The 57671-nt window shown below is 65.1% G+C and carries 45 protein-coding genes (1 of these 45 running past the window's edge); 12 read left to right on the top strand and 33 right to left on the bottom strand.

Translation table 11 applies throughout. The features are described from left to right. A protein-coding gene (gene mfd, locus IT430_00335; protein MCC6906360.1) for a transcription-repair coupling factor crosses the window boundary here: on the top strand, positions 1 to 1208 show its end. 2152 nt of this gene lie to the left of the window's left edge; only the last 1208 of its 3360 coding nucleotides appear in the window; its start codon lies beyond the left edge, outside the window; its stop codon occupies positions 1206 to 1208. Positions 1209 to 1217: 9 nt separating this feature from the next. Here the strand turns inward: mfd and IT430_00330 are convergent, their stop codons facing one another. Both IT430_00330 and IT430_00325 read right to left on the bottom strand, forming a co-directional pair. After that, entirely contained in the window at positions 1218 to 2012 is a 795-nt protein-coding gene (locus IT430_00330) for a sulfotransferase domain-containing protein (GenBank protein MCC6906359.1), read from the bottom strand. After that, positions 2009 to 2782, bottom strand: coding sequence for an SDR family NAD(P)-dependent oxidoreductase (locus IT430_00325; protein ID MCC6906358.1), 774 nt, complete (start codon positions 2780 to 2782; stop codon positions 2009 to 2011). Before IT430_00325 ends, IT430_00330 begins: the two co-directional genes overlap by 4 nt. 108 nt (positions 2783 to 2890) lie before the next feature. Here IT430_00325 and IT430_00320 point away from each other — a divergent pair, with 108 nt between their 5' ends. Further along, on the top strand, positions 2891 to 3490 hold the full coding sequence (locus IT430_00320; protein MCC6906357.1) for a hypothetical protein: 600 nt from the start codon (positions 2891 to 2893) through the stop codon (positions 3488 to 3490). 9 nt (positions 3491 to 3499) lie between these two features. Here IT430_00320 and IT430_00315 read toward each other — a convergent pair whose 3' ends face one another. Beyond that, entirely contained in the window at positions 3500 to 4498 is a 999-nt protein-coding gene (locus tag IT430_00315) for a hypothetical protein (protein MCC6906356.1), read from the bottom strand. 201 nt (positions 4499 to 4699) lie between these two features. On the opposite strand from IT430_00315, the gene IT430_00310 reads away from it, so the two are divergent. Next, positions 4700 to 5017 (top strand): flagellar biosynthesis anti-sigma factor FlgM, encoded by a 318-nt coding sequence (locus IT430_00310; protein MCC6906355.1) that lies wholly within the window; start codon positions 4700 to 4702, stop codon positions 5015 to 5017. Positions 5018 to 5223: 206 nt separating this feature from the next. Continuing rightward, complete coding sequence (locus IT430_00305; GenBank protein MCC6906354.1) at positions 5224 to 5835, top strand: hypothetical protein; 612 nt, start codon at positions 5224 to 5226, stop codon at positions 5833 to 5835. A 24-nt stretch (positions 5836 to 5859) separates the two neighbouring features. Here the strand turns inward: IT430_00305 and murD are convergent, their stop codons facing one another. From murD to kdsA, 9 genes are all read right to left on the bottom strand, one after another. Continuing rightward, a complete protein-coding gene (gene murD / locus IT430_00300) occupies positions 5860 to 7206 on the bottom strand; it encodes a UDP-N-acetylmuramoyl-L-alanine--D-glutamate ligase (protein ID MCC6906353.1) in 1347 nt (448 codons plus the stop codon). Then, positions 7203 to 8528, bottom strand: coding sequence for an amidohydrolase family protein (locus tag IT430_00295; GenBank protein MCC6906352.1), 1326 nt, complete (start codon positions 8526 to 8528; stop codon positions 7203 to 7205). The genes murD and IT430_00295 overlap by 4 nt, the downstream gene beginning before the upstream one ends. After that, the gene (locus IT430_00290; protein ID MCC6906351.1) at positions 8525 to 11821 is read right to left on the bottom strand and encodes an amidohydrolase family protein; all 3297 of its coding nucleotides are present in this window, start codon (positions 11819 to 11821) and stop codon (positions 8525 to 8527) included. The genes IT430_00295 and IT430_00290 overlap by 4 nt, the downstream gene beginning before the upstream one ends. A gap of 70 nt (positions 11822 to 11891) precedes the next feature. Next, complete coding sequence (gene hflX, locus IT430_00285) at positions 11892 to 13295, bottom strand: GTPase HflX (GenBank protein MCC6906350.1); 1404 nt, start codon at positions 13293 to 13295, stop codon at positions 11892 to 11894. 208 nt (positions 13296 to 13503) lie between these two features. Further along, a complete protein-coding gene (locus IT430_00280; protein MCC6906349.1) occupies positions 13504 to 14334 on the bottom strand; it encodes an alpha/beta fold hydrolase in 831 nt (276 codons plus the stop codon). Positions 14335 to 14487: 153 nt separating this feature from the next. Beyond that, entirely contained in the window at positions 14488 to 14889 is a 402-nt protein-coding gene (locus IT430_00275) for a hypothetical protein (GenBank protein ID MCC6906348.1), read from the bottom strand. 45 nt (positions 14890 to 14934) lie between these two features. Further along, a complete protein-coding gene (locus tag IT430_00270) occupies positions 14935 to 15408 on the bottom strand; it encodes a hypothetical protein (protein MCC6906347.1) in 474 nt (157 codons plus the stop codon). 163 nt (positions 15409 to 15571) lie between these two features. Next, complete coding sequence (locus IT430_00265; GenBank protein MCC6906346.1) at positions 15572 to 15973, bottom strand: hypothetical protein; 402 nt, start codon at positions 15971 to 15973, stop codon at positions 15572 to 15574. Between the two features lie 738 nt (positions 15974 to 16711). Continuing rightward, positions 16712 to 17524: a 3-deoxy-8-phosphooctulonate synthase gene (gene kdsA / locus IT430_00260; protein MCC6906345.1), complete on the bottom strand. Its 813-nt coding sequence runs from the start codon at positions 17522 to 17524 to the stop codon at positions 16712 to 16714. A 205-nt stretch (positions 17525 to 17729) separates the two neighbouring features. Between kdsA and IT430_00255 the strand changes: the two genes are divergently transcribed. Beyond that, positions 17730 to 18521 (top strand): DUF1444 family protein, encoded by a 792-nt coding sequence (locus IT430_00255; GenBank protein ID MCC6906344.1) that lies wholly within the window; start codon positions 17730 to 17732, stop codon positions 18519 to 18521. Between the two features lie 54 nt (positions 18522 to 18575). Here IT430_00255 and recA read toward each other — a convergent pair whose 3' ends face one another. Next, complete coding sequence (recA, locus tag IT430_00250) at positions 18576 to 19661, bottom strand: recombinase RecA (GenBank protein MCC6906343.1); 1086 nt, start codon at positions 19659 to 19661, stop codon at positions 18576 to 18578. Positions 19662 to 20006: 345 nt separating this feature from the next. Continuing rightward, positions 20007 to 22688 (bottom strand): DNA mismatch repair protein MutS, encoded by a 2682-nt coding sequence (mutS, locus tag IT430_00245; protein MCC6906342.1) that lies wholly within the window; start codon positions 22686 to 22688, stop codon positions 20007 to 20009. 139 nt (positions 22689 to 22827) lie between these two features. On the opposite strand from mutS, the gene IT430_00240 reads away from it, so the two are divergent. Together IT430_00240 and IT430_00235 are read left to right on the top strand one after the other, a co-directional pair. Beyond that, entirely contained in the window at positions 22828 to 23034 is a 207-nt protein-coding gene (locus tag IT430_00240) for a hypothetical protein (GenBank protein MCC6906341.1), read from the top strand. Positions 23035 to 23150: 116 nt separating this feature from the next. Further along, positions 23151 to 25724: a VCBS repeat-containing protein gene (locus IT430_00235; GenBank protein ID MCC6906340.1), complete on the top strand. Its 2574-nt coding sequence runs from the start codon at positions 23151 to 23153 to the stop codon at positions 25722 to 25724. Between the two features lie 23 nt (positions 25725 to 25747). Here the strand turns inward: IT430_00235 and IT430_00230 are convergent, their stop codons facing one another. The 3 genes from IT430_00230 to IT430_00220 form a co-directional block, all read right to left on the bottom strand. Continuing rightward, entirely contained in the window at positions 25748 to 26356 is a 609-nt protein-coding gene (locus IT430_00230) for an aminodeoxychorismate/anthranilate synthase component II (protein MCC6906339.1), read from the bottom strand. A 40-nt stretch (positions 26357 to 26396) separates the two neighbouring features. After that, entirely contained in the window at positions 26397 to 27326 is a 930-nt protein-coding gene (locus IT430_00225; GenBank protein ID MCC6906338.1) for a hypothetical protein, read from the bottom strand. 62 nt (positions 27327 to 27388) lie between these two features. Beyond that, entirely contained in the window at positions 27389 to 28018 is a 630-nt protein-coding gene (locus IT430_00220; GenBank protein ID MCC6906337.1) for a hypothetical protein, read from the bottom strand. 250 nt (positions 28019 to 28268) lie between these two features. On the opposite strand from IT430_00220, the gene IT430_00215 reads away from it, so the two are divergent. From IT430_00215 to IT430_00205, 3 genes are all read left to right on the top strand, one after another. Further along, positions 28269 to 28520: a 50S ribosomal protein L35 gene (locus IT430_00215; GenBank protein ID MCC6906336.1), complete on the top strand. Its 252-nt coding sequence runs from the start codon at positions 28269 to 28271 to the stop codon at positions 28518 to 28520. 121 nt (positions 28521 to 28641) lie between these two features. Further along, complete coding sequence (gene rplT, locus IT430_00210) at positions 28642 to 29016, top strand: 50S ribosomal protein L20 (GenBank protein MCC6906335.1); 375 nt, start codon at positions 28642 to 28644, stop codon at positions 29014 to 29016. A gap of 91 nt (positions 29017 to 29107) precedes the next feature. After that, positions 29108 to 30418: a SpoIIE family protein phosphatase gene (locus IT430_00205; GenBank protein MCC6906334.1), complete on the top strand. Its 1311-nt coding sequence runs from the start codon at positions 29108 to 29110 to the stop codon at positions 30416 to 30418. Positions 30419 to 30539: 121 nt separating this feature from the next. Here IT430_00205 and IT430_00200 read toward each other — a convergent pair whose 3' ends face one another. From IT430_00200 to IT430_00150, 11 genes are all read right to left on the bottom strand, one after another. Then, positions 30540 to 31517 carry a hypothetical protein gene (locus IT430_00200; protein ID MCC6906333.1) on the bottom strand — a complete coding sequence of 326 codons (978 nt, stop codon included), beginning with the start codon at positions 31515 to 31517 and terminating at the stop codon, positions 30540 to 30542. Then, positions 31514 to 32389: a hypothetical protein gene (locus tag IT430_00195; protein MCC6906332.1), complete on the bottom strand. Its 876-nt coding sequence runs from the start codon at positions 32387 to 32389 to the stop codon at positions 31514 to 31516. The genes IT430_00200 and IT430_00195 overlap by 4 nt, the downstream gene beginning before the upstream one ends. 4 nt (positions 32390 to 32393) lie before the next feature. Then, entirely contained in the window at positions 32394 to 33128 is a 735-nt protein-coding gene (locus tag IT430_00190; protein MCC6906331.1) for a hypothetical protein, read from the bottom strand. Between the two features lie 13 nt (positions 33129 to 33141). Beyond that, complete coding sequence (locus IT430_00185) at positions 33142 to 34227, bottom strand: hypothetical protein (protein ID MCC6906330.1); 1086 nt, start codon at positions 34225 to 34227, stop codon at positions 33142 to 33144. A gap of 7 nt (positions 34228 to 34234) precedes the next feature. After that, positions 34235 to 35320 carry a hypothetical protein gene (locus tag IT430_00180; GenBank protein ID MCC6906329.1) on the bottom strand — a complete coding sequence of 362 codons (1086 nt, stop codon included), beginning with the start codon at positions 35318 to 35320 and terminating at the stop codon, positions 34235 to 34237. A 227-nt stretch (positions 35321 to 35547) separates the two neighbouring features. Beyond that, complete coding sequence (locus tag IT430_00175; protein MCC6906328.1) at positions 35548 to 37362, bottom strand: glutamate mutase L; 1815 nt, start codon at positions 37360 to 37362, stop codon at positions 35548 to 35550. A 285-nt stretch (positions 37363 to 37647) separates the two neighbouring features. Then, the gene (locus tag IT430_00170) at positions 37648 to 38007 is read right to left on the bottom strand and encodes a hypothetical protein (protein ID MCC6906327.1); all 360 of its coding nucleotides are present in this window, start codon (positions 38005 to 38007) and stop codon (positions 37648 to 37650) included. A gap of 8 nt (positions 38008 to 38015) precedes the next feature. After that, positions 38016 to 38567, bottom strand: a complete 552-nt coding sequence (locus tag IT430_00165) for a hypothetical protein (GenBank protein MCC6906326.1) — start codon at positions 38565 to 38567, stop codon at positions 38016 to 38018. After that, positions 38564 to 40243, bottom strand: coding sequence for an L-aspartate oxidase (gene nadB, locus IT430_00160; GenBank protein ID MCC6906325.1), 1680 nt, complete (start codon positions 40241 to 40243; stop codon positions 38564 to 38566). Before nadB ends, IT430_00165 begins: the two co-directional genes overlap by 4 nt. Positions 40244 to 40495: 252 nt before the next feature. Next, on the bottom strand, positions 40496 to 42628 hold the full coding sequence (locus tag IT430_00155; protein ID MCC6906324.1) for a hypothetical protein: 2133 nt from the start codon (positions 42626 to 42628) through the stop codon (positions 40496 to 40498). A 151-nt stretch (positions 42629 to 42779) separates the two neighbouring features. Further along, positions 42780 to 44135 carry a hypothetical protein gene (locus IT430_00150; GenBank protein MCC6906323.1) on the bottom strand — a complete coding sequence of 452 codons (1356 nt, stop codon included), beginning with the start codon at positions 44133 to 44135 and terminating at the stop codon, positions 42780 to 42782. A 289-nt stretch (positions 44136 to 44424) separates the two neighbouring features. Here IT430_00150 and IT430_00145 point away from each other — a divergent pair, with 289 nt between their 5' ends. Beyond that, the gene (locus IT430_00145) at positions 44425 to 46788 is read left to right on the top strand and encodes an SBBP repeat-containing protein (protein MCC6906322.1); all 2364 of its coding nucleotides are present in this window, start codon (positions 44425 to 44427) and stop codon (positions 46786 to 46788) included. Between the two features lie 26 nt (positions 46789 to 46814). On the opposite strand, the gene IT430_00140 is transcribed toward IT430_00145, so the two are convergent. From IT430_00140 to IT430_00120, 5 genes are all read right to left on the bottom strand, one after another. Next, positions 46815 to 49088 carry a right-handed parallel beta-helix repeat-containing protein gene (locus IT430_00140; protein ID MCC6906321.1) on the bottom strand — a complete coding sequence of 758 codons (2274 nt, stop codon included), beginning with the start codon at positions 49086 to 49088 and terminating at the stop codon, positions 46815 to 46817. 30 nt (positions 49089 to 49118) lie between these two features. Continuing rightward, the gene (locus IT430_00135; GenBank protein MCC6906320.1) at positions 49119 to 50759 is read right to left on the bottom strand and encodes a hypothetical protein; all 1641 of its coding nucleotides are present in this window, start codon (positions 50757 to 50759) and stop codon (positions 49119 to 49121) included. Positions 50760 to 50862: 103 nt separating this feature from the next. Continuing rightward, on the bottom strand, positions 50863 to 51312 hold the full coding sequence (locus tag IT430_00130) for a hypothetical protein (GenBank protein ID MCC6906319.1): 450 nt from the start codon (positions 51310 to 51312) through the stop codon (positions 50863 to 50865). A gap of 115 nt (positions 51313 to 51427) precedes the next feature. Beyond that, positions 51428 to 51577 carry a DUF2934 domain-containing protein gene (locus tag IT430_00125; protein ID MCC6906318.1) on the bottom strand — a complete coding sequence of 50 codons (150 nt, stop codon included), beginning with the start codon at positions 51575 to 51577 and terminating at the stop codon, positions 51428 to 51430. A gap of 360 nt (positions 51578 to 51937) precedes the next feature. Continuing rightward, entirely contained in the window at positions 51938 to 52825 is an 888-nt protein-coding gene (locus IT430_00120) for an MTAP family purine nucleoside phosphorylase (protein MCC6906317.1), read from the bottom strand. A 2743-nt stretch (positions 52826 to 55568) separates the two neighbouring features. Here IT430_00120 and IT430_00115 point away from each other — a divergent pair. Then, a complete protein-coding gene (locus tag IT430_00115) occupies positions 55569 to 55838 on the top strand; it encodes a hypothetical protein (protein MCC6906316.1) in 270 nt (89 codons plus the stop codon). Positions 55839 to 57671: the final 1833 nt, after the last annotated feature.

The raw sequence follows: 57671 nt of genomic DNA, 5'->3' as shown, positions 1-57671 counted from the left end.
TTCGCCTCACGGCTGACGTGCTCACGCTCAGCGCCACGCCGATTCCGCGCACGCTGCACATGTCGATGCTCGGCTTGCGCGACATCTCTTCGCTTACCACGGCGCCGACCGACCGCCGCGCGGTGGTGACGGAAGTGATTCCCTGGAACGACCGGCGCCTGGCGCAGGCGATCAGCCGCGAACTGGCGCGGCAGGGGCAGGTGTTCTTCGTGCACAACCGCGTGCACAACATCAAGAGCATCGCCGACCAGGTGCAGCGGATGGCGCCCGGGGCCCGCGTGCTCATCGGTCACGGCCAGATGCCCGACCGCGAACTCGAAGAGGTCATGATCAAGTTCATCCGTCACGAGGCGGACATTCTCGTGTGCACGACGATCATCGAGTCGGGTATTGACATCGCCAGCGCCAACACCATGTTCATCAACGAAGCGACGAACTTCGGCCTGGCCGATCTCCACCAGTTGCGAGGCCGCGTCGGGCGCTCCAAACACCGGGCATACTGCTACCTGCTGCTGCCGCGCGACAAGGCCGTCACGTCAGTTGCGGCGCGGCGGCTGCGGGCGATCGAAGAGTTCTCCATGCTCGGCGCCGGCTTCAAGATCGCCATGCGCGACCTGGAAATCCGCGGCGCCGGCAATCTGCTCGGGGCCGAGCAGTCCGGCCACATCGCGGCGGTCGGCTACGAGATGTACTGCCACCTGCTCGAAACCGCCGTGAAGGACCTCAAGCGCGAACCGGATCTGCGGCCGGTCGACACGGAAATCGAACTCGACATCGAGGCGTCGATTCCCAGGTCGTACATTCCAGCCGACCTGCGGCGCATGGAGGCGTACCGCCGCATCAGCCAGGCGCGGAGCCTCGAAGATCTCGCCAGGGTTCAGAGCGATCTCGTGGATGCCTACGGCACGATGCCGGCTGCGGCGGACATGCTTTTTCGCCTCACCGAGGTGCGCGTTCTCGCCGCAATGGCCGGCGTGTCGGCGCTGGTGCGCCACGAGAGCGATCTCATCTTCCGCGCGGCGGGCGCCGGCCGTCTGGCCGAAGCGCTGCAGGGTGTGCCGGGCACGGTGCGGCTGGTTGACGCCGGCGATGCGCCGGCCGAGGTGTACTACCGCCCGAGCGATGCCGCCAGCGAACCGGGCACGCTGCTGAGCGTACTCAAGCGCCGGCTGCAGGTATTCACAGAGAAGGCGGCCGTTGCGGTCTGACCGGGCGCTTTACATCCGGTACCCGACCCGCCTCATCGCGTCGCCAGCCTGTGTCCGGATCAACTCAAAGTCAGCCGCCGTCATGACCTGCTTCCAATCCGGCGTTTCAAAGGCCATGCGCAGATTGTCGATTGCGGATGAATTCTGCACGCCCAGCCAGCGGCGCACGCGATTCTCGAACATCGACCGCGGCTTGGGAAACATCCGGATCGGGTACCGGTTGCTCGTCAGGTGGAGTTCGGCGCCCAGCGCGCTGATGGCTTTCGCGTAGTCTTCGCGCATCGCTTCGAACTTGATCGTGTGCACGCCGGGCCGATCGAGCCAGCCGCTTACGTGCCGAGCCCAGTTCGCGGCCGGGCCTTCGCCGCCGTCCATGGCGGTGCGCAGAAATGCGCTGATTTCGTGCGGCGAGTCGGGAAACTTCAGCGGCCGCAACGCCATGAGCGACGTCATCACCGGCCGCACGTCGCGCACGACGTACACCACATCCGAGGCGTCGATGATCTCGCGGGCGAACTCGCGCATCGCCTCGCCGACCTGATCGATCTCCACGCTGCAGTGGGTCTTGATGATGACGCGCTTGGAACACGAGCCGAGAATCGCGCGAGCCTTGCTCTCGGTGAGCGGGTACGGGTGCGCCGGATCGAGTCGGTCGAGGTTCATGTACAGGCTGTGCACCGCCTGGCCGAAGCCCTGCCGACGGTAGGTGTCAACAAAAAAGTGCCGAAGGCCGTCGATCGTGAGATGCGTGCCCGATCGCGGAAACGAACACACGACGATCGGTTTCGCTTTGCACTCGATCATTGCGACCGGCCCCGCTGGTGCTTGCGCTTCGCCAGCCGCTTGAGTTGAGAGTTGATGCGCATCGAGCGCGGCGCGAGCATGGCCAGCGAAGTAAGCATCGCGACGCGGCGCGGGAAACGGATGATCCGGTCGCCGCGCGCGACTCTTTCGGCGATCATCGCTGCGGCCCGCCGGGCGCCCGGAGAGACGAGGGCCGCGTCGGCGCCGTCCACCATCGGCGTGGCGACGTAGCCGGGCATCACGATCGAGCAGTGCACGCCGCGCGCCCCGAGGTCCATGTCGAGCGAATCGAGATAGAACGCCAGCCACGCCTTGCTCGCGCCGTAGGCCGCCGCGTGAGGCAAAGGCGTGCGGCCGGCCAGCGAAGAAATGCCCACGATCCGCCCGCCGCCGTGCGCGAGCATGACCTCCACAGCCGGGACGATGGTGTTGGTCGCGCCGATGATGTTGACGTCGATAATCTGCCGCGTGCGGCCGGGGTCCCAGCCTTCGGCCTCGCTGCGCTGGCCGATGCCGGCGTTGACGAAGACGAGATCGAGCCCGCCACGCGCCTGGGCAAAGTTGCGGATGGTGCGGTCCATGCCAGCCGCGTCCGAAACATCCACCTGCAGCGGCTCGACGGATGGATGCTGCCGGGCGAGATCGGCAAGCAGTTCACCCCGCCGCGCCGCGGCGCCGACGGTGTGCCCGGCAGATCCGTAGTGGTCCGCGAGCGCGCGCCCGATGCCGCTGGAGGCGCCGGTGATCAGGATGCGAAGCGGTTGCGGCAAGGGCGGGCTCAGCCGATGGTCGATTTCCCGAGAGCGGGCAATCCTAGCCGGCCCGCGTGAAATGCGCCTCCGGGGCGACACGAGCAGCGCGGGCGACCATAATTGTCCATGGCCACGGATTCACGGATCGATCTTCTGGCGCAGGAAGCCGCCCGTCTCGTTCACGCCGGCCGAGTCGAGAGCGTGGATGAAGCCATCCGCCGCGCCGTCGAAGAGACGGGCTGGATCGAAGTGCCCCGCCCCAGCCGCGGCCTGGTGCGCCGCCACGTCCAGGGGCTCACCATGCAGGCCATCGGCGCCCGCGAATACCAGAAGCGCGTCGTCGATGTGTGGGAGGTGGCCGAGCGCATCATGGCCGTGCTCGACGACTGCGACCCCCACCTGCTCGGGCGCGCTGCGCGCGGTCACATCGACGCGGGCGTGAGGCTCTACATCCGCGTCTTCACCAGTCAGCGCATCGGCGATCTGGCGCATCGGCTCGTCGAAGCGGGATTTGCCGAGCCGCACTTCTCGACGGTCGATTCGAAGCACTTCGGCCGATTTGATCGCATCACGTTCGAGGAAAATGGCCTGCCGGTGGCGATCACGCGCTGCAGTTGGCACCAGCGCGAACTCAGTCGCGTCGATCTCTTCACCGCGCGGCCGATTGAAGCCATCGACCTGCTCGCTCTGCGCCGGCAGATCGAAGCGAGCGAACGAGTCGATTAGATTCGCGGCTCATTGCTCCGGCACGAGCACGAGGAAACTCGGCTGGAGTTCCTCTCGCACCTTGCCGCCGACGGAGACGATCTTCTGCTTGAGGGTTCGCCCGTTGAGCGAATTGTGTGGAAATCGCCTCTGGAGCGCCATCACTTCCGGGCTGTAGAGGCCCGTGGCGACGTCCACCGCTGACTCAGGAAAAACGCCCACGCACACCATGCTGCGGTTCGGCCCGTGGTAATAGAACGCGAGTTCGCTCTGCGCCCGCAGTTGAACCGCGGCCTGCTCGGCGAGGCGGCGCGCCTCATCGGCGCTCGTCGTCTTGCCGGTCGTCGTGTCCTTCTCCGCTTCGTACACCCCGATCTGCAGGCTGTAGACGGTTCGCTCGCCTGGCAGATACCGGCGCGCCTGGCTCAGGTGATATTCGCGCAGGCGTCCCTCGGTCTCCTGCAATCCGAATCGGGAAAGGTACGCGCGGGAGAACGGCCGGCCGCCGTTGTACACGAAGTCCTTGATGGCATTCAGATCGTCCTGCGCCTGCTTGTCGGTGAGCGAGGAATACGAGCCGTAGCGCACCGTCGAGCCGCGCTCATCCGTCTCGATCCACGCGCCGGCGAACGGCGTGACCTCCTGGAACTTTGCGAGATACGCCGTGGCGAGTTCACGATGATCGGCGTCGGTGAATGCGGCCAGAACGACCGCCCAGCCTTCGCGGTGCGGAGCGTCGGCCACGGCCGCCGGATCCTGCTGGGCGGGCGCTGCGGCCGTTCCGCCGTCAGGCGTCCAGCGGACTTCGCGCGGCTCGGTCGGCGCGACCATCGGCTCGTTCACCGGCTCCACCTGCCCGGTCGACTGAGACTGGTGCGACAGATCGGTCGTCCGGGTCTCGTCGCAGGAAACCAGGCTCGGGGCGAGCGCGAGGCCCAGAATCAGGACGGAGCGACCGGCGGTGCCAATAAAACCGGCCGCGGGGCGTGCCGGAACTGCGGCAGAAGAAAAGTCATGATCGTTTTGCACGTCCCACCTCCGGTTATCGTGGCGCAAGGCTATGCAGTATAAGGGCTTAGATCACAATTTGCTTCGCGATGCCGCTTCAAGTCTTTTCTCGGGCATCGTCGATATCCTTGAGCGGAGTGGAGAGGAACCAGCCGGCTGAAGGCAGGGCGAACCCGTCGTTCGCCTCCGGCAGACGGCGCGAATTCGAGGAGTCCATCGCTCATGAGCGGCATCGCTCCACTCGGGCCCGGGACGCTGTCCCAGGCCGACTCATACCAGTATAGATCAAACGGCGCGGCCGTTTCAGGAGAAGCACGCACCTCGCACAGCGAGCGCGGCGCGGATTCGATCGAACTTTCTCCCACGGCCCGGCGCGTGCTGCTGCTCGAACGCCTGCTGAGCGACCCGCCGGTGCGCCAGGAGTTGATCGATCGGGTTCGCCAGGAGATCGAGTCCGGCCGATACAACCTCGACAGCAAGATCGACCGCGTCGTCGATGAGATCTGGAACGACCACTTCGCGGACGACACGACTGCGTAGTGCTCGGGGCAAGAAGGATTGAAGCCATCTGGGGCCGCACGCCGGACACGACGTGCGGCCCTGTTGTTTGCGCAATGCAGAAAAAGTCCGTGCAGTCGCGGCACGACTCGCGCTAGCATCGAGCGAAGCCCACCGGATACCTGACAATGAAATCGATCAGAGCGCGCATCGCCGTTGCAATCGCGGGCGGGCTATTGAGTTCGATTGTGATCGCGTGGGTGGCGGTGATCTTTGTCAATCCACACACGGGAGGCGCACACACAATCGAGATGCGCCATCGGGGAGACTCCATCTGGCGAATCGAGTGTACCGAGCAGGCGGTGAAGTCAAGTGTCATCGTAACTCGTCACTCAGTCGATTTGCCTGAAGCCGGTGACATGAGCGTCACCGATGCAGTGCCGAAGTGGGTAGCGAAGGAACTGGAACTGATCCAACCGGGCATGCCGCCCGATGGTTTCATTGCACAGGCCAGCGGCTGGCCATTGCTGTGCTTGCGGGCCACGCAACTGCTGACGGCGGGCTCCAACGGGGCCGTCAGCACCGGAACAAGTTGGGGAATCCCGATCTCCGGCCAGAGTTCGCCGGCTGCACCCGGCACGGTGATTCCCCTGCGACCTCTGTGGGGCGGCCTGCTCGGCGACACGCTGGTTTACGCGGTGGCCTGGTTCGCTGTGCTGTCGGCGATCGTCTCGACGCGGAGAATCTTGCTTGTTCGTCGCGGAAAGTGCCTCGATTGCGGCTACTCGCTTGTCGGACTCAACGGACACCGATGCCCGGAGTGTGGCGCCAACATCGCGCGACCGCAGCAGCGCGCGTAGTAGAGGCGAAGTCACGCGGCGGCCTTATGTTTCAAGTCGCTGGCGCACGAGGCGGGTGAAGAGGTCGCCGCGCTGCTCGAAGTTGGTGAACTGATCCCAACTGGCGCAGCCGGGGCTGAGCAGCAGCACGTCGCCCGCCACCAGGCGCATCGCCGCGTTACTCACCGCCACTTCGAGCGTTCGGCAGTGCAGGCACGAGCCAGGCGGGGCGAGATCATGGAGAACCTGCCCGACGGCGCCGATGGCATAAAGGCGCGCCACGCGCTCTCCCAGCGCCGCCAGCGGCGCGAGATCGGCCTTCTTGTCGTACCCGCCGACGATGAGGTGAATGCGGGAAGGGTCGTCAAAGGACTCGACGGCGAGCACGGCCGCCGCCGGCGTCGTGCATTTCGAGTCGTTGTAGAAGCGCCGGCCGTCGGGCGTCGCCGCCACCAGTTGCAGCCGGTGCGGCAACCCGGGAAAGGATTCGATCGCGCGCAGAGCGTCGGGCAGCGCGATTCCCACAGCCGCACAAGCCTCCGCGGCGACGAGCGCATTGAGCCGATTGTGCCGTCCTGGAACGAGCAGGTTGATGGGCGCAAGCCGCTGATCTTCGCCATCGACGTCGATGCGCCGCACGCCGGGCCGGGTCGGCCAGTCCTTCAAGCCAGGGCCGAGTATCGCCGTGTCGCCGGGCTGCTGTGCGGCGAGCAGGCGCTGCTTGGACTGGCGATAGTGCTCAAGCGAGCCGTGCCAGTCGATGTGGTTGTCCGACAGATTGGTGACGACGGCAATTCGGGGAGCGAACGAACATGAAGCCGACTCGCCCAGCCAGTGCAGCATGGCGCTGGAGAGTTCAAGAACGACCCAGTCCTCCGGCCCGACGTCGGCGCCGAGCAGCGAGCCGCCGATGTTGCCGCCGAGATGCGCTTTAGAGGTGGCGACCTGAGCGCTGCTGCGCGAAGATCGCGCGGCGAGGGCGTGGTGGATCATGGCCGTGGTCGTGCTCTTTCCGGCGGTGCCGGTCACGGCAATGATGCGCTCGCGACTGGGCAGCGTGCCAAGCAGCAGTTCGATCTCCGTGGTGATCGGCACGCCCGCACGCCGCGCCGCCTGGAGAAACCGATTTTCCCAGGGTCGCGGCACCGCAGGGTTGGCCACGATCAGATCCGCCTCGGTGAAGTCCCGCTCGTCATGCCCGCCCAGGCGCAACTCGACGCGGCCGGCCTCGATCAGATCGCGAATCGATTCGAGCGACTCGGCCAGTTCATGAGGCGGCGCCAGATCGGTGAGCAGCACGTCGCAGCCGCGCGTTTCGACAAGCCACCGGGTCACGCCGGCGCCGCCGCCGAAGTGCCCAAGGCCCATCACGGTCACGCGCGATCCGGTCATGGCTGTCCGTAGCGGTGCCGGTATTTGCGGTCGAGCGCCTTCTGCTTGTTGTCGAGATCGACGGGGCTGCCGTCGATCCACGCGGCGACCACATCCGATGTGATCTCAAGCGGGTTGCCGGTCGTGAGGATCAGCGTGGCGACCTTTCCTGCTTCGATCGAGCCGAGCGTTTCGCCGACGCCGAGGATTTCGGCGGCGCTGAGCGTCACCGCGCGCAGCCCCTCGTCCGCCGGCAGGCCGTAGGCGACGGCTTTCGCCGCGTGGTAGGGGAGGTTGCGCTCGTGCGCCGGTTCTTCGCCGCTGGCGATGCAGAAGCGCACCCCCGCCTGCCGCAGGCGCTCGGGCAGCGTGAACGGTTCGTCGTACGCGGCGTCGCGGCGCGACGGCATGCGATGCGTGCCGACGATGATCACGGGCACTTCGTGCGCCTTGAGCAGATCGATGCATTGACCCAGATCCGCGCCGCCGACGATGATGGGCTTGAGGCGCCATCGATTCGCCCACGCCACGGCGGATTCGATCTCCGCCGAATCACTGGCGTGGATGAACACCGGCGCGAAGCCGTCAATCGCGGGCGCCATGGACTCGAGACGAAGATCGATGGGCAGCTGCGCATCCGCTTTTCGCGCCCGCAGGTATGCGGCGGCGTCGCGGAAGAGATGCTCGATCTGGTCGAGCCGCTCGCGCGCCTGCTTGAGTTGTTCCTCTTCGCTTTCCTGGATCCACCACGCGGTGCGAGGCCGCACGTTGGGCCAGCGGATCACCAGCCCGGCGCGATCGTTGATCGTGAGTTCCTCCGTGGTCCAGCCGTCCATGCGAATGATCGAGCAGTATCCGGAGACCACGCCGCTTTGCGGCACCGTCAGAACGGTGAGGATGCCGTTGGCGCGCGCAACAGGAATGAGAGCGCTGTCGGGATTGACCGCGACCGCCGCCCGCACCTCGGGTGTAACCTGCCCGGTCTCGCCCATGTCGTTGGTCGCGCGCACGGCGCCGATCTCGCTCAGGCCGATGGTGGTGTCCGCGCTGATCAGGCCGGGGTAGAGGTGCCGGCCTTTGGCGTCGATGATCTCCACCTGCTCCGGCCCGGAGTGGGGGAAAGCGCCTGAGCCGACCTCGATGATCACGCCGTCCTTAAAGACGACAAATCCGTTCTCGATGGGTGCGCTGGAGACGGGGTGGATCGTCGCGTTGATGATCGCCACCGGCCTGCTCTGCGGCTCGCCGGGAATCTGAATCGACTGCGCCGCAGTCATCGAGGCCGCGGCGCCGGCGGCAATCGCTGCAAATGCACGGGCAAGTCGCCTGCTTCGAATGTTCATCGCTGACCTCCTTCGATGGCGTGCCAGCCGCAGCCGCATTCGCCGGGGCGCGAAGTGTTGGGGTCGTAGCCGCGCAATTCGCGCTGGCGCATGATCTCAGCGAGAATGCTGCGCCGCGGCGGGCCGTCGTTGCCTGGGTCGTCCGCGTGATCCGGCGCCGGCTCCTCACCTTCCTCGCCGTCCTTGTCGCCTTTGTCTTTCGTCTTCTCCGGGTCCTTGAGATTCTGGCGGAGGATCTTCTGGATCAGTCGCTGGCGCTCGCTTTGGGCGACCTGCCGCAACTGCGCATCGGATTCGAGCGTGAACATCGGCCGACCGTCGATCCACGTCTGCTCGCAGCGCGTAAAGGTGTCCAGCGGCGGACCGGACCAGATGACAAAGTCCGCGTCCTTGCCCACTTCGATCGAGCCGACGCGATCATCGATGGCGAGCTGGATAGCCGGGTTGATGGTGACGAACTTGAGCGCCTCGGCCGGGTCCAGGCCGCCGTAGCGCACCGCCTTGGCCGCTTCAGTATTCATGCGGCGGGCGAGTTCGTCGGAATCGGAGTTGAAACTCACCACGACGCCGGCGTTGTGCATGATGGCGCCGTCGTGCGGGATCGCGTCGTACACCTCAAACTTGTACGCCCACCAGTCGCTGAAGCACGAGGCGCCGGCGCCGTGCTCGGCGATCTCGCTCGCGACCTTGTAGCCTTCGAGCACGTGCTGGAACGTGCCGATGCGGAAGCCGAACTCGTCGGCCACGCGGATGAGCATGAGGATCTCGTCCTGGCGGTACGAGTGGCAGTGAACGAGGCGATCGCCCTTGAGAATCTCGGCGAGCGCTTCGAGTTCGAGATCGCGCCGGGGCGGATAGGCGGGCGCCTTGGTCGCGGCGCCCGAATTGAACCGGTCCCACGCGTCGATGTAATCACGTGCCGCCAGAAACGCGCTGCGGATGAGCGATTCGACTCCCATGCGCGACTGCGGGTAGCGCGATGTGTAGTTGTCGCCCCAGTTGGCCTGCTTGACGTTTTCGCCCAGCGCAAACTTGATGCCCGACTTGGCGCCCTCGAAGCGGAAGCGCTCAGCTCTCTGGCCCCAGCGGATCTTGACGACCGAGTTCTGCCCGCCGATCGGATTGGCTGAGCCGTGCAACTGGTTCACGACCGTCAGGCCGCCGGCCAGTTGCCAGTACCAGTCGATGTCATCCGGGCTGATCGCATCCTCGATGCGCACCTCCGCGGTGATGGCCTGCGTGCCTTCGTTGATGCTGCCGCGATCGATGCCGGTGTGCGAGTGGCAGTCGATCAGGCCGGCGGTCAGATGCTTGCCCGTCGCGTCGATGACGACCGCGTCGGCAGGCGCGGCGAGGTCGCGGCCGATCTGTGCGATCCTGCCATCGCGCACGAGGACATCCATGTTCTCGAGGATGCCCGCTTCGGCGCTCGTCCAGACCGTCGCGTGGCGCACGAGTACGGCGGCCGGTCGCGGCTGCGGCTCGAGCAGGCCGAAGGCGCCCAACGGTGTTGGATAGTCCTCGGGCGCCTTTTCGTACTCGTCCTGCTTGGCCTTCTCCGCCTGCTCGTCGGCTTCTCCCGCTTCGCCTTGCGGCTGCTCCGGCGGCGCCTCGGCCGCGTCTTCATCGTCGCCCTGCTCAGGCTCTGCCGGCTCGGCCTGCTCGTTTTCTTCGGGCGCCTGTCGCGTCGCGGTCCAGTTGGTCTCCTCGCCCGAGGCCGTGCGCGTCACACCGCGCATCGAGCCGCCTTCGACGATGGCCGAGTACTGCTCCCAGCCGCTGCGCTCGAACAGGTGCCCGGGCAGAACGAAACTCAGCCGCTCGACGCGCCACGACACCGCCTTGGCCTTGGTTTTGTTCTCGCCGATCTGCAGTTGCACCTCCGGCGACTCTTTCTTGCCGGTGATGAGCAGATTGATCGTCTGCTCGATCTCTCCGCCGAAGTCAACCGTCCAGGTTCCCAGCGGATCGACGGCCGCCTGGGCCTTCATCTCGATGCGGTCGCCGCTCACCCACAGTTCCGTTACCGTGCGATCCTCGCCGAAGAGTTCGCCGGTTCCTTCGATGACGGCCAGATGCGCGATGGCGCCCTGCTGGATACGGCCCATGACTTTGTCAAGCAGCAGCATCCGCGCCGGAGTGGTCGTGAGCGCTGCCAGCGCTTCGTCCTCCGTCAGGCCCTCCTTGATCGCCTGCCGCAGGTTTTCGAGGAACTTGTCGCGGCTGCGGAGCGTGTCGGTGGTCAGCGCGACCGTCGCCCCGCCCTGGATGAGCCGGCGCGGGTTCGTCGGCGCCTGCTCCCACTGCATCATCGTGCGCAGGTCGATCGAATCAGCATCCTCGATCGCTTCGATCTTGGGTGCCTTGGGAAAGTTGATGGGCAGAATGATGGGCAGGTTCGTTTCGAGCACATCGCCCAGGCGCAGGTACTCGGCGCCGCTGCCGCGCACCATCAGGTTCAGGTCAAACTCTTCGCTGAGGCGCGCAGCGCGGAAGAGGTCGAGTTCGCTCTCCGTGTTGAAGAGCACCGGCTGCTGGCGCTGGCGCACGACGAACCGCAGCGCGTAGAGTGCATCGGCCGGGGCGGGCGCCTCGATGTTTATGGGATTGAGCCGGTACATCTCGACGCAGTGGCGATACCACTCGGCGTCGATGAGCGTCTGACGCACCAGCGCGACGGCGCCAATCAGCGAGCCGGGGTACTCATCGCTGTTCCACCCGCCTGTTTCGAACTGGATGACCTGCGGCCCGATGGGCTGGTGCACGATCGGATCGCTTCCCGCCTCGCGCAGCGCGATCGTCGCCGCGGCGCCGCGGAAGATGCCCCGGTCGGGCACGATCTGAGCCGCCGTGAAGCCGATCTTGTGCAGCGCCTCGATCGTGCCCTTGTCCAGCGGCGTCGCGTCCGTTGCGTTGAACTGGGCGCGCACGTGGCTGTTCCAGTGCAGACCGGGCGAATCCGGAAGCGCCGCGGGCGCTTTGACTGGCACCGAGAGATCGATGAACCCGGCGTGAACCGTCTTGCCGCTCAGGTCCCACAAGCGCGCTTCGGGCGGCACGTCGCTGCCCGCACCGACGTAGTCGATCACCCCGTCGCGGATGACGATCGTCCCGCTTTCGATCACCTTTCCCGGCGCGACGATAATCCTGGCGTTGACGAGCGCGTGGATCCGCGGCACGTTGGGCGGCGGACCGTTGGAAGGCTCGTCCGGCTGGGCCATCGCCGGCGCCGCCAAGGCCAGCAAGGCGGAAATGGTGCAAAAAAGCTTCCCGAGTCGCGCAAGTCGTGACATGGTCGGTCCTCGAAGGAGTCAGGCCGACAGTGTAGTGCCACCGCCGCCGCCGAGTCGAACACCGGCCGGCTCACACCGCGAGCCCCATCGAACGCAGGCGATCGAGGTGCGAGCGGCCGATGCGCAAGCGCAGCCTCACCCCGCCGGTCTCGTAGTCGCGCCCGAGCACTTCGCCGCGCGATTCGGCATAGGCGATCGCCTTGGCCGCCGACCAGGGCGCGGCGAACTCGATCTCGACCATCTCGCCCGCAAGCCGGTCCTGCACCATCTCGCGCAGCTCCTCGAGCCCGCGACCGGTCCGGGCGCTGATGGCGATCGCGGAAGGATCGCGCTGATGCCACAGCGCCAGTTCGGATTCATCCTCGAGCCGATCGACCTTGTTGAGCACGAGAATGTGCCGCGGCAGATCGGGGTCGATCGCCGGCGGGTCTTCGTCGCGCTCCTGCTCAACCCACGTCGCGCTCTCATCGGCGATGGTCCGCTCGCGCGGCCGCAGGGGGTCGTCGCGCAGCAGATCCGCCAGCGTTTCGCGCACGATGTCAAGCTGCATCGGCGCCATCGGGTCTGACACGTCGATGACGATGAGCAGCAGGTCCGCGTGGATCGCCTCTTCGAGCGTGGCCCGAAACGACGCGATGAGATGGTGCGGCAAATCGCGCACGAAACCGACCGTGTCGGAGAGCAGCGCTTCCTGGCCGCTGCCCAGCGGCCAGCGGCGCGTACGCGTCGTCAGCGTCGCAAACAGGCGATCGTCGGCATACGCCCCGCCGCCGCCCGTCGGGCCCGTCAAGGCGTTGAAGAGCGTCGATTTGCCCGCGTTCGTGTAGCCGACGAGGCAGACGGTGCGGTGCTCGGCTCGCCGGTGGGCCACTTCGCGCACGCGCCGCGCCAGCACTTCGGCCAGTCGCGCCTTGAGCACGCTCTTGCGCCGCTGCACGAGGCGGCGGTCGGTCTCGATCTGCGTTTCGCCCGGGCCGCGCGTGCCGATGCCCAGCGGCGCGCCACCCGTGATCTGGCCGAGGTGCGACCACATGGCCCGCAGGCGCGGGTAGGTGTATTCGAGCTGCGCCAGCTCGACCTGCAGGCGCGCTGCCGCCGTCGTCGCCCGCCCGGCGAAGATGTCGAGAATCAGTTCGCTGCGATCGATGATCTTCACGCCGACGATCTTCTCGATGTTGCGGATCTGCGACGGGCTCAGGTCGTTGTCGAAGACGACCAGCGTCGCGCCGGCCTCTTCGACGAGGCGTCGAAGTTCCTCAAGTTTGCCCGTGCCGATGTACGTCCCCGCGTCGGGCGTGCGGCGATTCTGGATCGCCTCGCCCACCACCGTCGCGCCGGCCGTCTCGGCCAGGTCGCGCAGTTCACCCAGCGGATCGCGCGCATCAAAGCGCGAGCCGGGCAGGTGGCACGCGACGAGCACGGCTCGTTCGGCAAGCGAGCGGGCCTGGAGTTGTTCCTGGGATATTGATGTCATACAGGTGCAGCCATTCGGAAATGCGCCGGGCGCAGGGCGACCGGGCGGGTGATGTCGTGGAATTGTAAACAGCGGAGGGGCGCATTCACGCACGGGCGACCGGGCGCCAGGGCATGTTGCCGCCGCGGCAGGGCGGCGGCCGGGTGCGTCGGAATGCGGTGATCAGAAGATCATGACCGGCGATGATACGGCCGGCCGCCCCGAAAGGCTAGCCGCCCGGCTGCGTCAGCCATCGGCTCAGCCGATCGACCGAGGCGCGAAGCAGCTGCGAGCGCACCGGCTCCTCGTGAAAGTCGTGCGTCATGCCCTCAAACTCCATCAGTTCGCACGCCACGCCCGCCGATCGGCACAGGTGGACGTACTGGTTCGAGTGCTCGATGGGCACGGCCTGATCATCGCGCGCGTGGGCGATGAAGACCGGCGCCTTGAGCGACCGGATGTGCCTGGCCGGATCGAGATGATCGAGGTGATCGAAGTAACTCGGCCCGATGCGGATGCCCTTGAAGGGCGCAAAGCCGATCGACTCAAGCGACTGCTGCACCATCTCGCGCGGGGCCGCCACAGCCGTGATGCCCGGCAGATCGCACACCGGCGCCCAGAGCAGCAGGCCCCGCGCGCCGAACTCCGCCGCCATCATCAGCCCGCCCAGGGCGCCCAGGCTCGAGCCGACCACGCCGAGGCGGCTCATGTCAAAGCGATCATCGCGCGCCAGCCAGCGGGCCACGGCCAGGCAGTCGCGCTCGACGGTGGCCATGCTGTAGAGCCGCTGGTCGCCGGTCGATTCGCCGCAGCCGGCGTGGTCGAAGCGCACGCAGGCGATGCCCAGCGCGCCGAGCATGCGGCCGAACTCGACGAAGTGGTAACTGCGGCCGATGCGGTCGCCGCTGAAGCCGTGCACCAGCACCACCACCGGCCAGGGCGCTTCGCTGCGCGGCAGGTCGATCGACGTTGCCAGTTGCGCCTCGCCCGAATCGATCCAGCAGAACTGCATCTCCGGCGCGGGAGGGCCGTCCTGCCGTGCTGGTTCACGCTGCGTCATGATGAGTTATATTGCCGCCGCCAGATTCCGGCGCGGCGGAAGGGGTTGGGAAAGGCATCAAGGCATCCAGGTGTCGAGGCATCAAGGCATCAAGCAAACTGGAAGCCGCGTCCCCAGTGAGCCGCGACGCGAGGGCTCTGCGCAGCGGAGCGCTCACCCGCTCACATCAATCGCGTTCCCCACCGCGGCGGCGTTGAACTCCGCGACGGCTCGCTCGCTCAGGAAGTACGCGCGGTTGAGGACCGCATTGCCCCGGCCGGGTCCATCGAGATCGATCCGGCCATCCACGATGCCCGCGACGAGCCGCTCGCGGAGGCGCTGCTGCGATGCGGCCGACGGGATCGGTGCGGTCGCCGGCGCCGTCTGGCTCTGAGCCTCCTGAAATGCAAGCGACGAGAGTTCGACGCGATCGACATCGCGCACATTGACGGGCGCATCGCAGGTGTCGTACTTGGCGGCTTTGTCAGCGGCGGCGTCGCGAGCCCGCTGGATCGGCGAGGTCGCGCTCGTCGAGGGCACCATTCGATACCCGCCCTGGTATGGTTCGATTCGCATCCAGCCTCATCCTTGCCTGCCGGTGTACAGGGCAAGCATCGCCGTTCATCGGCCGCGCGTCAAGTGACTCTTTGGAGTTATATCCGGCTGCGCAATTTCTGCGCCGGAGGCGCTGGCTTCGCTCACCCGATCGACGGCGGATAGGCGATATTCGAGGGCGAGGCAATCAAACGTACCTGTCCCGCTTTTCCGCTCTTCGCCGACGCTCAGTTCAGGGTAGTCCGCGCCGTCCTGCCCGCCGAGGTCCCATTCATAGAAGTGCCAGTTCTCGGGGTCGAGATCGGGATTGTCATCTTGCGAGACCGCGAGCCGGATGTCGCCGGCGTCGATCGTGAGCACGAAGAGGCGCTCAGAGAGCCGGTCGTAGACAGACACGGTGTCAACGCCGCCCGATCCGCCGAAGAAGTTCACCAGCGTAACGGGGTCAACGATCTCGGTCCCATCGCGGTTGAGCAACCACAGCCCCGTATTCGTCGTCAACAGAATGCTGTTCGGCCCGACGGCGATCGAAGGGTCCACCCCGCCTGACTCCGTTCGTGCGTCAACGTGCGCGCCGAAGTCGACTGGCTCTCCGCAAATCTGCGCATGGCAGTCGACGGCGAGACACGAGGCAGCCAGAACACCACACATTGCGCGCGCAACGATACCCCTGAATTGACCTGCCGACATCCTCCACCTCCCATCAGTTTGGAATCTGAACGACGTTGCTGATCTCACACCCACCGCTTGGGTAGTTCAATGTTTGAAGGAATCCGCCACATGCCTGCTGACCGGCCTGTCCTTCGAAGAATGCAAACCCGTGTTCATCGACTCCCGCTCCAGCGACCTGTCGAAGCCCCCGCCAGCCGAGTCCGAGCGTGACTCCGTAGCACCAATTGCCGCGAGGAAGCGTGAAAGAGCCTTCGTGGGGTGCAAACAGCAGGAGGATTCCAGATCCAGGTGGCGCGTTTCGAACCTCCGCCCGCAGGAAGCCGGGACAGCCACCTTCAAGACTGAGAACCGGCTGCGCCAGGCCGAGGCGCGCCGAGACCAATAAGGCCGCAAGACTGGCGAGTAGAGCAGCGATCATCATTCTGTTTGACATGGTGAAACTCCCTTCACCTGATGGTACACGCCATAAGAGTGCCGCCGACGTCCCATACCGTCCACAGGGACACCGCCCTGATCGGTGGCCGTTTCACGCAATTGGAGGGGCTCGCGGAAGTCTTCAGCGCAGGCAATCAAACGTACCTGTCCCGTTTTCCCGCCCCCGTTTTCCCGCCCCCTGAATTGACCTGCCCACATCCTCCACCTCCCATCAGTTTGGAATCTGAACGACGTTGCTGATCTCACACCCACCGCTTGGGTAGTTCAATGTTTGGAGAAACCCGCCGCACGCGAGCACCCCCGCCTTCCCTTCAAAGAAGGCGAAGCCGTTCTCGTCTGCACCTGCTGCGGAGGCGATGCGCAGTCCGCGCCACCCCAGTCCCAACGTAACTCCATAGCACCAGTGACCAGGCGGAAACCTGTACGAGCCCCGATGGGGTGCGAAGAGAAGCAAGATGCCGTGGTTCGGCGGCGCGCCAGTAACTTCTGCTCTGAGGAATCCCGGACAGTCTCCCTCGACGGATAGAACCGGCTGCGCCAGGCCAAGGCGCGCTGAGGCGAGGAGCGCCGCAAAACCGGCGACGAGAGCGGTGGTCATCGTTCTGTTTGACATGGTGAAACCGCTTTCACCCGATGGTACACGCCATAAGAGTGCCGCCGACGTTCCATACCGTCCACGGGGAAACCGCCCTGATCGGCGGCCCTTTCGCGCAATTTGAGGGGCTTGCGGATGTACTCAGCGCACCTCGTGCAGCGCCTTGAGCGAAGCCAGCAGCGGCGCGACCGCGTCGAGGCGCAGCATGTTGGATGCGTCGGACAATCCGCGGCTTGGCTCGGGGTGACATTCAAGAAAGACGCACGGCACGCCGGCCGCTACGGCCGCGCGGGCCAGCAGCGGCGCTCGCTCGGGCCGTCCGCCGCTCGTCTCCGTCGCGCCGGGCAGTTGCGTCGAGTGCGTCGCGTCGAAGCACACCGGCGGGCCGATCTCCATGAGATCGCCCAGGCCGATGAAGTCGTTCACGAGCCGGTGATAGCCGAAGAACGTGCCGCGCTCGGTCAGCATCATCTGCGTGCAGCCCGACTCATCGAGTTTGCGCACGACGTGCTTCATCTCGGCGGGTGAGAGGAACTGACCTTTCTTGACGTTCACGGCTTTGCCCGTGGCGCCGGCCGCGGCCAGCAGATCCGTCTGACGGCACAGGAACGCCGGGATCTGCAGCAGATCGACGTACTCGGCCGCGAGCGCCGCCTGCGCCGGCTCGTGGATGTCAGTCGTGACGGGCACGCCGAGCCGATCGCGCAGGCGCGCCAGATCAGCCAGGCCCTGCGCGACGCCGGGGCCGCGCTTCGAGGTGATGCTTGAGCGATTCGCCTTGTCGAAACTGGCCTTGAAGATGTAGCTGAGGCCGAGGCGGTCGCAGACTGCTTTCAGCGTTTCGCCGATGTGCCGGCCGAGTTCGGCGGACTCAAGTACACATGGCCCGGCGATGATGCACAGCGGCTGGTCGGGGCCGATAACGAGTTCGCCGACGCGGCAGGTGGATGGCATGTCCAAACGATAGGCCCGGCGGCGCAGGGGCCTGCACCGGAGCCGCAACGGAACCGCGGCCGCGCCGCAGCCGTATTGTGGATGCTGCCCAGCCGTACAGGCCAGAGCGCCCGGCACGGGCAACCGGACATTGCTCAAAGGAGACGGGCGGCCGCGCCGATAGTGGCTCGGAGAGACTGTCGACGCGCCGCAGGAACACTGGCCCATGGCACGAATGCCCCACGAACCCGAAGCCTTCTGCGAAGCCGTCATGGCTCTCATGTCGCGCCTCAGCCCCGAGCGCAACGTCGAACTCGCGGGCACATTCGAAGTGCTCATCGATGGGCGGCACCTCGCGCTCGAGAACCTCTACCGCATGGTGCTCAACGACCCCGATCGAGGCGTGGAGATCGTCGAGCAGTTTCTCGATCACCTCCTGGAAGGCGAGGAGGCGGCGAGCGTGCCGCTGCCTTTTGAAGTCGCCAGGCCGCGCATCATGCCGCGCATCCAGCCCGAGTCGATCTTCCAGCACCTCGACGCCCAACTCGTCGCCCACCAGCCGTTCGTCAACGACACGGTCGTGCTCTACGTCATCGACATGCCGCATCTGACCGTGAGCATCACCGTCGAGCAGATGCTCAAGTGGGGTGTGGACCTCGAGGAGATCGACCGCACCGCGCGGCGAAACCTCGGCGCCTACTCCGATGAACTGAAACTGCGCATCATCGAAGCCGGCAGCGGCGGCAAAGCCGCGATCTTCCAGGAGAACGACGGCTACGACGCCAGCCGCCTGCTGCTGGGCTCATTGCACGGGCGGCTCGCGCCGGTGCTGGGATCGAACTTCCTCGTCGCCGCCCCGGCGCGCGATGCGTTTCTGGCGGTCACGGCCGATCCCGCCGAATTCGCCGAGAAAGTGCACTCGCGCGTCGAGATCGACTACAAGCGCCTGCCGTATCCCATCACCGACCGCTTCTTCATCGTCACCATGGACGGCATCGCCGGCACCACCGCCGCGTAGCTCCCCTCTCCCCGTGAGAGAGGAGCCGGGTATGAGGGCCGTGCGGGCCATGAGTTATTTCTTCGACTTGCCCGACGGCTTGGCGTCTTCGGGTTCCGCCGCGGTTTCGATCGGAGCGGCCGGCTCGGTGATGGCGCCGGCTTTGACGAGCACCTTGCGGCGGATCTCCTCGAAGAGTTCGGGATTGTCCTTGAGGAACTGCTTGGAGTTCTCGCGGCCCTGGCCGAGGCGGATGTCGCCGTACGAATACCACGCGCCGGACTTCTGAACAATGCTCTCCTTGTCGGCAAGGTCGATGAGATCGCCCGCGGCCGAAATGCCCTCGGTGAACATGATGTCAAACTCGGCGTCGCGGAACGGCGGCGCGACCTTGTTCTTCACCACGCGGGCCCGTACGCGGTTGCCCACGTTCTGGTCGCCATCCTTGATCGAGCTGATGCGGCGGATGTCGATGCGCACCGAAGAGTAGAACTTGAGCGCCCGGCCGCCGGGCGTGGTTTCAGGTGAGCCGAACATCACGCCGATCTTCTCGCGGATCTGGTTGATGAAGATGACGGTGGTCTTGCTCTTGGAGATGGCGCCGGTGAGCTTGCGCAGCGCCTGGCTCATGAGGCGAGCCTGCAGGCCCACGTGCGTGTCGCCCATCTCGCCTTCGATTTCCGCCCGCGGGATCAGTGCCGCCACGGAGTCCACCACGACGACATCCACGGCGTTGGAGCGCACGAGCAGCTCACAGATTTCCATGGCCTGCTCGCCGGTGTCGGGCTGGCTCACGAGCAGTTCATCGACGTTGACGCCCAGCCGCCGCGCCCACGAAGGGTCGAGCGCGTGCTCGGCGTCGATGAACGCCGCCACGCCGCCGTTCTTCTGCGCGCTGGCGACCACGTGCAGGGCCAGCGTGGTCTTGCCGGATGACTCGGGGCCGAACAGTTCAGCCACGCGGCCGCGCGGGACGCCGCGCCCACCCAGCGCCAGATCAAGACTGATCGCGCCGGTGCTGATGCCCTCAATGGCCTGGATGTTCTGGCCGTCGAGTTTCATGATCGCGCCCTTGCCGAACGCCCGTTCGATCTGGGTGATGGTGCGCTCGAGCGCCTGGGTGCGGCCGGCGATATCGCGTTCAGGGGCGGCGGTGCTCATGTCGGAAGGGGTTCCTTTTCTGGGCAGGGAGCCTGAGCCCGCCGAGGGCCGGGACGTGCGACCATTGGCGGCGGCTTTGCTTTCAATCATAACCATGGCTTGCTCCTTCTCTGCAGCGGCGTCGATCACGGTGAAGTCGTCAGGCGAGACCATCGGAAGCGCCCTCATGTTTGGTATCCGATAGGATTGCAGGATATCGACAGGAAGTCAACAAAAAAGTGAACAAAAACCGTACGGCCATCGAAAAAACGGCGTGAATCGGCCCCAAGAGGGCACAGAAGGCTCAAAAAGCCGGAAAAGGCCGGAACGCAAAGAGCCCGGAGCTTGCCGGTCGTGCCCGGCCGGCTAGCCCGACTGCTCCGCGATCTCGCGCAGGCGCCGCAGGGCGTCGAATGCCTGTAGCGGCGTCAGGCCGTCGAAATCGAGTTTCCGCAGCTCTTCCAGGACGGGGCTGGCGACGAACTCGGTGAACAGATGCAGCTGCCCCTCGCCGCGAGCGGGCGCGTTGCCGCCCGCGGCGCCGCGCAACTTGCCGTTGGTTCGCTCGGTGTGCACTTCGAGCGTGTCGAGCAGGCCCAGGGCCCGCTGCACGACGCTGCTGGGCAGGCCCGCGATCTTGGCCACGTGGATGCCGTAACTGCGATCCGTGCGCCCCGGCACGATGCGATAGAGGAAGATGATCTCATCCGCCCACTCGCGCACCGCCACGTGCAGGTTGCACACGCTCTTGTCTTGTTCGGCGATCGACGTGAGTTCGTGGTAGTGCGTGGCGAAGAGCGTGCGGGCCCTGGTTCGCGCCAATTGCTCGGCGATCGCCCAGGCGAGGCTCAGGCCGTCGAGCGTCGATGTGCCGCGCCCGATCTCATCGAGAATGACGAGGCTGCGCTGTGTGGCGTGGTGGAGGATGTTGGCCGTCTCGGTCATCTCGACCATGAACGTCGAACGGCCGGCGTGCAATTCATCGCTGGCGCCGATGCGGGTGAAGAGGCGGTCGGTCAGGCCGATCGTCGCCGACTCAGCCGGCACGAACGAACCCGTATGCGCCAGCAGCGTGATGATCGCGATCTGGCGGATGTAGGTCGACTTGCCGGCCATGTTGGGCCCGGTGATCAGCGCCAGCGTGGCCGGCTGGGCGGGCGCGTCGGCGTCGGGTTCCTCGCATCCGACGCCCAGGCGGCAGTCATTGGGCACGAAGCGGTCCTTGAGAATCTCGTCAAGAACCGGATGCCGCCCCGCGACTACGTCGATGCACGTTTCCTCGACAATCTTCGGCCGCACGTAGCGGCCGCGCACCGCCTGCTCGGCAAAGCCGCGCAGCACGTCGAGTTCGGCCACAAGGCGCGCAAACTGCGCCAGCCCCGCCGCGTGACCCGCCGCCTCCCGGCACATCTGTGCAAAGAGCACCTGCTCGCGGTCGATGGCCCGGTCTCGCGCGGTGAGAATCTTGCTCTCGAACTCCTTCAGGTCAGGCGTGATGTAGCGCTCGGCGTTCTTGAGCGTCTGCTTGCGCGAGAACGTGTCGGGCACGCGGCTGGAGTGCACCGCAGTAACTTCAATGTAGTAGCCGAACACGCGGTTGTAGCCGACCTTGAGCGAATTGATCCCGGTGGATTCGATCAGCTGCCTCTGGTAGCGCGCCAGCCAGTCGTTGGCGTCGGTCTGCAGCGAGCGGCACTCGTCAAGCTGCGCATCGACGCCCTCGCGCACGAGCCCGCCTTCGCGCAGGTGATTGGGCGGGCTGTCCACGCAGCGCTGCACGATCGACTCGCCCAGCGCCTGAATAGCGCCGCCGAGCCCATCGAGGCTCTCGGCCAGCGGGTGCAGCGCCACGTTGGCGGCCAGCAGCGTGTGCAGATCGTCCAGCGCCGCCGCTGACCGGCCCAGCGCGACCAGGTCGCGCGGCGTGGCCCGGCCCATGTTCATGCGCCCCGCGATTCGCGCCACGTCGTTCATCGCGCCCAGCCGCTCGCCCAGCAGCCGCGCCGTCTCGCGATCTTCGATCAGCGCTTCGACCGGGCGCTGGCGGGCGTTGATGGCCTCGATATCGCGCAGGGGAAAGCAGAGCCAGTCGCGCAGCAGCCGCTTGCCCATCGGCGTGCGGACGTGCCGGAGGAACACGCCCATGAGCGAGCCGTCCGTTTCACCCGTGCGCATGGTTCGTTCGACTTCGAGGCTGCGCAGGCTCGTGGCGTCGATGGTGAGGTAGCCGGCCAGCGCGCGGCGGATCGGGGGGCGGATGTGCGCCAGGCGCGAGCCCTGCTCCTGCCCGCCCTGCGTCTCGCTCAGGTAGCGCAGCAGCGCGCCGGCGGGCGCGAGGCCGGGATCGTCATCGGCCAGGCCGAAGCCTGCGAGCGTCGCCACGCCGAAATGCCGGCTCAGCGCTTCGTGCCCGTCGCTGTGGCGAAAGTGCCACGTCGGCCGGCCGGTCAGAGCGCATGAACTCGCCTCGCGCACCGCCGCGACGCGCGGCGGCGCTTCGCCGGTGGCCGTCTCCGCGTAGAGCAGTTCATCCACGCCGAGGCGATTCACTTCATCCGCCAGCGCGCCGCCCTCGACATCGACGATCTCGAATGAACCGGTGGACAGCTCCGCCAGCGCCAGCACCGCCGGCGAGTCATCGCCCGCTTCAGTGAAGAGAACCGCCGCGACGTGATTCGATCGCGCATCATCGAGCAGCGTCTCGTCGACGAGCGTGCCCGCCGTCAGAACGCGCGTCACCGCTCGATCGACGACGCCCTTGGCTTCGCGCGGGTCCTGCACCTGGTCGGCGACCGCCACGCGATAGCCCTGCTCGATCATCCGCCGCAGGTAGTTCTCCACCGCGTGGTAGGGCACGCCAGCCATCGGCACGCCCTTGGTCCGCTCGGTGAGCGTGATGCCCAGCACCTTGTGCACGAGCAGCGCATCGTCGAAGAACATCTCGTAGAAGTCACCCATGCGAAAGAAGAGCACGCACTCGGGGTGCTGCTTCTTGAACGCCATGTACTGGCGCATCGCCGGAGTGTCGGTGGGATCGCTGGCGGACATGATCGCGGACAGTTTAGGAGCCTGTTTGCGGGCCGAGGCAAGGCCCATCACGGAGCGCGGCAGGTGGCGGCGGTGTCAGGGAACCCATAACTGCGACCCACCAGCACCCTCGACGCGCCGCAGTCGCGGCGATGCAGCATTGGCAGAGAGCGGCACGTTGATGCTTTTGCAGAATTCGGGCGAGACGGGTCATTCCGGCGCCGTGCAGGACGCTGCAGAAGAATTCGCCGAGGTGCTGCCCGAATTGGCCGCCGCCGCCCGTGAGACGGTGACCGGCTGGATCGAGCCGTGGCTCCTCCAGTCCCCGCATGAGCCGCTGGTTGTGACGGGGGATTGCCGTGCTTGAAAAAACCGCGATCTGGGCTTGCCAAGCCCCGGAATCACGGAGTCCTCTGGTATACTACCCCTTGGGTGGGATTCGCGTTGTGACGTTGCATTAGCCGGGCCAAAGGATTCGAGATCATGAATCACGTCCATTCTTTTCGGGCTCGTGCCGGCGCCTGTGTGGCCTTGATCGCGCTTTTCACCGGCGCCTCCGGCGCACAGATCGCCTTCGAACAGACCGGAACCGTCGAAGTTGGCATCGCGCCTTGGGCGATTCAGGCGGCGGACCTGAACGGCGACACGTTTCTTGACCTCGTCACCGCCAACCGCGGGGACGGCACGCTCTCACTGGTGCTCGGAAGTGGTGATGGTACTTTTCAGGCGCCGGTGCAGATCACTGTAGACGGTGTACCGGCGGCGTTGTGCGTTGCCGACTTCAATCGGGACGCTCTGCTGGACTTGGCGGTTGCCGACTCCGACGGACGCCGGTTGGCGGTTCTCCACAACACCGGCAGCGCGGAATTCGACGCGCCGATCTACTATGACCTTCCGCTCTTGCCCACCGCGCTGGCTGCAGGAGACCTCGACGGCGACGGCTGGATCGACCTGGCCGCTGGAATGAGCAATCCGGAGAGCGAGTTCAGCCGCAACACCGGCGCCATTCTTTACAACGACGGGGCAGGTACCCTCGAAGCCCCCACGGTTTTCTTTACCAACATTACCAACATCCCGTCATTGCAACTGGCTGACCTTGATCGCACCGGCGATCTCGACCTGCTTCTGGGCACGTCGAGCGACCGGACGGCGTACTGGATTCCCAACGACGGCTTTGGTGAATTCGCAGCCGCGCCCCGCCGCATTCGCATGGGCGAGGGCAAGCAACTGGCGCTCGATGTCAATGGTGATGACTTGGTCGATGTTGTCGGGGCGTCCGATTTCGGCAACGGATACTTTCGGTGGGCTTTTGGTCTGGGCGATGGCAACTTTGACGATTCCGACCTCTACACCCTCAGCGGCTTCACGCTCGTGACGGATCTGCGCGCTGCTGATTTCGATGGCGATGGCTACCCGGACTTCATTCACGTCAATCACAGCGATGGGCCGGGTTATCGTGTAGTCCACAACAACGGCGACGGGACGATGGACGCCCAGCAACTCGTGCCGGTCTGTGACCTGCCCAGGGGCGTCGCGGTCGGCGATTTTGACGGCGACGAACGACCCGATGCTGCCGTGGCTGATGCAGCGACGGACACGATTTTCGTGCTGCGCAACATCACGCCGGAACCGCTGCTGATCGATCCGGTCACGACCACCCTCACTCACGTTTGCCGCGAAAGCATGCGCTCGGCTGACGTCGATGGCGATCTGGATGTTGACATCATCGGGTTGCTCAGCGCCAACGACGGACAGTTCACGCACGGTGAGGTCGCCGTCTTCCTCAACAACGGTCAGGGCGGGTTCGGCCCGCCGGCGCTCTACGAGGCGGGCGCTCAGTCCTTCTATCTCGATGTGGGTGATCTCAATGGCGATGGTCGGCCGGATGTTGTTGTCTCGAACTATTTTGATGGAGATGCGTCGATCTTCTATAACGACGGAAACGGGCAATTCGCGCCCCAGCAGCGGCTGGATGTCGGCGGCGCCCCGTTGAACGGAGTCGCCATTGGCGACATGGACAACGACACGCGCGCCGACATCGTGCTCGCTGGCGATCGGAGCCGCGGAATCCTCATTGCCTTTCAGGATGAGTTCGGAGCGTTTGAAGTCGTGGACCATCGGTTGGATGAGAGGGACTTTGCCCGAATCGCGCTCGCCGATCTGAATGGCGACGACTTCCTCGACGTGGTCGCGGGCGTGAACAGCGCGCGCGACGCCGCGGTCTTTCTCAACACCGGGTTGCGTGGCCTTGAACGTCGCGTTGATTATGAAGTCGGCACCACGCCGCGATCGCTCGCCGTCGGGGACTTCGATGGAGACGAGAATGCGGACGTCGCCTTTGGAATCGAACACAATATCTCCGTTCTCTATGGAGTCGGCGACGGGACGTTCGGCGAGGCCGTCCTCTACTCCACGCCGTCCGCAACTGGGGTCACGGACATCAAGGCAGCGGACCTCAACAACGATGGGCACGTCGATATCGTCGGCGCCGAAGTCCTCAACCGCCGCGTCATCTCCATGCTCAATGACGGCGCCGGCGCCCTGGCTGAGTCCGGCAGCGCCTATGCCGCAAGTTGTCCGCGGATCATCGCGGTCGGCGACTTTGACGGCGATGAGGATACCGACGTCGCCACCATCTCACGGCCGGAGGGGCAGGTCAGCCTCAAGCGGCTCACGGTCTTCTCGAATTCCACCATTTCTGATCCCGGCAGCCTCGATGGCGTGCATCTACGGACCTCGAGAGCCGTTCGGGGCCGTCAGGCGCAACTACTCGTCTCGGGAGCCCGTGGAAGCGAACGAATCCACTTCCTGCTCGGAACCCGCGGACTTGGCCTCGGACAGCGCGTTCCGCTGCTCGGCGGTCTACAACTGGATCTACGCTCGCCGGTGAACGTGATCGACACGGCCATTGCCGACTCGCTGGGGAACGCCACACTGCAGGTGCGCGTGCCGCCGGGTGCTCCGGTCATTACTGTCGGGCTGCAGGCCGTGGCGCGCCGTGGAGCCGGTGGTCGGGCTTCCGCGAAAACCAATCCGGTGCTGCTGGACATCGAGTAGGCCGCGCCAGGTCGGGACGATGTTCACACCGGCGTTCTCGCCGGCCGCGGCAATCCGAGAAAGTTCGCCAGCAGCAGGGGGCCATCAACGGTGAGGAAACTCTCCGGGTGAAACTGCACGCCGTCGAGCGGCGCCGCGCCGGGAGGGGCCTTCCAGCGCAGGGCCATTACCACGCCGTCATCGGTCCACGCCGAAATCTCGAACTGATCGAGCGGGACCGTGTCGCGCTGCACGATGAGGCTGTGATAGCGCGTGGCGACGAAGGGCTCGGGCAGGCCTTCGAAGATGCCGCGCCCGTCGTGGTGCACAAGCGATGTCTTGCCGTGCATGATGCGCTCGGCCCGGCGGACCACCATGCCGTGCACCGCGCCGATGCACTGGTGCCCGAGGCACACGCCCAGCAGCGGCACGCGGCCGCGAAACGCGGTCACCACTTCATTGCAGATTCCCGCTTCGCTCGGCGTGCAGGGCCCGGGCGAGAGCACGATGCGCTGCGGCGCGAGGCGCTCGATCTCGTCGATGGTGATTTCGTCGTTGCGCACGACGCGCAGGTCCGCGGCCGCATCGAGTTCGCCGATGCGCTGCACGAGATTGAACGTGAAACTGTCGTAATTGTCGATGAGCAGGATCATCGGCGAAGATGATAGGTGGCCGCCGCGCCGTCCAGCGGCCTCAGAAGCCGATGCTCACGCTCATGCCCAGAAAGACTGAAGGGTCGGCGTCGTAGTCGCGCGAAGCCGCCCCGTTGCGGTTCGACACTTCAAATGACTGGAACAGCATCGCTCCGCCGATGACGTTCAGCGACACGCTCTCGCTGGGACGGCGCGAGTAGCGCACGAACACCGGCACGGCCGTGTCTTCAACCACCGCCGCCAGTTGCGGGGCCGAATCGTCGAGCCGGAAACGGCGATTCTCCCACGCAGCGCCAAAGCCCAGTTCGCTCTGCTCGTCAAGGGCCATGATGAACTCACCCATCGAGCCGCTCGACGCGAAGCGCCACTGCTCGTTGAAGCGCCAGTTGACATTGATGACCGGCAGCACGAGGGCATCGTCTTCGATCTGGCTGCTCACCAGAACGCCGACGCCGATCGATCGCCCTTCGCCCATGCTCCACGACACCCCGCCGATGCCGCCGATGGTGCCCGCGTCGCTCACATCCACGCCCGATTCCCCCGCGACCCGGCCGCGCACGCCGGCGAACCACGACCAGTCGCTTTCCGTGGCCACGTAGGCGGTGAGTCCCAGATCGAGAATGTGGATATCCGCAAACGGGTCGCTCGTGCCGGCCAGGAAGATGTTGGGCCGGTCGAAATCATAACGGTTGTACTCGTAGCCGAGCCCGAGCGCCAGGCGCAGCCGGTCCGTCGCTTCCCATTCAGCCTTGGCGCCGAGCCCGCCGCGGAACACGCGAAAGTCTCCGTTGCCGCCGTCGAGACCCGTGTCGAACTGGTAGCGGAAACGCGGCGAAACGGTGAAGGTGACGTCGCTGGTTTCTTCAACCTGCTCAGGCGAGGGCTCAGCGTCGTCTTCCTGCGCGAGCACGGGGAAGGCGATGGAAAGCGAAAGCGCGGCACTGACATATGCGGAAGTGGCTTTGGACATGGGGTTCCTCGAGGGACGGGATTGTACCCGACGGTGAAGTGCCGCGCGTCGTCGGTTCGCGTCTAGCGCCAGACGGGACCATCGGACATCTGGTCGATCGCATCCGGTGTTTTCACAGCCTCATCGCCGGGAGCCAGTTCACGCATCCGGCGCTGCCAGACCTCGACGGCGGACGTCGCGTCTGTCGACTCAACCCAGAACGACCTGGCGCTGCTCCGTATGCGAAACAGGCGCAGGCCAGCCTCGGCTGCGTTGGCTGCATCAAGCAGCCGCTTGACTTCCTCGCGAGCAGCGTCGAGTTCGACGCCACGGTTCCGGAGAGCCTGCGCCGCGACACCCTCGCCTTCGACGATCATCCCAAGGAGCATGTGTTCCGTGCCGACGTAGTCTTGGCCAAGCCGACGCGATTCGGCGATAGCGTATTCAATCACTTTTCGTCCGCGCGGAGTCTGTGGGAGTTTTCCGACGCCCGCGTTCCATGATCCTTCTTTGACCAGTCTTCCGATTTCTGTTTGCAAAGCACCAAAGTCCACCCCAAGGTTCTTTAGCGCATGGAAGCCCATGCCGGTGCCCTCGCGAATCAGAGCAAGCAGCATGTGCTCGGTGCCGATGTAATCGTGCTTCAGCTCATGCGCCTGCTGGTTGGCCAGGACCATGACCTTGCGGCAGCGATCGGTAAACCGCTCGAACATCGCGGGTCTCCTTCTCTCGGAGTCGGTCTCAGTCTAGTACCGCCGCGGCGACCTCCCGTGGACTTTACGGGCCAGCGGCAGGCTCTGCGCACCGGGGTGGGTCGTCGCGCGGCGAGCAACCGCGGGCTTCCGCCGTGCGGCTGCAGAACACGGCGGCTCAGCCGGCGGCCGGTGGGATTGACTCCGCCCGCTTTGGGCCTAGCCTTGGGGTCTCGAAACAGGTCAGGACCAGACGGTTCGGAGCACGGTCATGCATGGATTTCGCCCGCATAAAGGGCTTCAAAAGCGAGTGACGGTTACCCGCAACGGAAAGGTGAAGCACGCCAAGGTCGGCCAGCGGCACCGCAAGAGCCTGCACAACAGCGCCCAGAACCGCCAGTTGCGCCAGCACAAGGTTGCCACCGAGGTCGAGCGCAAGCGTCTTCGCAAGCTGCTCAACTTCCGCATCCGCCCCGACAAGGTGCGCGATGCCGAGGGCAACGTGATCAAGGCCGAGGCCTGAGACAGCAGGGGAGCGACGAAAGCACAACAGGTGCGAGCCGGGATGACAAGCGTCCGATTCGCGGCAGTCTCCATGAGGAGGCGGCGAGCCGGGCCCCCGTACTTGCCCAGGAGTTTGAACGATGCCTCGTACACGCAAGGGCGCTGCCCGCAACAAGGCGCGCAAGCGAATTCTCCGCGAAGCCCGCGGTTACTACGGAACCAAGTCCCGCCACAAGCAGCAGGCCAAAAACGCCCTGACCCGCGCCGGCGTTTTCGCCCGCCGCGACCGCCGGGCCCGCAAGCGCGACTTCCGCCGCCTGTGGATTACCCGCATCTCCGCGGCGTGCAAGATGCGCGGGCTGCGCTACAGCCAGTTCATCAATGGCGCCCAGCTCTCCGGCATCCTGCTCAATCGCAAGATGCTCAGCCAGATCGCCATCGAGGATCCGGGCGCCTTCGACCAGATCTGCGAGATGGCCAAGGCGTCTTCGACGGCGACGGTCGCCAGCGCCTGACCGGCTTCATGCCTCCACCCGAGTTTCAAACGCAGCGCCGCCCGAGCGGCGCTGCGATTTTCCTGCGCCCTACCATCGTGGCGTCATGGCGATGATCGAATCTGAAAGCGACTCGGCGCGACTCGAGGGCCTGATCCGCTCACTGCGGGCCATCAACCGCTCGGACGATCCCGCCGAGATCGGCCGCCACGCCGGCCGGGGCATCCGGCACTTCATGCCCTTCGATGCGCTCGTGTCCGTCTCGGTGCGCACGCTGCCGCCGGGCCGCTACAAGGTCACGCGCCGAATGTACGGCGAGCGGCCCATGCGCAAGGCGATCGATCCCTGGCGCGAGTGGGCGAGCCTCGAGACGTACACCGGCGGGTTGATCGGCGAGGCGATCCAGTCGCCGCATCCGCGCGTGTTTTCGAATCTCTATCTGCGCAGCGATCCGGCGCTGGGAGACGACGTGGCCCAGTTCGGCTCGTGCCTGGCCGTGCCGCTTTTTGACAGTGGCGAGCCGCTGAACTGGAACCTGCTCTTCCGCACCTCTCCCGAAGGCTTCAGCGCCTCGGAAGTCGAACTCATGGTGCTCGTGAGCAACCTGCTCGGCCAGGCGACGCGCAACATGGTCACGGCTCGCAAGGTCGAGGAACTCAACGCCCGCATCACCGCCCAACTCCACGAGGTGGCTCAACTCCAGCGCTCGCTGCTGCCCAGCCGCCTGCCCGACATTCCGCAGATGGAGATCGTCGCGCATTACCAGCCGTGTGAGCAGGCCGGCGGAGACTACTACGACTTCACCGAACTCGATGCGCCCGGGATCGGCAACGCGACAAAGCCATGGGGGGCGATCATCGCCGACGTCGCCGGGCACGGTGCGCGGGCCGCGGTCATCATGGCCATGATGCAGTCCATCGTGCACGCCTATCCGGCCAGCGCCAGCCCCGATCCCGACGCCGTGCTTGAACATCTCAACGAGCAGATCCTGTGCAAGGGGATCGATCGCACGTTTGTCACGGCTCTATGCATGCGCTACGACCCGGCCAGCCGCACCGTGCGCCTCGCCTCGGCCGGTCACCACCCGCCGCGCCTCAAGAAGCCCGGCGCCGATTCGCCGGTGATGCCGCTGGTGGTCGAGTCCGGCCTGCCGCTGGGCATCGAGCCGCGACTGCACCTTTCCGTGAGCGAGACGGAACTGGAAGTGGGCGACACGCTCGTGCTCTACACCGACGGCGTCATCGAGTCGTTCAACCCGAAGCGCGAGATGTTCGGCCTCTCGCGGCTCGACGAGGCGCTGCATCACTGCTCAGGCGAGCCGGGCTGCGTGGTCAACTCGGTGACGACGGCCCTGCTCGAACACGAAGCCGGCGTCGAACCCGCCGACGACCAGACGCTGCTGGTGATGAAAGTGCGCGGGTGATACGTCCGCCTTTGGCGTTCGCGCCCTTCATCGCTTGGCCATCCGTCACAACGAACGCCGCCGGCTGCTTTGGCAGCCGGCGGCGGCGAATTCCCAGTTGATCGGCCCGAGCGCCGCTGCGTTATCCCATGCCAAACAGAGGCAGGAAGAAGCCAGCCGCTTCGGCGAGGAGGCGCTTGTTCGTCGGATCGATGAGCCAGAGCCAGTCGTCCATGAGGAACTCGATCCGGATGGCCAGCAGCGCGATGCGGCCCATGACCGTATAGCCGAACGCAGCGCCGAAGGTGATCATGAGGAACCAGATGCCCACCCGCGCCGTGTTGCCCACCAGGCCCTTGTGTTCGAGCGAGAAGAAGAAGTACACCAGGCAGCACAACACGCCGACGACTAGGATGAGGTTCTTGAGCGACTGCCAGGCGTCAAACGAGCCGTTGTCCACGACGTAAAGCGAGACAATGGTGTTGCGGATCTGCGTGAGGAAGTCCGCGTGCAGGAAGCTCATCAGGCGCAGGCCGCAGAACGTGCCGATGATGAACGCCATCGGCCAGCGACTGATCCACCCGCCCACAGGCGAGAGCCGCCACAGCAACATGATGCCGAGAATGAGTGGAACGAGGTACGCGAGTTCGGGATGCTGATCGTCGCCCAGGCCGGGCACGGCCCAGTCCCGAAGCAGGCCCGGCGCGAGTTTGCCCAGCAGGTTGGGCACGATGGTGTCCCAGAAGCCCGTCACCATCCAGTACGCCGCGCTCACGCCGATGAAGATCGACTCAGCAACCTTGTACAGAGGGTTGTCGCGGATGACGAACGACAGCACGAAGAGCGTGAGCAAAGCCGCGATCCATGTGCCGAGCGTGCGCGACACGCTCGGTCCGTAGACCGACTGATCCGCGTTGGTCCGCTCGGCGTCGAGATAGTCCGCCATGGGGGCTTGCTCGTAGATGACCCACCGGCCGTCTGGATTCTCGGCGTCCACGGCCTGGGGGACGGCCTTGACATAGGCCCGGCCAAAGCCGTCGGGCATCACGAACCAGCGGGCGATGAGCAGCACTGCTCCAATGGCAAAGAGAATCACCCACCACCTGTTCTCCGGCTTCATTGGCGGACTCCTCTTCTGCGCTCCACGAAGTAGATCACGTTGCCCGCGATGATCAGGAAGATCATGAGCAGGTGGGCGACGAGCTGCGGCCCCATGCGGCGCTGGGCCTCGAGATACTTGCCGCTGATGTTCTCTCCGCCGTACTTGGCCATCACGAGCGACTCATACTCCGAAGCGCCCTTGATCGCGGCGAGCAGGCCCGGCAGCTGCTGCGGGATGTACGGATACAGCAGCGGCGCCTGCACGCCCGTGCAGCCGGCGACGAGGCGGATCCGGTCGGGGAAGGGGGTGACGGCGTACTGCACCCATTCCTTGGTGCCCGGATAGCCGGCCGAAACGTTGATGACCAGGTCCATCTGCTGGATGTTCTCGATGCCCTGCATCATGGGGATCTCATCCGTCGCCGTGCCGCGCGAATCGGTCGTGTAGAGCTTTCGCAGGTCGGTGACGATGACCTTGATCACGCCCTCGTTGCCCGCCTTGAACCCGAGGTTGACGTAATCCTCGCCGTAGCGGAGTTCGGGGAAATCCGCCTTGATGATGCGGTTTACGGCGTTGTCGATCATCTGCCGCCCGAGGGGCCACAGGGCGATGAAGTACATCTTGTGATGCTTCTCGATGCAGTGCCGCGTAAACGCCGTGGCCATCGGGCCCAGTTCGCCCTCGCTGCCTGGGTCGTAGTCGAAGGCGAGCAGCACCCTTGAGCCGTCGGGCAGGTTGTCAATCTCGTTGAAGACGTTCGTCGCCAGCACGAGCGGCTTCTCGGGGAAGGTCGTCTTGTACTTGCCGATGACGAAAATCGGCACCGCCACGCACAGGAACATCATCAGGAAGATCCAGCGGCGGTCGATGTTTCTGAACAACTCGAACATGGGATCAATCCTCTCCGGAACCGAGGTACGAACGGTCGACGCCGAGCAGGATCTTGAGCGACACCGACGCCGTCCCCAGCGCGATGCCGATCATGATCGCCCGGTTGCCGGCGGTGTTGAAGATGTCCATGAGGAAGACCGTGAGGTTCTCGAGCCGCAGCGTCGAGATCAGATGCTGCATGAATGTCGGATCCTCGATGAGCACGTCCGAAGGGATGAAGTCGGTGAGGAAGACTCCCGCGGCCGTGCGGCCGAGCAGGATGACGAACGCCGTTCCCAGCAGCAGAATCGCCTCGACGTTCTTGGCGCGAAACGCGCGAAACGCGGCGCTGGCGACGTAGAACGCGAGCATCGCAAAGATCGTCGATTGCAGCGGCACGATGAGGTACTCGTACATCCACCAGAACGGCGTGCCCGTCTGGTTGTACGTGCCGCTCCATGCGAACGCCGGGTGTTGCTCATTGGGATGCGAGCCGATCTTGAGCAGCCCGCACGTGAGCATCACCACAAAGGCGATCAGCGTGATGGCCGCGTACGCCCAGCCCGGCCGGCGGTCGGAGATCTTTTTGAGCTGCACCCGCAGCAGGTTGCCGCCGCCGAGGATGAACGCGATGGCCGCAAGGATGTCGAACCAGACCGAGACGTCCTCGCCCCACGTCTGGGTCCTGGGGATGAAGTACGCGACGATCATGACGAACCCGGCGATCGACGCGATGAGCAGAGGCGCTGTTCGTTTCATCGGGAGGGGTTCCTCAGGTGAGCACGTTTTGCATGAGGTAATTGACGATGTTCTGCAGCACGTCGCTCTTCGGGAAGATGGAGGCGAGTGTGGCGAGAATCACGCCCAGAATGAGCAGGCCCGCGACGATCATCTTGCCCATGTCCTGGCCCTTGAGGCTCCCGAGTTCTTCAGGTGAGCCGGACAGGTACGCCGAGGCGGCAAAGAACTCCTCGCCGATGAGCGTGTAGTCGCACGCGGCGACGAAGAACGGCAACTGTGCGGGCATGGCCGTGCCCGCCACCTGGATGGCGCCGATCGAGTTGCCCGTTTCGGCGAGAATGAGCGACTCGGCATAGAACGCGCCCATGTAGAAGCACGCCGCCGGCTTCTCGCGCACCATCAGGCCCTGCAGATACGCGACGTAGCCGAACTGCTCGTCCGTCACGTAGTAGATGAGGTCCTGGTTGTAGGCATCGGGCCGGCCGGCGGAAAGATACGCCGCCTGCACCGTCTCGCGGGCCGTGGTCATCACCAGCGACCGGGCCGTGGGCACCTCGACTTTGGCGTCGTACTCCGCGGCCGTGCGCGACACGCGCGCCAGCACCGTCATCGACGCGATCGTCTGAATTTCGTTGATGTCCTGGATGCCCGGAATGTACAGGACGCTGCGGCCCATCTCGGTGGCGCGGCCGACGGCTTCATCCACGGCCTCGAGCCCCGCGATCTTGCGCACCTTGACCGGTCTGCCCGATCTCGCGTGCGCGATCCAGAACACCACCGAGCCGCAGAAGATGAGCACCACGAGCAGCAGCCAGCCGCGATCGAGATCGAAGATGTGCTCATCGATCCACTGCATCGACTCGCTGCGGGCCGGGGTTGCGCCTGTCGTCGCTTCAGCCCCCGCCTCGACGGGCGCCGCGGCTGCCTCGTCGGGGGCAAGCGCCTGCTCACCCTCGGTCGGTGCTTCGGCCGTCGGCTCCTGAATGGTCGGCTCGGCGGTCGGCTCAGGATCCTGCGACCAGGCCGGCTGACATGGGCCGCCAAGCGCCAAAGCGGCGAGCAGCACGAGTGCAGACGCCGCTGACCAGCGCCCCATCCACCGGATCGGATTGTGCATCCATCACCTACCCTTCGATGAGTTCAACGTTCGCGCGCGGCACGGTAACAGTTTCTCCCGAGTCGAAGCGGACTTCAAGTACCCGGGCCTTGGAACCTGAGCCGAGCACCGCCGGCTCGGGCGGCAGGTTGTTCACCGCGCCGATCAGCCCGAAGTACGGATCGCGAATGATCCGCACCATCGTACCGACTTCCAGCAGCCCCGCCACGTTGCGAGCGCCGGCGGCCTTGTCCGCCGCCACGGCCGAGAGCGGAACAACGATCTCCGGCCGCATCACGCCCGCACGGATCTGGGTAGCGCCGTTCACGGCCGTCTCGTGGCCCTTGTGGCTGTCGAGCAGCTCAAACGTCCGCTCCGCCATGGCGATGTCGCCAAAGCCCTCGGTGATGATGAGCGTGATCCCCGCCTGCTCGGAGCCGGTGATGGCCACCCCCAGGTCATAGCCGAGCACTTCCTTCAAGTCGGCGTCGTCGATGCCGCCGGAAACGATCGCCGCCACGCCCACGCGGATCGCCTTCTTCACCGCGGTGTAGTGCATGCGTGCTCCGCCGACGATCACGCAGCCTTTCATGTCGTCGGTGATGAGGTCTTCGGTGAGTTCTTGCGCGTGCTGCTTGCAGGCCATGCGGATCGGGCCGAACGTCTCGCCGCCGATGCCGAAAATGCCCTGGATGAAGGCGACTTCGGCCTCGATCACCACGCCTTCGTTGGGAATGACCTCCGCGACGGCGCCATTCAGGTAGGCGCCCACCTGTACGGGAATCGGCGCGCCGCGCACGATGACCTGGCCGGTCACGGGCGAGATCGTCTCGATGGTGCCGGCCACCTTGGATTTGATCTCGTTCTTGAAGAAGCCGAAGATGCCCGGCGAGCGGGCGAGCACGTCGCCCACGGCGATCGTCTGGCCTTCTTTCGCGATCATGCAGCCGGGCACGTCCCCGGGCGGCATGGAGAGCAGGTTGGCCATGTTGATGGGCGTGACGTCGCCGGGCATGAAGGTCTGGGCGACGACGTCGCGCGCCTTGACCTTGTCGCCGACCTTCACGAGCACATCGCCCGGAATCGGCAGCACCCGCCGCGTTCGAAAGGTCATCTTCGGAGTAACTTTAAGTCCAGGTGTATATGCGTTAGCCATCGTTTACTTTCCGCGCGAACTCGTCGAATACTCACCACGAAGGACACAAAGGAGCACAAAGTGACACAAAGAGAACACTCGCCTGCCGACTGGCGCCATGCGTAATGCCCAGTGCCTAGTGCCTAGTGCCTAGTGCCTAGTGCCTAGTGCCTAGTGCCTAGTGCCTAGTGCCTAGTGCCTAGTGCTTACTTCTTCTCCCCCGGATACATGTTCATCGCCTCGACCCAGCGTTTCATCGTGGCCTGACCGGTGGCGCGATCTTCCGGGAGAGCCAGCGGGCGGCCGCGCGCGTCGAGAATGAGCCCGACCGTGCCGCCCTTGACCTGGCGCTCGATGCGCTTCCCGGGCCCGTTGCCGAAATCAAATCCCTTGGCCGGATCGATCGCGACCATCGCCGTTTCGCCCTGACCGAGCGGGAAGAGCTTCAGATCGCCATACATCATCTCGCCGCGCTCGTTGAGGCTGCTTCCCTTGATCTCGTACGAGAAGCACGGCCTGCCTTCCTTGCCCGTGCCCTTGGCCGCCACGCACGTGCCGAGGTAGATCAGGCAGTCCTTCTCGAAGACCTCCGTTGCCGCCTTCGGGTGCACTTCGGCCAGCACGCCCAGGTGCGGCATCATGAAGATCGAATCCTTGGCCAGCGTCGTGAACCCTTCAGGTTCGAACGCGTCAATGAGCAGCATGGCGGTCTGGTTCATGCGCGGCGCGTGGCTGAGCACGCCGCCGGACGCCACGAGCAGGTCGAGTTTCATGTTGTCCACGATCGTCTGCCCGCCGACCTGCTGGCTGAACGTGTCGCCGACAGTGCGCTGCTGCTGCACACCCTTGAGCGTCGTGGCGAATTCCTTGTGCTGCTGGTACGCCAGGCGCAGCGCCTCGCGCGCCACCGCCTGCTCAAAGATCAGCGCCTCGCGCGTCTGCGGGATCGTCGTCGGGCGGATCATCTTGTTCTTCACCCGGTTGCGCAGTTCGCGCTCGTCCATGTCGAAGTGCACCCAGCGGAGGATCTTGGGCATCGTCGCCTCGGCGCACACGTTGCTGATCGAGTAACTCATCCCCAGGTTCGCACTCACCGTGCGGTTGAACGTCTTGTCGAACACGCTGAACACGTCCGTCGTCGCGCCGCCGATGTCCACGCCCACGGCGTTGATGCCCTGCGTGTTGGCGATCGTCTGGAGGATGTTGCCCACCGCGCCTGGCGTGGGCATGATCGGCGCATCGGTCCACGTCATCAGTTTGTCGTACCCGGGCGCGTGGGCCATGACGTGCTCGAGGAACACGTCGTGGATCGCGTCGCGCGCCGGACCGAGATTCTCGTATTCGAGCACCGGCCGCAGGTTGTCCACAATGGACAGTTCGACGTCTTCATCGAAGGTCTCTTTCACCAGCGGAGCGGCGTCTTTGTTGCCCGCAAAGATGATCGGCAGGCGGTACTTGCCGCCGAAGCGGGGTCGCGGCTTGGCCGGAGCGATGAGTTCGGCGATCTGCACCACCTGCGTCGTGTTGCCCCCGTCCACTCCGCCCGAGATGAGGATCATGTCCGGCCGCAGTTCGCGGATGCGCTGGATCTGGTCGTGGGGCTTGCGCTTGTCGTTGCTGGCGATCGTGTCCATGACGATCGCCCCGGCGCCCAGGGCCGCCCGCTTGGCGCTGGCCGCGGTCATCTCCTTGATGACGCCGGCGACCATCATCTGCAGCCCGCCGCCGGCCGAAGAGGTGGAGATGTAGATGTCGCAGCCTTCGGTCTCGGTGGCGGGATGGATGAGCTTGCCGTCATCATCGACGAACCGCCGCCCGGCCAGTTCGCCGACTTCGGTCACGGCGTTGATCACGCCCATGGTGACGTCGGCAAAGGGCTCTTCGACGGTGGTGGGGGCCTCGCCGCGATGGGTCTGGCGGTAACTGTCGCCGACTTTCTGGATGAGGATGGCCTTGGTGGTCGTGGAGCCGCAGTCGGTCGCCAGGATCACCTTTATCTTGTCAGGATCGAGGTTTTTCATCGGCACAGTGTAGGTCAGGCGAACTCACCGCGCCGGGGCCGGAAACCGGATCAGGCCGCGCCCGGTAGGAGCGCGAGGCCAGGTTGTGCGGGTCACCCAATCGGTCAATGAGTGATGCGGGGGCCGTGGTCCAGAGGCCGGCTTCCTGGCCTGAGTCTGATCGAAGGTTGCGACCGGCGGGCCACGCCGATGCGCGCGGGGGCTGCAGAATGACTCCCCCGCCCTTCGCGCGCTCGCGTGGCCTGCGCTCGCAGAGCCTCGCTTGACCACGGCACCGCGGCTTCCTCACTCCGCCTTCTTCGCCTCTCGCTTCTTCGCCTCGGCTTCGGCTTCGAGTTCTTCGATGCGGTTGATCATGTACTCCATCGAGCCGCGCTGCTCGAGGAACGTCGAGAAGTGGCGGTAATTGTCGTACGTCTGCTGCCGCATGATCGACCAGAACACCGGCTGAAAAACGTGCATCGTGCTGGCCGCGACGTAGTTCAGCGGCCGCGTCATCTCCAGCAGCACGACGCCCGGCATGGCCATCCGCCGCCGCGCAATCTCCCTGCAGGCCCATTCGACGACCGGCTTCTGCTCCTCCGTCGGCTCAGCCGGGCCCGGTGGATCCACCGCGAACGCATTTCTGAACCAGCCCTTGGCCATGAAAATCCTCATGAAATGAGCAGCAGTTTGAACTGGCCGTCTTCGCGGATGAGATCGAGTTTCGTGAACCGCAGGGTGGAGCGCACCGGCGTGGCGATCTCCATGCGGTATGTGTCGCCGGCGCTGTGCCAGGTGACGTCGGGGCTGCTCAGGCCGCCGGTCATGCGGTTGAGCATCATGATCACGTCGCGCTGGTTCGTGATCAGCCAATCGACCGCCTCGTGCGGGTCGCGCTGCGCATCGATGTAGACCTGCTTGGCGGCCTTCGAGACCAGTTGCTCAAAAATGAGATCGACTTCCGCCATCGCCAGGCAGTTGCGCAGGTGCAGCACGAGGTGCTCGGGCAGGTAGCAGTTCAGCGTCACCGTGCCGTCCGTGTGTTCGATGCGGAGTTCGGGAGCGTGCGCATCGGCCGGGCGCGCCTTGCCCTCGCTCAGTTCGTTGAACTGCTTCGCCTTGTCGGCCCAGTGGTCGCGCCGCGAGAGTTCCACCTGGCAGCCCCACAGCCCGCCGGAGGCGACGGCAACGAGCACGAACTGAATCGCACGCTGGCGGATCACGTCGTGGCTCCCGTCGCCAGCGGCGGCACGTCGATGGTCGCCGGCTCGGATTGCCCCTTGCGCCACACGTCGTGGCAGCGGAACGCATCGCGCGACTCGGGGAAGTCGCGGCGGTTGTGCACGCCCCGACTCTCCTGGCGCCACAGGGCGCTCTTGCAGATCAGCGCCGCGACGAGCAGCATGTTCTGCGTTTCCCAGCCCATCGGATCGTCGAAAATCTTATCCAGCGTGTAGCGGCCCCAGAAGTCGATCATGTCGCGCACGTCGCTCATCGTCTGCCCGCTGCGCGTGATGCCCAGGTGCCGCCACACGACGCTGCGCAGGCTCGAGCGGACGTCGGTCAGGTCGAGCCCGCCGTGTTCTGAGAGGGCAATGTCGCTGATGATGCGCTTGGGCGCGCGCGGCCCGTTGCCCGGCTCGCGCTGCTCGACGCAGGTGCGGCCGGTGATCTCGCCGCGCACCAGCCCTTCGAGCAGACTGTTGCTGGCCAGCCGGTTAGCGCCGTGCAGCCGCGAGCACGCCGCCTCGCCGCAGGCATACAGCCCCGGGCGGTTGGTGCGCCCCTCCGCGTCCACGTGAATCCCGCCGATGGTGTAATGCGCGCTGGGCTGGACGGGGATGAGATCGTGCTCGGGGTCGATGTCGAAACGCGCCAGCTGGGCCGCGATGCCCGGAAACCGTTCAGCAAAGAAGCCGGGCTTGAAGTGGCGCGCATCGAGGAACACGTGCGAATCGCCCGTGTCGGCCAGTTGATCGATGATCGCCCGGCTCACCACGTCGCGCGGGGCGAGTTCGGCCATCGGATGCGCGCCGAGCATGAACCGCTCGCCGCGCCGATCGACCAGATGCGCCCCTTCGCCGCGCACCGCTTCGGTGATGAGCGATCGCTCGGCCCCGGCGACGTAGAGCGTCGTCGGGTGGAACTGGATGAAGGCCATGTCGGCCGCGGCGGCGCCGGCGCGATACGCCATGGCGATCCCGTCGCCGGTGGTTCCCGCCGGGTTGGTCGTCTCGCGGTAGACCCCGCCCGCGCCGCCGGTGGCGATGATCGTCGCCCAGGCCCAGATCATCTGCAGGCCGTACTTGGGATGGTGCGTGATCGCCCCCACGACGGGGCTGCTGTCGCCGTCCGAAACGGTCAACAGATCGAGCGCAAAGCAGTTCTCGAAGACGCGGATCGGCGCGGTGTGCTGGACGTGCTGGCCGAGGCAGCGCACCAGTTCGCGGCCGGTGGCGTCGCCGTCGGAGTGGAGGATGCGCGACTCGCGGTGCCCGCCCTCGCGGCCCAGCGAGATTTCACCCTCTTCGTTGACGTCAAAGCGCATGCCCCAGCGGCGCAGTTCCTCGATGCGCGGCCGGGCGCCCGCGATGGTGCTCTCAACAATCGCCGGATCGCACAGCCCGCCGCCCGTGTCGATCGTGTCTTCGACGTGCATACGCACGGCCTGCTCGGAGGCGCCCAGCACCGCGGCGATGCCGCCCTGGGCCCACGCGGTGCTCGATTTCCTGATGTCGCCTTTGGCCAGCAGGATCACTTCGCCGTGCTCGGCGGCGGCGATGGCGGCGCGCAGACCCGCGACGCCCGAGCCGATCACCAGCGTGTCACAGAAGATCTGCGGCAGCAGGCTGGCGCGGAAGGGGATGAGGTAGCGGCGCTCGTCAAACAGTGCGTGCATGAGTCAGGCTCCGGCCGATGAACTCAGGCGCCTCGCGACGAGCCGCACCGAACTGCGCATCAGATCCTGGGTGAGGACAGCAGGGGTGCCGTGGTCGAAGCGACGCTTTGGGAGCGCCGGCCACGCCGGCGCGCGGCGGCTGTACGAATCCGTGTGATCGTCCGGCTGTGTCACCGCGTGGCCTTCCGGTCGCAAAGCCTCGCTCCAGACCCCGGCACTCCATTCCATACGCGCTCTCCGGCAGTCCGCGCCTCAACCGCCGCCGCGATTGCGCCCCACGCCGCCGGGATTCATTCCCTCGGGCACCTGGAGAGCCCGAGCCCATTCCTCCAAAAGAGCGCTGACCATTATCCACTCATCAACAAACTCATTGTTGGTCGTGCGGGTGGCAACGCTTTCCATCGCCGATGCGAGTGGATCAATCACTGCACTGATGCCCGCCATCGACTCCTGTGGGATTTCTGGTGCTTGAAAGTACCATTGGCCGTCTTTGCTGACGAAGTTCTGGCCCGCCAGTTCGGGAACGTCGTCCGTCCAGGCAGTCGTGCGAGCGTTGTCGTACGAGAAGGTGACGCTGTCCAAATCGACATCGCTTAAGTCCGGCAAGCCGCCGGAAAGCAACTGCATCATCATCGGAAGCATCAGCCCAACGGCGCCAGCGGCAGGATTCGAGCCAGCCAGACGCTGGATCTCATCCTCAAATCGCGGATCCGCCATGAGTTCGCTGAGTGGTACGCCGAATTGCTGGGCACTTGCCTCACTCAACTTGGATGCTGCTCCGCTCACCTTCTCGAATGCGTCGATGGCGGCTTGCTGTTGCGGCGTCGTCACCAAAACGAGAGACGGGACTTCGCCGAAGCGTCCCGACTCCGAGATCGCCTTGGCGCGCTGCAGCAGCCCCAGCGGGCTGCCGGTGTCCACGATCGGCTCTTCGACCGTCGGCACCGTCTCGGCCAGTTCCGTCAGGTCGCGCACTTCAGCAACCGCCTCGCCCGTGATGTATTCCAGGCTCTGGCGAATCATCGCGGCGAGGTTCTGGTTCGCGGCGGTTTCCTGTTCGGTGCGGCCGGATTCGGGAATCGCGTCGAGCGCCTCTTTCAGGGCCGCCTCGGCGCCGTCACGCGCTTCCTTGGCCTGCGCATCCAGCGCCGCCGCCATCGCGGCATCCTCGCCGCCGCGCCCGAGGGCCTCGGCGTGCTGGGCTACGCGATGAACCAGTTGCGCGAACGACTCGATGCTTATCGCCTGCCGCCAAAGCACCTGCCCCAGCGCCTGCTGCGCCTGCGCGGTGCGCCCGCCGCCAGGCCCCGCCTGGCGCGAATCAGCCAGGGCCGCTTCAGCCGCCTGCCGGGCGGATTCGAACAGCGGCATGAGGCCGGTCTCGAACTGGATCGTCAGCGGCTGGTAGACCGCGTTGAATTCTTCGACGGCCTGGCGCAAATCGGCCTGGAGTTGCACGCCCTCGGCGGCGACTTCCTGCTGGCGCGCCTTAATGCGGGCCCGGGCCGCGTCGAGGTCCTTGAGTTCTCCCTCCGCCTGCAGCACGTACTGCTGGGCTCGGGCGAGTTCCGGCTGAAGCACATCCACCTGCGCCTCGAGGTTGGCGGCGGCGACCTGGTGGCTGTCAGCCTGCCGCGCTACGGCGGCGGCGGCTTCGAGCTTGGCGATGCGCTGATCCAGCGGCGCCGCCAGCGCCGCTTCGCGCTGCACCGCCGCCTGCTCGCCGAATTCGTTAATCTTGCGCGTCTCTGCAGCGATGCGCGACTGCAGCGCATCGATCTGCTCTCTCAACTTCGATACCTTGCCCTGCTGCTCCGCAAGGCGGGTGCGGGCGTCCTGCGCCTGGCTGTCAATCTGCCGCAGCGCCGCCGAAGGGTCGTACGCGGCGTTGGCGGCGACGATGGCCTGCAGTTCGAGTACGGCGCCGATGTGCGAGTTGGCCAGCGAGATGGCGTTCTGCACTGACGCGTCGGCGCGGCTCGCTTCCTCAAGGTGCAGCCGCGCCAGGCCGAGGTTCGCGCCGGTGCGCAGTGCGGCGCTGGCGGCCTTCTGCTCGGTGAGCGCGCCTCCGGCGCTGCCCGCGCTGAGGGTGTCCTTGATATCAGTCAGACCAGACGCGGCCTGGTCCATCGGATTGAATTGGCTGGCGTTGCCGACGGACTGCGCCTGTTCATCGCCTCTGAGCCACTCGGTCTGCTCGGGCGTCATCGGCGTCGGATAGGCGTCCTTGAGCGTGTAGGTCTGGATCTGCTCGGACGCCTTTTCGAGCTGCTCCTGCGCCGTGTTGCGCGCTTCGCCGGACTCGTTCTTGCAGCCGGACAGAGGCAGCGCCATCAGCGCGCCCACGGCGAGCAGGCGGGCACCCGAAGTCGTAAGTTCCATCATTCGCGGGCCTTTCGTCGGTATGGTCCGTCAAGTGCGTCGTCGATCTCCGCGCGTCGCCGCGCCGATCGCGCCGCGAAGCACCACCCACAAAGAGTCTAGTGTAGCGCGGTTCCCGCCGCAGGGATCGCGCCCCGCCCCCTCCCGGGCGGGTCTACCGCGACGGTTTGTCCGTCTCGCCCGGCCCCGGAGGCGGCTGGTTCGAGCCGTCCTGGCCCTCGATTTCACGAGGTTCCACCCGGGCGTGGTCCAGATCGAAAACCACCATGGGAGGCTCGTACACGATGGGGTAGTCCGGCCGGGGGGCGTACATCGAACGCATCCAGTCCACTGCCCGCGTGAACTTCACATCCGCCTGGTCGCGAAACGCCGGCTGCCAGCGGTCAACGTCGGGGTGCGGGTAGATCGAGCGGTCGCGCGGCAGGCCGAGTTGGAGCAGGGGGGACCGCTCGGGTCGGTCGTAGTTGATCATCGGCTCGCCGTGGAGTCTCGTGCGTTCGAGGATAAGCAGGTTGGTGTAGACCGTATTGGCGGTGTGCGACTGCTTGTTGAACAGGAAGAACTGCCCGGCCTCGAGCCCCCCGTGGCACTGGTTGGTCGCGCACGAGTTCATCAGCCAGGTGTTGTGCACGTTGAGGCGGAACTTGTTGAGCGACACGGGCTCGCCGCGCACGCGCACTTCGCCATAGAGGTCGCGCGCCTGGAGGCGGAAGATGTCGGTGAGGATCTCGACCGGATCGCGGCGGAAGTAGGCCTTCTTGCCCTCGGGCGTGGTGGGCATGAGGTCCGACGTCGCGTACTCGCTCAGCAGCCGCTCGACCGTCGATCGCCGGATGAGCAGCGGCGGCGGGTTATTCAGATCGATCTCGTAAACCCGAATGAGATTCACATCGTCGTCGCTGAGCAGCATGGTCGGCGAGAGACGGCCGCCAGGCTGAGCGCCTGGCTCGGGCTGGGCGCCTCCCGCCTCCGCCTCGCGCTGTGCTTCGGCTTGCTTGTCTTCGAGTTCGATGGCTGCGTTGACGACCCGCAGCAGTTCGCGCGCCTCTTCCAGGCGCGGGTTGTCGTCGAGCAGTTCCTCCAGTTCGGTCGCGGCCAGTTCGAGTCGGCGCCGGCTGTAGATCCACTGGCAGAAGCGCAGCCGCTGGGCGTAATCGTCAGGCCGGATCGAGTTCTTCAGTTCGTCGTAATACTCGTCGAACGTCTTGAGCGGCACGATGTCGAGGATGTCGGCGATTTTGAAGCGCGTGTCGATCCCGGCGATCTCGAGCACCAGTTCGAAGCGATCCTTATCTTTGATCCGCCCGCGGAAGCGCCGGCCGTCGTTCATGATGATGAGGCTCTGGCCCGGTTCGTCGGCGACGGGCGGGTCGCCCTGCCTGGCGCCGGGCGGGGGCGTTTCAACCTGCGCGATCGCGCCGGGCGCGGCGATGGCCGTCAGCGCCGCCGCGAGGAGCAGGGACGTCGCCCGCAGGACCGGTCTGCGCCGCGTGCGCGGATGTGGATGCATGTCGAACTCCCGTGTGAGCCACCGGCGCGACGCGTCGGCCGATTCATCTGCTGAAGAACGCTCGTGGCTGCCCTGAGGGGCAACGCTGTTTCCGCAACGTCAAGCGTAAGGCCCGCCCGCCGGTCGAGCAAGTTTGCCATCCGGACCGGCTCGACTCGGAGATACAGATGCGCCGGGCGGAGCGTCCTTGCCGCTTGAACTCAGATTTCGGGACGAATTCCCGGCCGGTTCAACCAGGATTCCGGTTAGAATCCCTTCAAAGTTGCTACGGCTTGCAGGAGGGACCGGCATGCGCACCGGCTGCATCGCACTTCTTGTTGTCCAGTGTGGCCTTCCGCTCGCGGCGACCGGGCAGGAACTGACTCCAGCCGAGCCCGCTCGCGCCGGCGTGACCGCCGCCGGCTTCGCACCCAACCAGGGGCAGTGGCCGGATGCGCAGGTGCTCTACGCGTTGCGCGCCCGGGGACTCGACGTTGCGCTGCGCGAATCCTCGCTGACTTTGCACATGAGACCACCCCACGCGCCTGGCGGCGCGGCGGCGGAACTCGCGGGGTCGCAGGCGGATGGGGCGCAGGACTCTGGCGAATCCGCGCAGACCGTGATCGCGGTGTCCTTTCCGGGTTCGCATCGCGTTGAGCCGGTTGGCGAGCAGCCGCTCGACTCCGTGCGGCATTATTTCGTCGGTGGCGCGGGGCGAAATCGCGCCTGCAATGTCCGCTCCTATTCGAGAATCGTTTATCCGAATCTGTACGACGGAGTTGATCTGTACGTCACGGAAGACCATGCCGGAATTCTCAAGTACGAATTCCACGTCGCGCCCGGAAGCGACTGGTCACAGATCCGCATCGCCTACGACGGAGTGGGACCGCTCTGCATCGACGGCGGCGGCAACCTCGTCGTAGAGACCGCTCTCGGTTCCCTTGCTGACACGGCGCCCATGGCCTGGCAGCAGGTGGATGGATCGCGGGTGGAGGTCCGCGCTCGATTCCACCTTGCCGACGATCGGACGTGCTCGATCATGCTCGAAGGCCCGGTCGATGCAACGCGTGATCTCATCATCGATCCGACGCTCGAGTGGATGGTCTATGTCGGAGGCGCCGGCTACGACTATATCCGGAGCGTTGTGACGGATGACCTCGGCAACGCGTACATCGCCGGCGTCACCGAATCCATCGACTTCGAGGGACGAAGAAATTCGTTCTTTGGCGGGTACACCGATGCATTCGTCTCCAAACTGACGCCGTCCGGCGAGCTGGCGTGGACTGCATACCTGGGTGGCACCGCGGATGATGATGCGGAAGACATCGCCACAGACGGGCTGGGTTCCATCCATGTCTGTGGCTCCACGATCTCAGAAGACTTCGATGGGCGAATCAACGCGATGAGTGGCAACTCGGATGCTTTCCTCGTCAAACTGAATTCCGAGGGGCAGCTCTTGTGGATGACCTATGTCGGCGGTACTTACACCGAGCAGGGGATCGCCACCGCGGCGACCGCTGACGGAGCGTTCGTGGCCGGCTGGACCATTTCACTCGATCTTCCGGGGAAAACCAATGATCGCCACGGCGGCTACGACGGCTTTGTCACCAGCATCAGGCCGGACGGTACGGTCAGGTGGGCGACTTACCTCGGAGGAGAGAACACAGATACCGCCGCCGGTCTGGGGGCATGCAGCGACGGAGGGGTCGCCGTGACGGGCTGGACCAACTCGGCCGATCTCGAAGGTCGCATCAACCACTACCACGGCGGATCGGAGGATGCGTTTCTGGCCATGCTCGACGGGGAGGGCGCGATCGACTGGGCGACATATCTTGGCGGGGCGCGCACCGAGCGCGGCTCTCGAACCGTCATCGACGGCGAGGGAAATACCTTCGTCGCGGGCAATACCACCTCGGACGACTTTGAAGGACGGAACAACGAGTACTCACAAGGCCCGGATGGCTTCGTACTCAAGTTGCAGCCCGGCGGCGCCGTCGAGTGGATGACCTACCTGGGAGGGCAGAACTCTGATTACGCGCACGCGATCACTCTTGATCCACCCTATGGCATTCTGGTCGCCGGCAAGACTGATTCGGAAGATTTCGATGGGCGCATGAACTCCTTTTTCGGCGGCTTTGAAGACGCCTTTCTGCTCACCCTGGATACGCGCGGCGAGTCACGATCCATGGTCTTCCTGGGTGGATTCCGAGACGAAAGTGCCAACGGGATCGCGCCCGGGCTCGACGGACACCCAGTGATAGCGGGAAACACCGACTCGAGAGACTTCATCGGGCGGACCAACTCCTATCGAGGCGGGTTATCCGATGGCTTCGTCTTGCGCGTTTCCCTCAACCGGCTGAGCCTGTCCGTTTCCGCCACCTGCCCCAAGGGCGGTTCAGCGAGCGTTGCATGGTCGGGCGCCACGCCCGACAGCCGTATCGCGCTGCTCTTTGCTCGCGACACCGGTTTGTTCGTCATTCCCAATGGGCGACCCTGCGCGGGGACGGTGCTTGGACTCGGGGAAACGCAGTTGCGCGTCGTCTACATCGGATCGTCCGGGCCAACAGGCGCGCGCACCTTGTTCGGCGAGGTCGGCCCGGAAGCGTGCGGGGGCTATCTGCAGCTGCTGGACTTGGCGACATGCCGGATCAGCGGTGTCGCACCAGTACAATGAACCGCGCCCGCCGCAGCCCCGTTCGATCAGCGCACCTTCTCGATCGACAGTTCGAGAACGGCGTAGCCGTCGATCTCGAAGTGTTCGACGAGCAGATGCACCTCGCCGGCCTGGCTCAGCGTGAACTCGCCCTGGTCCACGGTGGGGGCGTGCCAGGTCCAGTTGTCGATCACGCGCTGATCCTTCACGCCCGGCCCGTTGACGGTGATGCGTACCCCGTCGTCGCTGCGGGTCGTCAGCCGCCAGGTGCCCGCCGAGAGCGGAACCCGCGCCCTGGCGATCGTGCCGAACAGGTCGGAGCCTAGCGCACCGAGTGCTTCATTCTTGCCCAGACCGCGCACGTCCTTGGGTCCGCCCATCGCAAAGGGCAGCGTCAGGCTGTCGGCCTCCAGGTGCACCGCCGTCGGCCCGCCGGCCAGCCGGCGCCAGGCTTCCAGATCGTTGCGCGGGTCGGTCGCGTCGCGCTCCCACTTGAAGAACGTGATGTCCCACGACGTGCGGATGATCGTGCCGGCGATCGTCGTCTCGAACTCGCCGCCGATTCGCAGCGGGATCGAATACGAGGCGATGCCCGGCTCCCGCGGCGTCACGCTGACCGCGTACCGGCCTTCGCCGGTCTCCTCGACCTGCACGTCGAACCCCGCCGGCGCAGCGCCCAGCCGCATGGGTTCGGCGGCCCCGAACACGTCATACACGTCGCCGCTCGAACCGGATGACCTCAATCGCACCATCGGTGCGGCGTGATCCCACGGCCCCCACTCGGTCATGATGATGTTGGCGCGGCCGCGAAGTTCCGGCCGCGCGCCCACCGGCCGCGTCTTGCCGAACACGGGATAATCCGGCCCGCCGTCGAAACTCGAGATGAACAGCGGCGCGCCGGGCTCGCTCGAATCCGTCAGTTCAATCTCCTTACCCACGTTCGTGAACGTGTTCCTTGCGGCGTGCGTGTTTTCGCATTCGCGCAACTGGATAGCCAGAACGTCGCCGTTAAACGAGTTGCTCGTGATCGAGTTGTTGCTCGAGCCTGCGGCGTCGTTGGCCTTGCCCCAGGCGGAATTGACCAGCCCCTCGTCGGGATCAGTCCACAGGTGCACGCCACACTTGTTGCGCTCGAACCGATTCGAGATGATCTGGTTGGCGAAGCCGTGCTCGATGTTGACCCCGCCGCGCTCCAGTCCGTAGGCCATCTCGCCGTTGTTGGTAAAAGTGTTGTCGGCAATCAGCGTGCTCTGCGAGTAGCCGCCCCAGATGCCGCAGATGGCGTTCTCGACGAGGCGGTTGCCGATGAAGCGGTTGGTGAACGAGAAGGTCATCTCGATGCCGTGCGCCGGCGCATAGGAGAAGTCGTTGTTGATGAGCAGGTTGTTGTTGTTGCCGCGGGCCTTGCAGAACTCCTGCAGTTCGGCCTGGCTCATGCCTTCGCGCGGCGGCGCCTCGCCCAGCGCCTCGCGGCCGGCAAAACCAAAAAAGCCGTCTCCGCCGTGAGTGGCCGAGGTCTCCGCGATGATGTTGTCGCTGCACTGCTCGAACATCAGGATGCCCGCCGAATCCTGTCCGCGGTTGTAGACCATGTGGCTGTAGCCGCGCACGCAGAAGTCAAACGCGTTGCGCGTGATGACGTTGCGGCTGCTGCGCCACATCGCCAGGCCCCAGCCAGAGAGAAACGAACAGTCATTGTCGTAGAGACGCGAGTTGTTTACCCGGTCGATGATGATGCCGTTCTGCCTGCGGCGCGCAAAGCAGCCGCTGATGGTGATGCGCTCGGAGTTCTCGACGCAGATGCCCGCGCCGAAGTTGTTCACCCACTCGTGATTGTCGTTGTGGTGCGGGAAGAGCCAGTCGCTCCCATCTTCCGCCGCCGGGGTCGATCGCAGCCGCGTCGCAAATCCGCCCGCGACGTCGCAGTTCTCCAGCGTCAGACCGTCGGCATGCCGGGCATAGATGCCGACCTTGTAGCGATGACAGTGCGCGTTGCGGATCGTCACGTCGCGCTGCCCGTCGATCATGATCCCGATCCCGGTGATCGCGTCCCACGGCGTGCCGTCGGGCGCGCCCATCATCTCGCGCGCCTCCTCGTCGCCGAGGAACTCAATCGTGATGCCGCTCGCCTTGACGTGAATCACCCCGTTGCCGTCGGCATCCGGAATCGGCGTTGCGCCGATGCGGATGAAGCAATTCTGCGTGATCTCAACATTGTCGCGATCGACGACGACCGTCGGCGGGCCGACTGCGATGCACGAGCCGGCCGCGAGGAACATGAACAGGGCGGCAGCGCCGCCACGGCAGCATGATGCGTTCATGCGTCATCGTAGTCCCCGGCCGCTCGGCGATCAGGGCTCGATGTGCGAAGCAACCTGGTTCGACTTCGTGTAGACGTTGCCGCTGCCGCGCTCAATCGCCTGCAGCCACACGTCGATCGGCGGCGCGCCCGAAGGAACCGTCACCGTCAGGGCCGCGGTGCCCTGTGCGTCGGCCGTCTTCTGCCCGGCGATCACGATCGGCTGGCTCAGATCCACGCTCATTCCGATCGACGGGACATACGTCGGCCCGCCGCCGCGCATGCTGTATGCAAAATACACCCGCGCCCCCGGATCGGCGCGAGTCACGCTCAGCGTCGCCGGCTGGCCGGCATGCAGCGCCGTGGCGCTGAGCGCAAACTTGTCGATCGTCGCGTACACCGCGTACACGCGCGGCGAGGCCTCCGTCACCGCCGAGTTGCCCGGATTCGTCGCCTGGATCCCGCCGTAGAAATGCCCCAACAGCACTTCACCGGCCACCAGCGCATCCCAGTCCACCTGCCCCAGCGCATTGTGGGGCAGATCAGGATTGGGCACGAGTTCGGCGTTGGTCACGGGCTTGAGCGTCGCGCCCACCACCGTCTCGCTCACCACGGCGCTGTCGCGCATCTTCAGCATCGTTACGTCAATGACCCACGGAATCGTCATGTTGCGCACGAACTGCTGGCCGTCCCAGTTGGCGCCGCTCAATCCGCCAAGCGTGATGATGTAGTTCTCGCCCCTCGCCGCGGAGTGGAAGCTCACGCGCGGCGCTTCGTACTGGTTCATCATCTGTGTGAAATTGACATCCAGCGTCACCTGCCGCGACTGCGAATCGAAAATGAGCGGATGCTCCCACACTTCCGGCAGGATCTCGTTGCCGGGCTTGAACACGCCGATGTGCACGAGAAAGCCCGCACGCTGGTTGCCCGCCGCGCCAAGCATCACCGGCGTCACGTTGCCATCGCGCCGGTGGTACTGGTCGTCGGTGTACGTGCGGATCGGATTGACGAGACTCGCCGCCGGGTCGAAGAGGTGAATCTCGTTCGAGTAGACGTTGGAGAAGGTCGCTTCGTCGCCGTAGTTGCCCGTGAAGTTCGAGCCGCCCACCAGGGCGAAGTAGGGGCCGAGCTTGATGATCGCGCCGCCCGCGACCTGCGCCTCGGCGCTGTGGCGCACGGTGAACGCGCTCTCGGGCAGGTCCGCCCCGTCGAGGATCGCCTGCCGCACCGCCGCGAGATCGATCTGGATGACCGAGTCCCATGTCGCCCACGACTGCGCCGATGGCGCCGGCCCGTACCCGCCATACAGATAGAGCGTCTCGCCGTACTGCACGCCCTGCGCGTTGGTGGCGACGAGAAACTCGCTCAGCGGGCTGGGCAGCGTGCTGATCGAAGCCGACAGCGTCGTCTGCGTGTCCAGGTCATAGAGGTAGACCTCGCGGTTGAAGTCTTCCGAGGGAAACGTCGTGCGGCCGTCGCGAGCCCGGCTGTGAAAGCCCATCCCGCTCAGCCCGCCGAAGAAAAGCAGATCGCCGCCGGCTTCGGCCATGATGTAAGACTGCAGCGGCACAAACGACGCGCCCGTCAACTCCTCCGTTCGCACGCCGCTGATCTGCCCGGCAACCGGCAGCGCCGCAATCAGGATCGTGCAACCGGCAGAGAAAAAACACAACGACAACGCAGACTTCTTCATGCTCGCCCCCGAGTGAAGCAGGCCAATGCAGACCCTACCGCCGCAAGTCCGATTTTATTCCGGACCATGGTCCAAACAGCACCACAGCACCTTCTTCGGCCAGTCAGCCCACGAAGTGGTGTGTCCCGCAATCCACGGCGTTGAGAATGCACGGCTGGGCGAAGTCCTCCGGCCGGTCGATCGGGCAGGCGCAAAGAATGCACCCGCACGGGACGTAGTCCGGCGGCGTCTGCCGCCAGTGCGGCGCCATCTCCCGCAGCCAGCAGCGCAGTTCGTGAAACGCCTCGTCCACCGCCGATTCGAGGTATTCGAAGTAGATGTGCCGGTCGCGCAGGCACGCCTCCACCGCCCGTCCGTCGTGCAGAATCAGGTCGATCGCCACGGCGTAACCTCGATCCGCGTGCGCCGGCGCCGCGCGGTGGTGGATGATCACGTGGCAGAGATCGATGAGATCGCTGTATTCCTGCAGCGCCGGCGCATGCGCGCTCACCAGCCGGCGCGTGCGGCGGGAGGTCTCCTCGTCGCGGCAGGTGATTTGAACGTTCACCATCATGCATTCCTCCCTTCACGCCGGCCCCAGCCCGGCAGGAATTCTCATTCGGTCCCGCGGCGCCGGCCGGCGCCGCGGGACACAGCAGCGACCGGGGTGCCAGTCGCGCCGGATCGGCTCAATCGGGCGAGCCACGCAGCAGATCCTGCAGCGAGCGCTCAGCCTCAAGCCAGTTGAGCACGGCGTTCCCGCCGCGCACTTCCCAAAGCCGCCGGGCCAGCGTCGCGATCATCTCCTCCGTGACCCGCGCCCCGTCGGCGCCCGGCATCGCAGCACTATCCCTCCCAGCGCCTCCGCCGCGGCGCCGAGGCTCAGATGATGAGGCACGATCGGCAGAGTGGTCATCAAGATCGCCTCGGCGCGCGGCGCGGCGCTGAGCGGTCGCTCCTCCGTGAGCGGGAGTTCGCATTGCTGGCCTCCATCCAACGAGGTTCCCTGGCGCATCGCCACGATGCGCCGCCATCGAACTCCACCAAGTATCGGGCGTGCCCTTCGCGCCGTCTACGGGGATTTGGCCCCGTTCGCACGCGCCCGCTTCAGCAGCGCATCGCAAAGTGGCAGCGCAGAGTGGCAGCGCAGCCCAAAAGCGGTTGTCCAATGACTTCAATGCGCCACAGGCCGGATCGCCTTACGCAAAGTACCGGCCCCACAGCGGCCCCAGCCGCTTGACCTCGCCGGCGTCGATCCGCGCCTTGTCAGACCAGATCGCCAGCGCCAGCGCCTCGTGCGCTGCGCTGGGCGCAGCGCGCAGCGACGACACATCGCTCAGCGCCGCGCGAATCAGCCGCACCGACGCCTCGCTCGCCTTGCTCAGGTTGCCGATGATCTCGCCCAGCAGCGATTCGCGCGCCACGCCCTCGGGCGCCGGCCGCCAGCAGTCATAATCCGTCGGCAGGCCGATGAGCGCGTACGCCATCTCCGCCTCGCGCGCCAGTTTCGCCTCGGGCAGCGCCGTCATGCCGATGAGATCGCCGCCCCACGTGCGGTGCATCTCGCTCTCAGCCCGCGTCGAAAACGCCGGGCCCTCCATGCACACGTACGTCCCGCCGTCGTGGCAGTGCAGTCCCTCGCGCTCCGCCGCGTCCGCCAGCCACCGCCGCATGACCGGGCACACCGGCTCGGCGAACTCGACGTGCACCGCCGCCCGCTCATAAAACGTCCGCTCGCGGCCGACGGTCTTGTCAATGAACTGATCGACGAGGACGATCTCGCCCGGATGGATGTTCTCGCGCAGCGAGCCGGTGGCCCCGCTGGCAATGAGGTGCGTCACGCCCAGCGTCTTGAGCGCGAAAATGTTGGCCCGATAGGGCACGGCCGAAGGGTTAAGCGTGTGCCCGGCCCCGTGTCGGCCCAGGATGGCCACGCGCGTGCCGAGCAGTTCGCCGCTCAGCACGGCGCCGCTGGGCCGGCCCAAGGGCGTGTCGATCTCCACCGCCTGCAGCGACGCCCCGAACGCATCCGCCAGCCGCTCGCCCAGCCCGGTGCCCCCGATGATCCCGATGACCACTTCACCCATGGCGGCATGATATCGACCCGCCCCGCCCGCCGCCGGGTCCGAAAAGCATCACCCACCCCGCGCACGCATCACAAAGCCGCGAGGCCGAGACGAGCCGCAGGTCAGGTGCCACCTGACAACTCGGCTGCGAAGTTCCACCTGACCGGCGCGCCCCTCGCCGAAGGCGTGAACGCCAGCAGCCGGGGCGTGAAGCGAGTCTTCGATGTTGCTCCCGGGACCTCCGACCCCGGCGGGGTCAGAGAATGTAGCCACGGGTGAAGCGCCGCCGCGCCGCCCGCGAAGCGCAATGCTCTGGCGAAAATAAACGTACCTGTTCCGCTTTCTTCCCTGTCCCGGCTTCTTCCCCCGTGGTATGCCGCGGCACCGGCTTGCCGCATTCCGTGCATACGCTAGAACTCCCATACGGATATCCACAACGAATGCACTGCTTTCGCGAGTATCGTATGCACCTTTTAGATGCCGGTAGGCCGAATATGCATAATGCCAACAGGGCGGAGTACATTAATGTATTGAGAAGAAAGCCAGGCCACAGTGGCGAGTATGGATACACTTCAGGTATGGTATAGCGCTTCGGCGCAAGGATACTCGTCCGGTCCCTTGGCAAGCCTCCGTGCACCGCTGGCGTGGCGATGCTCCAATTGGCCTCAACCGCGACGCTTGGATCGGGCACCAATGTGGCTCCCATTGCTAGTGCGGGCCAACCAACAGCGATTTTTCCCGATGAGATCTCGTCTTGAGACAATATTGGCGACCACCAAGTGCGCCCATGGTACTCATTGCCCTGACTAGCCAGAGTGTCATAGAGGCGACGGGAGACGCCTTCGCTGAGGGGAATCTGAACAACATAAGCAAATCCTGGACGCGACACATGCCGTATAATCTCTTGGACTTCATTCGATTCGTGAGCGAGAGTCCGCCCGGTATCGACCACCGTTCCATGATATGCCGCGATCCCCCATCCGACGATTGCGGTAATCAACATCCCGCTAAGCAGCATTAGGCCCGTAGCCAGGGCAAGTCTTGCGGCGCCGGCAGTTGTGGTCCATCGCGACAAAAGCGGCCTCCATATGTTAAGCTAATACAATACTCTCAGCGATGCCGATCGCGATGGGCAAGAAAACGGGCAAGCAAACGGGACAGGTACGTTTATCAGGTCTGCTCATGCCGCTGCCTCCTTCCGCGGCCGGCCGCGTGCTCCAAGACCCAGCGCCGCCACCATCCGCTTGACCAACGACAAATGGTAGCCGCGGTCATCATCGAAGGTGCCCATGCGATCGACGCCGCGATGGAGCACGTGGCAGGCGTGGCCGCCAAGGGTCGGTCCAGCGATGCGAGGCAAGAGAAGTTCCAGCCGCGCCGCCCGCGAAGCGCAATGCTCTGGCGAAAATAAACGTACCTGTTCCGTTTTCTTACCTCGCTTCAACTCCGGGGACCCATCACCTTCCCACGGAGAGCCATTTCCAAGTGTGCGCAACTTGACGAACACTACCGCGCTCGCGGATAGCAAGCGGCCCCGCGAGTCCCTTCGCCCGATCCCGTTCCTACACACTCCCAACTGTCAGGTTCCACCTGACCTACTCGCCGTGGATGTTGTCTCCGATGCAGATCGCAGGATTGTCGCGGACTTGTGGGCGCCGTCGCGTTCAGATGTCCGACAAGGCTGGATGCGCTCCCAGAGCGTCACTGATTACTACTTTATCCTCGATCCCGCGCTATTTGCTTACTGCTCGCCGGCACCCGAGCGCCGCATTCCGGACATGTGCCGGAAGTATTGCCCCGTAAGGAGTACCCGCAACGAACACACTTGCCCTGTCGCCGGCGTACGCCCTGCATGACATATACGCGAGCCCAGTCAAGCAACACCATCAGGGAGGCTATACACGTTACATTAACTACAAAGCCAAGAGTGAGAATGCCCATTGGAATTGCCCGCAGAGCATCCGCAGAGCCGACCATAGCCAAGTCGCGATTGCGGAGCTGCACACCGTTCAATCGCCATCCGGTAACTGCACCGTCGCCCGACGCGGCCCATTCTGCACGCAACCACATTGATCGCATTGGCCAGCCAAACACTTGAAGTACGACGTCCTTCCGCGTGTCAGGAGCGACAAGCGGGTACGTCGCCTCGCTCGCCAATGAAAAGCGGCGCATTATGTAACTCGCATTCACCGCATCTAGCGCACCCATATGCGGCATTGCATCCGAAGAACTTCCCGGTACGCCAGAGTGCACGGCCGAGGGATACGCCAGCACGACTTCCATTAGCGGCGTTATCCCACGCGTTATGGTTGCCTCCCATCCGACATCAATATCAGACGTGCCGTTCGATATTGGTATCGAGACATAGTGGTAAGGAGGCGGATTCTGCCAATCATACTGGGTGGCAGCGGCCGCAATCCAACAGGCGCTGATGTTGGCGAGGGAAGCCAACAACAGCAGCGCAGCCCAATACTTCACCTTGGCGAACAATTCCCTGTTGCGCCGCCTATCGTGCGGGATCGATCGGGATGACTCTGCGATTGCCATCATCGTCGCACGGTAATGTGCTCTTTCGACACTGTTTGTCGTCGTAGGAGGTCTCGCAGAGCGACGGAGCGCACCTGGTACGGGCAAGAAAACGGGACAGGTACGTTTATCAGGTCTGCTCATGCCGTTACCGCCTTCCGCGGCCGGCCGCGCGGCCGAAGCGTGTGTTCCAAACCCGGCACCGCCGCCGTCCGCCTCACCAACGACGAAGGTGCCCATGCGATCGACGCCGCGATGGAGCACGTGGCAGGCGGGGCCGCCGGGGGTCGGTCGAGCCGTGCGAGGCAAGAGAAGTACCAGCCGCGCCACCCGCGAAGAACAATGCTCTGGCGAGAATAAACGTACCTGTCCCGTTTTCCTCCCCAAAATACTTGCGGCAGGGCTTCTTATCGCCGCATTTTCCTTCGCAACAGCTGTTATTAATCCGATGCGGATCAATGAGGCGGCAGCCATCTTCATCATTTGGCTTGGCCGCAGCGAAAGCTGACCGTCCGGAAGGGTCTCTGAGAGTCATGGGGGCGGATTTCGTCAACTGGTATTCGATCGAGGCCGCTCGGATGCAGAAACAAACGTACCTGTCCCGTTTTCTTCCCCGCGTTCGCATGCCGCGGTCGTACGCCGCGAGCACGCGATCTCTGAGATCCTGTGAATAGGGTGCGGCCATCCATGCTCCTTCTGGACCCGTTCCGCAGGTCCGGGAGGAATGTAGCCGCATCCAACCCGTCGCGCCACCGAACATGCGCCGAACGCGCTACGCGTTGGGCAAACGCGCTCTAGCGGATCGCTAAGGAAGCCGACGTTCTGATGCTATTCGATGCAAACCGCACGGGTGGAGACATATATCACATAGCACGAGGAAACGCTGCGACCACGCGTGTTCACCCGACTGACGGCTCAGTCCTTTCCGAATTATCACCAATCCCTTGCATGTCCCTTCGCGCCGGCAGGTGTTGACCGTCGCGTGTAGTCTTGTCGCAGATAGCCATGTGCATTTACTTCCGCTGTTTACGGACGAGCCTCAACTGTATTCGTCGATGAGGCGGAGGCGGCTCCCCGCACTCGGGACACAGCGATGAATCGAGAAGCGCCATGCAGTACCCACAGTGTGGACAGCGGCCTTGCCAAGTTCGATATGCGATTATCGCACTTTCGATGAAGCTCCGACCAATCCAGAGCAACGCAGCAAACCCCATAACATCAAGTATCAATCCACGCCAGAGTGGATAATAGGGAATTATGACGCAGACCTTTCCGGCGAAGAGTCGCAGTTCGATCCCCCCCCGATGATGAAAGACCTCGCCGATTCGGTCGTCGGGTTCGGACCAGAACGTCGAACGAAACGCCGGAAACGGCCAGCCCACAGCAACCTCGCGAAGTGTGAGAAACTCCGGCTCTGGTTCCAAGTGTCTTATCCCAGCCCATCTGGGAAGCGTCAGCGGCACATTGGGCAAGATCAGACCTCCCCCCCCGTCACTCAACAATGGGTTCGTTGATAACGACTGCATTCCGACTCCTCTGCGCCACTCTAGACATCTGGTTTCACTATCCGACCGTATGAACACCAGATCGTAGAGTTCAAGATCATGGTCGAGGTGAATAGTAATGCAGAGCAGTGCAACTGTAATGACCGCGAGTAGACCATAAACTAGATAGGACGCAGATCGCGACACGAAGAAGCCGCATTTAGGCAAGAAAACGGGACAGGTACGTTTATCAGGTCTGCTCATGCCGCTGCCGCCTTCCGCGGCCGGCCGCGCGGCCGAAACGTGTGCTCCAAGAGCCAGCGCCGCCGCCGTCCGCTTGACCAACGAGAAATGGTAGCCGCCACCACCGGCGAAGGTGGCCCATGCGATCGATGCCTCGGTCCCTCCCTGCCTGGTTGCCTCTCCTCTTGCGCCTTCTGCGCCTCTTCGCGGCCGACTCTCCCCTCCGCGATCTCCGCGGCTCTGCGTGAGACTGACGTTCCCTGATGCCTGATGCCAAGTGCCCGGCGCCTCTCTTCCCCAAGTGCCCGGTGCCTCTCTTTCCCAAGTGCCTGCTGCCTCTCTTCGCTGCTCGTCGCCTCGGTGCCTTTCCCCCTCACCCCTTCACCCCGTCACCCCTTCACCCCGTCACCCCTTCACCCCTTCACCCCCTCACTCTTCGTGCCCCTTCGTGCTCTTCGTGCCCTTTGTGGTGAGAGAATTCGCCGCCCCGCGCGCCAGCGCACCGGGTCAGGCGCGACTTGTGCGCTGACTTCTCAGAAACGCAAATAAACGGATTAAAACTCGCCTGCACCCCCTCCAGAAAAATGAAAATCGACGAAAATCGCCCAAAAGCC

Source organism: Phycisphaerales bacterium (assembly GCA_020852515.1).
GTDB lineage: Bacteria > Planctomycetota > Phycisphaerae > Phycisphaerales > UBA5793 > UBA5793.
Note: the sequence above shows the minus strand (reverse complement) of the source record. Positions and strands in the feature narration are given on the sequence as shown.

Excerpts from the sequence above, each read along its gene's own strand:
- IT430_00140 (MCC6906321.1), bottom strand. The coding sequence starts at position 49,088 with ATGAACGCATCATGCTGCCGTGGCGGCGCTGCCGCCCTGTTCATGTTC.
- IT430_00145 (MCC6906322.1), top strand. The coding sequence starts at position 44,425 with ATGCGCACCGGCTGCATCGCACTTCTTGTTGTCCAGTGTGGCCTTCCG.
- IT430_00130 (MCC6906319.1), bottom strand. The coding sequence starts at position 51,312 with ATGATGGTGAACGTTCAAATCACCTGCCGCGACGAGGAGACCTCCCGC.
- mutS (MCC6906342.1), bottom strand. The coding sequence starts at position 22,688 with ATGTCCGCCAGCGATCCCACCGACACTCCGGCGATGCGCCAGTACATG.
- IT430_00150 (MCC6906323.1), bottom strand. The coding sequence starts at position 44,135 with ATGCATCCACATCCGCGCACGCGGCGCAGACCGGTCCTGCGGGCGACG.
- IT430_00200 (MCC6906333.1), bottom strand. The coding sequence starts at position 31,517 with ATGAAGCCGGAGAACAGGTGGTGGGTGATTCTCTTTGCCATTGGAGCA.
- recA (MCC6906343.1), bottom strand. The coding sequence starts at position 19,661 with ATGAGCACCGCCGCCCCTGAACGCGATATCGCCGGCCGCACCCAGGCG.
- IT430_00320 (MCC6906357.1), top strand. The coding sequence starts at position 2,891 with ATGGCCACGGATTCACGGATCGATCTTCTGGCGCAGGAAGCCGCCCGT.
- IT430_00195 (MCC6906332.1), bottom strand. The coding sequence starts at position 32,389 with ATGTTCGAGTTGTTCAGAAACATCGACCGCCGCTGGATCTTCCTGATG.
- hflX (MCC6906350.1), bottom strand. The coding sequence starts at position 13,295 with ATGACATCAATATCCCAGGAACAACTCCAGGCCCGCTCGCTTGCCGAA.
- IT430_00295 (MCC6906352.1), bottom strand. The coding sequence starts at position 8,528 with ATGAACATTCGAAGCAGGCGACTTGCCCGTGCATTTGCAGCGATTGCC.
- IT430_00185 (MCC6906330.1), bottom strand. The coding sequence starts at position 34,227 with ATGCACAATCCGATCCGGTGGATGGGGCGCTGGTCAGCGGCGTCTGCA.
- IT430_00225 (MCC6906338.1), bottom strand. The coding sequence starts at position 27,326 with ATGTCCAAAGCCACTTCCGCATATGTCAGTGCCGCGCTTTCGCTTTCC.
- IT430_00265 (MCC6906346.1), bottom strand. The coding sequence starts at position 15,973 with ATGTCAAACAGAATGATGATCGCTGCTCTACTCGCCAGTCTTGCGGCC.
- IT430_00290 (MCC6906351.1), bottom strand. The coding sequence starts at position 11,821 with ATGTCACGACTTGCGCGACTCGGGAAGCTTTTTTGCACCATTTCCGCC.
- IT430_00330 (MCC6906359.1), bottom strand. The coding sequence starts at position 2,012 with ATGATCGAGTGCAAAGCGAAACCGATCGTCGTGTGTTCGTTTCCGCGA.
- IT430_00180 (MCC6906329.1), bottom strand. The coding sequence starts at position 35,320 with ATGACCTTTCGAACGCGGCGGGTGCTGCCGATTCCGGGCGATGTGCTC.
- IT430_00115 (MCC6906316.1), top strand. The coding sequence starts at position 55,569 with ATGCGATCGACGCCGCGATGGAGCACGTGGCAGGCGGGGCCGCCGGGG.
- kdsA (MCC6906345.1), bottom strand. The coding sequence starts at position 17,524 with ATGCCATCCACCTGCCGCGTCGGCGAACTCGTTATCGGCCCCGACCAG.
- IT430_00170 (MCC6906327.1), bottom strand. The coding sequence starts at position 38,007 with ATGGCCAAGGGCTGGTTCAGAAATGCGTTCGCGGTGGATCCACCGGGC.
- IT430_00275 (MCC6906348.1), bottom strand. The coding sequence starts at position 14,889 with ATGCGAATCGAACCATACCAGGGCGGGTATCGAATGGTGCCCTCGACG.
- IT430_00280 (MCC6906349.1), bottom strand. The coding sequence starts at position 14,334 with ATGACGCAGCGTGAACCAGCACGGCAGGACGGCCCTCCCGCGCCGGAG.
- IT430_00175 (MCC6906328.1), bottom strand. The coding sequence starts at position 37,362 with ATGAAAAACCTCGATCCTGACAAGATAAAGGTGATCCTGGCGACCGAC.
- murD (MCC6906353.1), bottom strand. The coding sequence starts at position 7,206 with ATGACCGGATCGCGCGTGACCGTGATGGGCCTTGGGCACTTCGGCGGC.
- IT430_00135 (MCC6906320.1), bottom strand. The coding sequence starts at position 50,759 with ATGAAGAAGTCTGCGTTGTCGTTGTGTTTTTTCTCTGCCGGTTGCACG.
- IT430_00125 (MCC6906318.1), bottom strand. The coding sequence starts at position 51,577 with ATGCCGGGCGCCGACGGGGCGCGGGTCACGGAGGAGATGATCGCGACG.
- IT430_00310 (MCC6906355.1), top strand. The coding sequence starts at position 4,700 with ATGAGCGGCATCGCTCCACTCGGGCCCGGGACGCTGTCCCAGGCCGAC.
- IT430_00190 (MCC6906331.1), bottom strand. The coding sequence starts at position 33,128 with ATGAAACGAACAGCGCCTCTGCTCATCGCGTCGATCGCCGGGTTCGTC.
- IT430_00120 (MCC6906317.1), bottom strand. The coding sequence starts at position 52,825 with ATGGGTGAAGTGGTCATCGGGATCATCGGGGGCACCGGGCTGGGCGAG.
- rplT (MCC6906335.1), top strand. The coding sequence starts at position 28,642 with ATGCCTCGTACACGCAAGGGCGCTGCCCGCAACAAGGCGCGCAAGCGA.
- IT430_00235 (MCC6906340.1), top strand. The coding sequence starts at position 23,151 with ATGAATCACGTCCATTCTTTTCGGGCTCGTGCCGGCGCCTGTGTGGCC.
- nadB (MCC6906325.1), bottom strand. The coding sequence starts at position 40,243 with ATGCACGCACTGTTTGACGAGCGCCGCTACCTCATCCCCTTCCGCGCC.
- IT430_00205 (MCC6906334.1), top strand. The coding sequence starts at position 29,108 with ATGATCGAATCTGAAAGCGACTCGGCGCGACTCGAGGGCCTGATCCGC.
- IT430_00220 (MCC6906337.1), bottom strand. The coding sequence starts at position 28,018 with ATGTTCGAGCGGTTTACCGATCGCTGCCGCAAGGTCATGGTCCTGGCC.
- IT430_00215 (MCC6906336.1), top strand. The coding sequence starts at position 28,269 with ATGCATGGATTTCGCCCGCATAAAGGGCTTCAAAAGCGAGTGACGGTT.
- IT430_00230 (MCC6906339.1), bottom strand. The coding sequence starts at position 26,356 with ATGATCCTGCTCATCGACAATTACGACAGTTTCACGTTCAATCTCGTG.
- IT430_00155 (MCC6906324.1), bottom strand. The coding sequence starts at position 42,628 with ATGATGGAACTTACGACTTCGGGTGCCCGCCTGCTCGCCGTGGGCGCG.
- IT430_00255 (MCC6906344.1), top strand. The coding sequence starts at position 17,730 with ATGGCACGAATGCCCCACGAACCCGAAGCCTTCTGCGAAGCCGTCATG.